The following is a 48,262-nucleotide window of genomic DNA, read 5'->3' on the forward strand; positions in this document are numbered from 1 at the left end:
CCTGAAACGACACAAAACGCTGCTTCAAATCGGCAGTGCGAAACGAACTGTCCTTATCGGCAAGCATTGAACCACAAAATGTCCCGACCTCAAAATCGGCTCCGGCCCCATGCGCCAAACCGCCTGCCCTACGGCCTTCCGGGGGCTTGATCGGCGGTTCCTGCGGTGGAATGAATGTCACTGCAATCGCGCAAACATGGCTCGAATCGCGGGGGGAATTGGCAGCATGACCGAGAAAACGCCGCTAAGCCTGCATGTGCCCGAACCGGAGGTTCGCCCCGGCGGCACCCCGGATTTCTCCAATGTCCCGATCCCCAAGGCGGGTTCAGTGCCGCGCCCGGAGATCGACGCCGATCCCAGATCCATCCGCGATCTCGCCTATTCCATCATCCGGGTGCTCAATCGCGACGGCAATGCGGTCGGCCCCTGGGCAGGCATGCTCACCGATGACGAGCTTCTGGTAGGGTTGCGTCACATGATGACGCTCAGGACCTTCGATGCCCGCATGCAGATGGCGCAGCGCCAGGGCAAGACCTCCTTCTATATGCAGCATATGGGCGAGGAGGCCGTAAGCTGCGCCTTCCGCAAGGCGCTCAACCCCGGAGACATGAACTTCCCGACCTATCGCCAGGCCGGCCTGCTGATTGCCGGCGACTATCCGATGGTCGAGATGATGAACCAGATCTATTCCAACGAGCGCGACCCGCTGAAGGGCCGGCAGTTGCCGATCATGTATTCCTCTAAGGAGCACGGCTTCTTCTCGATTTCCGGCAATCTGGCCACACAATATATCCAGGCGGTCGGCTGGGCGATGGCCTCTGCCATCAGCAACGACACAAAGATCGCAGTCGGCTGGGTCGGCGACGGCTCGACCGCCGAGAGCGATTTCCACGCAGCCCTGGTCTTTGCCTCGACCTATCGTGCCCCGGTCATCCTCAATATCGTCAACAACCAGTGGGCGATCTCGACCTTCCAGGGCATCGCCCGCGGCGGTTCGGGCACCTTCGCCGCACGCGGTCTCGGCTTTGGCATTCCCGCCCTTCGCGTCGACGGCAACGACTACCTAGCCGTCCATGCCGTCGCCAAATGGGCGGCCGAGCGCGCCCGCCGCAATCTCGGGCCCACGCTGATCGAGCATGTCACCTACCGCGTCGGCGCGCATTCGACCTCGGACGACCCTTCTGCCTATCGGCCCAAGACCGAATCGGACGCCTGGCCGCTCGGCGATCCGGTGATCCGGCTGAAAAACCACTTGATCCTGCGCGGTGTCTGGTCGGACGAGCGCCACAAGCAGGCTGAGGCCGAGATCCTCGATGGGGTAATTGCCGCGCAGAAGGAAGCCGAAGGCCATGGCACGCTGCATTCGGGCGGCAAGCCTTCGACGCGCGACATGTTCGAAGGCGTCTATGAGACAATGCCGCCGCATCTGCGGCGCCAGCGCCAGCAGGCGGGGGTGTGAAAATGGCCCGCATGACCCTGATCGAGGCGATCCGCGACGCCATGGACGTGTCCATGGGCCGGGACCAGAGCGTCGTCGTCTTCGGCGAGGATGTCGGCTATTTCGGGGGCGTGTTCCGCTGCACGCAAGGGCTGCAGCAGAAATATGGCAAGACCCGCTGTTTCGACACGCCGATCAGCGAATCCGGCATTGTGGGTGCCGCTATCGGCATGGCCGCCTATGGCTTGCGCCCCTGCGTTGAGGTGCAATTCGCCGACTATGTCTATCCGGCCTATGACCAGATCGTCTCGGAGGCTGCCCGCATCCGCTACCGCTCGGCCGGCGAATTCACCTGCCCGATCGTGATCCGCATGCCGACCGGCGGCGGCATTTTCGGCGGCCAGACGCACAGTCAGAGCCCGGAAGCGCTGTTCACCCATGTTTCCGGCCTCAAGGTAGTGGTTCCCTCCAATCCGCACGATGCCAAGGGGCTGCTGATCGCCTCCATCGAGGACCCCGATCCGGTGATCTTTTTGGAGCCGAAGCGGCTCTATAATGGGCCTTTCGACGGCCACCACGACCGGCCGGTGACGCCTTGGTCGAAGCATGTACTGGGCGAGGTGCCGGAAGGCCATTTCACCGTGCCGCTCGGCAAGGCCTCGATCCGCCGCGAGGGTTCTAACCTCACGGTTCTTGCCTATGGCACCATGGTCTATGTCGCCGAGGCGGCGGTGGCCGAAACCGGCATCAATGCCGAGATCATCGACCTGCGCACCCTGTTGCCGCTCGACCTCGACGCCATCGTCTCTTCGGTGACCAAGACCGGCCGCTGCGTGATCGTGCATGAGGCGACGCTGACCTCGGGCTTCGGCGCGGAACTGGCGGCGCTGGTGCAGCAGCACTGCTTCTACCATCTGGAAGCGCCGATCGTTCGCGTCACCGGCTGGGACACGCCCTACCCGCATGCGCAGGAATGGGACTATTTTCCAGGGCCAGCCCGCGTCGGCCAGGCCCTGATCGAAACCATGGAGGCATGAAGATGGGCGAGCACGTCATCAAGCTTCCCGATGTCGGCGAGGGTGTCGCCGAAGCCGAACTGGTCGAATGGCACGTCAAGATCGGCGACCTGGTGCGCGAGGATGCGCTGCTTGCCGCCGTCATGACCGACAAGGCCACTGTCGAGATCCCCTCCCCGGTTGATGGCGAGATCATCTGGCTGGGCGCTGAGATCGGCGACGTGGTCGCCGTCGGGTCTCCGATCATAAGGATCAGAACCGGCGGCGAGGCCGATGCACAACCGGAACCGCAGCTGGACACGGCACGTACCCCCACCCCTAGCCCCTCCTCACAAGGGGGAGGGAAACCGATTTCGATATCGGCTGAAACCGTTCCGGTTAAAACCGAGCCTCAAGTGACGAGCGCGCCACCGTCCCCCTCCCCCTTGTGGGGAGGGGTCAGGGGTGGGGGTAAAACCACGCTTTCCGGCGCCCCGCGTGCCGAGGGCGAAAAGCCGATCGCCTCACCCGCCGTGCGGCTGCGTGCCCGCGATGCCGGCGTCGATCTGCGCCAGGTCCCGGGCAGCGGCCCCGCTGGGCGCATCACCCATGACGATCTCGACACTTTCCTGGCACGCGGGCCGCAGCAGGCGCGCGCCGCAACCGAACTTGCCCGCAATATCACGGTCGAGGAAATCAAGATCGTCGGCCTGCGCCGCAGAATCGCCGAAAAGATGGCGCTCGCCAAGTCGCGCATCCCGCACATCACCTATGTCGAGGAGATCGACGTCACCGCGCTGGAAGAACTGCGCGCCGCCCTTAACAAGTCAAAGCGGCCGGAACAGGCCAAGCTGACGCTGCTTCCCTTCCTGATGCGGGCGATGGTGAAGGCCATTCACGACCAGCCTAATGTCAATGCGCTGTTCGACGACGAAGCCGGCATCATCCACCAATATGGCGGCGTCCATGTCGGCATTGCCGCGCAGACACCGGGCGGGCTGATGGTGCCGGTGGTGCGCCATGCCGAAGCCCGTGACCTGTGGGATTGCGCCGCCGAGGTCAATCGTCTTGCCGAAGCAGCAAAGGCAGGCACCGCCAGCCGCGAGGAGCTTTCCGGCTCGACCATCACCATCACTTCGCTCGGTGCCATGGGCGGGGTGGTGACCACGCCGGTCATCAACCATCCGGAGGTGGCGATCGTCGGCGTCAACAAGATCATGATGCGCCCGGTCTGGGACGGCAGCCAGTTCATCCCGCGCAAGATGATGAACCTGTCTTCAAGCTTCGATCATCGCGTGGTCGATGGCTGGGATGCCGCCGTCTTCATCCAGCGCATCAAGACACTGCTCGAAACGCCTGCGATGATTTTCGTCGAGGGGTAGACCATGATCCCAGAAAGTGGATTCCGGTTTTTGGCAAAGATCATGGTCCAACAAAAAGATAAGCGCGCATGAAAGACATCTCCTGCAAATTGCTGGTGCTCGGCGCCGGGCCCGGCGGCTATGTCTGCGCCATCCGCGCCGGCCAGCTCGGCATCGACACGGTGATCGTGGAGGCCGGCAAGCCGGGCGGCACCTGCCTCAATGTCGGCTGCATCCCTTCGAAGGCGCTGATCCACGCCGCCGAGGAATTCGACAAGGCCATGCATATGGCCGGCGGCAAGAGCCCGCTCGGCATTTCGGTGGAGGCGCCGAAGCTCGACCTTGCCAAGACCATTTCCTGGAAGGACGGTATCGTCGGCCGCCTCAATATCGGGGTTGCGGGCCTGCTGAAAAAGGCGGGCGTCAAGATCGTCCAGGGCCGCGGCCGCTTCCGCGACGGCCGCACGCTCGAGGTCGAGACCGAGACCGGCATGCAGGTCATCCGCTCCGACACGATGGTGATCGCCACCGGCTCGGCCCCGGTCGAACTGCCCGCCCTGCCCTTCGGCGGGCCGGTGATTTCCTCCACCGAAGCGTTGGCGCTGACGAAACTGCCCGAAAAGCTGGTGGTGGTCGGCGGCGGCTATATCGGGCTGGAACTGGGTACTGCCTTCGCCAAGCTCGGCTCCAAGGTTACCGTGGTCGAGGCCGAGCCGCGCGTCCTGCCGCAATATGATGCCGAACTCACCCGGCCGGTCGTCAAGCGCCTCGGCGAACTCGGCATCACCGTGCTGACCGGTGCCAAGGCCAAGCGCCTGTCCTCGAAGGGCGACGCCCTGCTTGTCGAGACCAAGGACGGCGCGGAAAAGAAGCTGCCGGCCGACAAGGTGCTGGTGACGGTCGGGCGCAAGCCGGTGATGGAGGGCTGGGGGCTGGAGGAACTCGACCTCGACCGCGCCGGCAAATTCCTGCGCATCGACGAGCAGTGCCGCACCTCCATGCGCGGTATCTATGCCATCGGCGACGTGACCGGCGAGCCGATGCTGGCGCACCGCGCCATAGCGCAGGGCGAGATGGTGGCCGAGATCGTTGGCGGCCATAAGCGCTCGTGGGACAAGCGCTGCATTCCCGCCATCTGCTTCACCGATCCCGAAATCGTCACTGCCGGCCTGTCGCCGGAGGAAGCCAGGAAGGCCGGACGCGAGGTCAAGATCGGTCAGTTCCCCTTCTCGGCCAATGGCCGCGCCATGACGAAAATGGGCGAAGACGGCTTCGTGCGCGTGGTGGCGCGGGCCGACAACCAGCTGGTGCTCGGCATCCAGGCCGTCGGCCAGGGCGTGTCGGAACTGTCGGCGGCTTTCGGGCTTGCGATCGAAATGGGCGCTACGCTGGAGGACATTGCCGGCACCATCCACTCGCATCCAACCCAGGGCGAGGGTTTCCAGGAAGCGGCCCTCAAGGCGCTCGGCCACGCGCTGCATATCTGATCGGAACGCTTGCGCCGATCAGGCATCCGCCGCCAGCCTGCGCGCCTCGATCCTTCGCTCGCCCGCATGTATCGTCACCTCATAATGGGCGGCCTGCACGACATCATTGACCTTGCTTGGCCGGTAGGCGGCGACATTCATGCCGCCGCGCAGCCGCACGCTGCCATAGAGCATGCCGTCACCGCCGCCGGCGCGAATGGATTCGCCGAACGCCTGCGAGGCGGCGTAGCTGTCGGGCGCGTAGAGTTCCGGGCGGCTTTCTTGCCAGTCGCTGATGTCGAGATAGGCACCATCCAGCCGTGCCGAATAGCTACGATAGGTACGGCTCACCGCCGCCACTCCCCGCGCCACCGCCTCGCGCCGCAAATGATGACCGACCTCGGCAATGGCGACGCGGATTTCGGCGGCAGCATACCATGCCCCCAGATCCGGGCCGTTGAAGCGGGCTCCAGCGGGCGCGACATGCAGGAAGGCGGCCATGACGATACTGGCATTGGCCCTGCCATAGACCCACTCCTCGCGCGGCAGGCGATCGATTCGGTCGGCCACCAGCCGGTCATTCGTCCAGCCGGCCAGTTCCATCACGGCTTCGAGGTCGGCCGCGGTCGCCACCGTGTCGAACAGGCCGATAGGCGGAAAGCGCGAGGGAATGAGCCGCCAGCTCGGCTGCGGCGCCGGCAGGAAGGTTTCGCTCACCCGATGACGATGTCCGTTTCATCATAGGGCATGAAGCCGGCATCGACCTCGTTCGGCTCCATATAGAGGCCGCCGCGAGCGGCATCGAGAAAACGGCGCACGGTGAGCAACGCGTCGAAGGAACCGCTGGTGACCAGGGCCAAAGGCGGCTTACCGCCGAAAACCGTGGCGCGATGCGGACCACGCAGCCACGCCACGCTCTCGCCTTCCGTGGCAAACAGCACGCCCAGCGCCTGGTGGATGCCGAGCACGGCAGAAAGGCGGGTCAGCGTATCGACGTCCAGCGTGACGCCGCGATGCTCGCGCGCCAGCTTAGCCCAATTGTGATAGGTCGAGCGCGACGGATAGCCGAGGACGAGCCGGCGCTCCTCCTCACTCAGCCCCCACAGATCGGCAATGGCCAGGAAAGTGCGCAAGGCCGGGGCGCTGAGCCGCCGCCTGTTGGCCGGCGCAAACCGGCTCCGGTCGAGGCGCACCGGCTCCGATGCGATGGGGCCTGTTTCCCTGGCAAGTGGTTGAGCCATATGAACCTCCTGTCCATATCTGGATATAGTCCAAATTTGGACATTTGGCAAGGATCACGCTCCGTAGCCGACAATGCCCTTGATCTCCAGGAAATCGTGGATCGCCCAATCGGCATATTCGCGGCCATTGCCGGACTGCTTGTAGCCGCCGAAAGGTGCGAATGTGTCCCAGTCCGGATAGTTGAGATAGACGGAACCTGCGCGCATCCTCGCCGCCACGCGGCGGGCATTGTCGATGTTCCGCGACTGCACATAGGCCGCAAGCCCATAGACAGTGTCATTGGCGATGCGCACGGCATCGTCCTCATCTTCATAGGACATCACCGAGAGCACCGGCCCGAAGATCTCCTCGCGCGCGATCGTCATGTCAGGCGTAACATGGCCGAACACGGTCGGGCGAATGTAATAGCCGCGATTCAGGCCTTCCGGCCGGCCGGGGCCACCCGTCACCAGCATTGCGCCTTCGGATATGCCGGCCTCGATCAGCCGCTGGATCTTGTCATATTGAAGCTGGCTCACCACCGGCCCGAGCTGGGTTTCGGGCGAGCGCGGATCGCCGGTGCGGTGCGCCTCTGCCGCATGCCTCGCCACCGCCAGCGCTTCATCATGACGCGTGGCCGGCACCAGCATGCGGGTCGGCGCATCGCAGGACTGGCCGCTATTGCCGAAACAGGCATTGACGCCCTCGCGCACGGCGTGGGCGAAATCGGCGTCCGGCAGGATGATATTGGCGCTCTTGCCGCCAAGCTCCTGCGCCACGCGCTTGACCGTATCGGCCGCAGCCTTCGCCACAAGGATGCCGGCCCGCGTCGAGCCGGTAAACGATACCATGTCGACGCCGGGATGCTCGGCCATCACCTGCCCGACATCGGGCCCGGTGCCGTTGATGAGGTTGAAGACGCCCTTGGGCACCCCCGCCTCATCCATGATCTCGGCAAAGACAATGCCGCTGATCGGCGCGATCTCGGAGGGCTTCAGCACCACCGTGCAGCCGGCGGCAAGGGCGGGCGCCACCTTGCAGACGATCTGGTTGAGCGGCCAGTTCCACGGCGTGATCAGCGCGCAAACGCCGATCGGCTCCCTAACCACCATGGTCGATCCGCGCAGTTCGCTGAACTGATAATCCTCCAGCGCCTTGATGGTGGATTCCAGATGCCCCTGCCCGGCGCCCGCCTGCGCCTCGCGCGCCCAGGTGATCGGCGCGCCCATCTCCTGCGAGATCGCCTGCGCCACGTCCTCATAGCGACGGACATAGACTTCGTGCACCTTGCGCAGCAGCGCCAGCCGTTCGTCTTTCGTCGTCTGTGAGAAACGGGAAAAGGCAGCGCGCGCGGCGGCAACCGCCCTGTCCACATCGGCCCTGGAGCCCACCGAAATCTTCGTATAGGCCTCCTCGGTCGAGGGATCGATGACATCGAGCGTCGCGGCTACCACGGGCGCAACCCACTTGCCGTCGATGTAGAAATTCAGATGATTGCTCATATCCTTACTCCTTAACCCTCATCTGCCTGAAAACCCGTCTTGATATTCGCTCTTTCGATCAATCTGCTAGTGAGCCTACAAGCAGGCGAAGCCCTTCCACAAGTCCACCGGCGTCGCCAGCCGGCCAGGGAAAAAAGCGGTGCGGCATTGGTAGTTTCGCCGCAATGCTGTAAGAGCCTGCGCCGCTGCCCCATATAATGGCACGGCAAGGCCGGGAACCGACGCGGACGATGAACCCGAACAAGACAGACAACCAGCACAGGTTCGGAGTGAAATCCGTCGCATTGCTGTGGTTTGCCCTGTTCCTGGCGGCCATTCACGGCCTGGCGGGCGGTTCTTCCATGCTGCGCCTGGCGCGCATCGCCGCCGATGGCCCGGCGGGCGTGACCAGCCAATATGCCGGTGGCGGCCACAAGACGCTCATACAGCAACGCAACCTCGCCATTGCCGACTGGCAGAACCTCAGGCTGCTGCCGGCGCAGGCCGGCGGCGACGCCGACCCGGCGGTCGTACCGCCCGAAATCCGCACCGTGCAGACTGAAGGACAGCATGTCCTTTCGGCTTCGCTGGAGACCTCTTCCTATTCCGCCGCGCCTTGCGGCTTCAGTGCCCGCGCCCCGCCCTTCATCCTCTGACCCCGCAGCCGCGCACAGCGCGGCTTCCACGAAATGACGGATTTTGCCACGGCGCAATAGCGCGCCGGCAATTCCGTCTCATGGGATCAGAGACATGAAAACCTCCCGATGGGTCATCATGACCTATGCCGCGATCATCCTCGCCGGCATCATCATTGCATTACCAAATCTTTTCACCGCCAGGCAGCTTGCCGCCATGCCCTCCTGGTTCCCGAAACATCAGGTCACCCTCGGGCTCGACCTGCAGGGCGGCTCGCATCTGGTGCTGGAAGTCGATTCGGCAGCACTTAAAGCCGATCGCCTCCGCTCAGTACTCGACGACGCGCGCGCCGCCTTGCGCAAGGAGCGCATCACCCCGCAATCGGCCCGCATTGCCGGCGACGCCGTGGTCATCAGCGTCACGGATGAAGCACAGCGCGCCAAGGCGCTGGAAATCCTCCAGGGCATGGCCGTACCGGTCGGCAATCTGGGCCTTGGCGGCGGCCAGGCGGACATCGCCGTCGCTTCCGACGCGGACCAGATCAAGGTGACGCTGACCGAAGCCGGCCTGCGCGACCGGCTCGATGCCGCCCTGCAGCAGAGCCTTGAGATCGTGCGCCAGCGCGTCGACCAGGTTGGCGTCGCCGAACCGACGATCCAGCGCGTCGGCTCCGACCGCATGCTGGTGCAGCTTCCGGGCCTGCAGGACCCGACCCGGCTGCGCGAACTGCTCGGCAGCACCGCCAAGATGGGCTTCCACATGGTCGCCAATGTCGATGGCGACCGCCTGCCGCCGGGCGTGACCATGCTGCCCGATGCCAAGACCGGCCAGAAATACCCGATCGAGGACCGCGTGGCGCTGAGCGGCGAGCGGCTTTCCGATGCCCGCGCCGGGTTCGACCAGCGCACCCGCGAGCCGATCGTCTCCTTCCGCTTCGACAGTATCGGCGCGCGGCAGTTCGCCGAGATCACCACCGCCAATGTCGGCCGGCCCTTCGCCATCGTTCTTGACGGCAAGGTGCTGTCCGCCCCCGTCATCCGCGAGCCGATCACCGGCGGCTCGGGCCAGATCAGCGGCAATTTCACCGTAGAGGATACGACGGTTCTGTCGGCTCTGCTGCGTGCCGGCGCCCTGCCCGCGCCGCTGACCGTGATCGAGGAACGCACGGTCGGGCCGGATCTCGGCGGCGACGTCATCCAGATGGGCATCTATACCGGTATCGCCGGCTTCGCCCTGGTGGTGCTGTTCATGGTCGCGCTCTACGGCATGTGGGGCATGATCGCCAATGTCGCGCTCTTCCTGCACCTCACGCTGACCTTCGCAGCCCTCACGCTGCTGGGCGCAACGCTGACGCTGCCCGGCATAGCCGGCATCATCCTCGGCATCGGGCTCGGCGTCGACGCCAATATCCTTATCAACGAGCGAATACGCGAGGAAACGAAACGCGGGGTCAGCGCCATGGCGGCGCTCGATCTCGGCTTCAAGCGCGCTTATTCGACCATCATCGATGCCAGCGTCACCTCGCTGATCGCCACCTGCCTCTTGTTCATGTTCGGCTCGGGCCCGGTGCGCGGCTTTGCCATCACCATGATCCTCGGCACCTGCCTGTCGCTGTTCACGGCGGTGGCCGTGGTGCGTGTGGTGATGACGGAGGTGGTGCGCCGCCGCAAGATGAAGACGATCCACATCCATCCGCTGATCAAGTTCTTCCCGGACAAGACGTCGATCTCCTTCATGAATGCCCGCTTCCTCGGCATCGCCACTTCCATCGTGCTGTCGCTCGCCTCGATCGGCCTCTTCATCAAGCCGGGGCTGAATTACGGCATCGACTTCAAGGGCGGCATCCAGGTCGAGATCACCACCTCACAGCCCGCCGATCTGGCGACGCTGCGCACCACATTGGGCGATCTCGATCTTGGCGAGGTGGCGCTGCAGCAGATCGGCGGCAACAAGGACGTGCTGATCCGCGTCCAGCGCCAGGAAGGTGGCGAAGCGGCCCAGACCAAGGCGGTGACCGAGGTCAAATCGGCCGTGCAGAAGGTCTACCCCGACGTGAAATTCGAGCGCACGGAGGTGGTGGGGCCCAAGGTCAGCGGCGAGCTGGCGCGTTCCGGCGTGCTTTCGGTGGTGCTGGCAGCCCTTGCCATGCTCGTCTACATCTGGTGGCGGTTCGAATGGAACTTCGCCATCGGCGCCATCGTGACGCTGATGCTCGACACCACCAAGGCGGTGGGCTTCTTTGCGCTGCTGGGGCTCGACTTCAACCTGACGGCAATCGCGGCCCTGCTCACCATCATAGGCTATTCGCTGAACGACAAGGTGGTGGTCTATGACCGCATGCGCGAGAACCTGCGGCTGTTCAAGAAGATGCCGCTTCGGGAACTGATCGACATGAGCATCAACCAAGTGATCGCGCGCTGCGTCTACACGTCGAGCGCGATCCTTTTGTCGATGCTGCCCATGGCGATCTGGGGCGGCAGCGCGGTGGAGAACTTCGCCATACCGATGGTGTTCGGCGTGTTCGTGGCCACGACCTCCTCGATCTACATCGCCGCCCCCATCTTGCTCCTGCTCGGCAACTGGTGGCAGCACCATCGCGAGCGCGAGGCAGCCGCCCACAAGCCGGCCCTGCCGGCCAAGGGCTGACGATGATGCGGCGTCCCGCCAGAGCATGATCCCGAAAAGTTGCAGACTTTTCGGGCAAGATCATGCTTCAGGAAGGGGCGCCGCATTCCTTCATTTCAACGGCCAGACCAGCATCAGCATCGGCACCGAGACGATGATGACGATTGCCGACAAGGGCAGGCCGAGCCGCGGATAATCGCTGAACCTGTAGCCGCCCGGCCCCATCACCAGCGTGTTGCACTGGTGGCCGATGGGAGTGAGGAAATCGCAACCGGCGCCGATGGCGACCGCCATCAGGAACGCTTCCGGATGGTAATGGAGGCTTGCGGCGAAGCCGGCGGCGATCGGCGCCATCACCAGCACCGTTGCCGCATTGTTGAGGAACGGGGTGACGGCCATCGCCGCCACCAATATCAGCGCCAGCGCACCATAAGGTGGCAGTGCCGCGCCCATTTCCGCCAGCCAGCCGGCCATGACATCGGTAGCGCCGGTTCGCCGCAGGGAATCACTGACCGGGATAAGGGTAGCCAGCATAACCAGGATCGGCCCGTCGACCGAAGCATAGACCTCGCGGATCGGAATGACGTTGAACAGAACCATGGCAACGGCCGCCGCGAAGAAGGCGACGGCCACCGGCAGCAGGCCTGTCGCTGTCGCACCCATGGCGGCAATCAGGATCAGCACCGGCACGATGCCACGGCGCACGCTGCCCAGCAGGATCTTGCGCTCGGCAAGCGGCAGCACGCCGAAATCGCGCAGGATTTCCGGCAACGCCTGCCGGTTGCCCTGCAGCAGGATGACATCGCCGGGCTTGAGCGTGATGGTGCCGAGGCGTTCAGTCAGGCGCTCACCCTTGCGGCTGACCGCCAGCAAATTGACGTTGAAGCGGTCATAAAGGTCGAGCCGCTGCGCCGACCAGCCGATCAGCATCGAGTTTTCGCCGATCACCGCCTCGACCACTTCAATCTCGGAGGCCTGGCCGCGCACGCCATCGCGCCCGCCGGTGACGCTGAGCTTGGCCTGCGCCACCAGACGATCGAGCGCCTGTGGGTCGCCTTCCATCAGCACGACATCGCCCTGGCGCAGCACGGCATCGGGGAGCGGCGTGATGCGCACCCCGCCGGAGCGCAGGATCGAGGTAACGACCGCTTCGCCCTCGGCAAGCTTCATCAGATCCGCCACGGGCTTGCCCAGCACCATGGAGCCCTCCACGATCTTGGCCTCAGTGACATAGTTCTTGATGTCGATCGCCTCATGCATCGAGGCGTTTTCGCGCGTGCGCTGCGGCAGCAGGCCGTAAAACAGCACCAGGAAGATTGAGCCCACCAGCGCCAGCGCCGCACCGACCGGCGTGAAGTCGAACATGGTGAAGGCTGTGCCGGTAATCTCCTCGCGCAGGCGCGAAACGACGATATTGGGCGAGGTGCCGATCTGCGTCATCAGCCCGCCAAGCAGCGAGCCGAATGCCATCGGCATCAGGAACACCGAGGGCGAGGCATCGGAACGGCGCGCGAACTGCAAGGCGATCGGGATCATGATTGCCAGCGCGCCGATATTCTTCACGAAGGCCGAAAGCACGGTGACGGTGATAACCAGTAGCGCCACCTGCGCCCGCACCGACGAGACGTTCGGCGCATAGCGCTTGATGGCAAGTTCCATGATGCCGGAACGCGCCACGCCGGCGCTGACCAGGAGCGCGCTGCCAACGATGATGACGATATCGTCGCTGAAACCATCGAATGCCGCATCATAAGGCACGACGCCGACGGCAATTGCCGCAAGCAGCGCCCCGGCGGCGACGAGATCATAGCGGAACCGACCCCAGATGAACGCCGCCATCATCAGTGAGATGACGCCGATTGACAGGATCTGGTCCAAGCTCATGCGAAGATCGCCCCCTTTTCGTCGCCAAAATGCGTGGCGCACGCCGTAACAGCGACGGGAAACGTGCCGCAAGCCAAATCGTTGCCGAACGGCGTGGGTGGCATCAGTGGTTGCGGGTGTCCTTCAGCGAGGGCAGGAAGATCGTGAGCAGTCCCAGCAGCGGCAGGAAGGAGCAGATCGTATAGACATAGTCGATGCCTTTGGCGTCAGCGATGACGCCGAGCACCGCCGCCGCAATGCCGCCCATGCCGAAGGCGAAGCCGAAGAAGATGCCAGCGATCATGCCCACGCGCCCCGGCACCAGTTCCTGGGCAAAGACGACGATGGCCGAGAAGGCCGAGGCAAGGATCAGGCCGATCAGCACGGTCAGGATGCGGGTCCAGAACAGGTCGGCATAGGGCAGCGCCAGTGTGAAGGGCAGCACGCCGAGGATGGAGAACCAGATCACGAATTTCGGGCCGAAGCGGTCGCCGATCGGCCCGCCGACAAAAGTGCCTACTGCCGCCGAGCCAAGGAAGATGAACAGTAGAATCTGCGATTCCTGCACCGAAACGCCGAATTTGTGGATGACGTAGAAGGTGTAGTAACTCGACAGGCTCGCCATATAGATGTTCTTGGTGAACACCAGCATGGCAAGCACGACCAGGGCGATGACGATCTTGCGGCGCGGCAGCGAGACGAGATAGTGGCTGACCGGACGCTTGCCGGCACGGCGATAGCCGCTATACCAACGGCCCACCCAACTCAATACCAGCATGCCCACGAAGGCAAACAGCGCGAACCAGGCCACGCTGGTCTGGCCGCGCGGCACGACGATGAAGGCCGCCAGCAGCGGCCCGAGCGCCGAGCCGCAATTGCCGCCGACCTGGAACATCGACTGGGCAAAGCCGAAGCGGCCTCCGGAAGCCAGCCGCGCCACGCGCGAGGATTCGGGGTGGAAGATTGCCGAGCCGATACCGATCAAGCCGGCACCCAAAAGCAGCATTGGATAGCTTTGGGCATAGGCCAGCGTGATGACGCCGCACATGGTCGAAGTCATGCCGACCGGCAGCGAATAGGGCATAGGCCGTTTGTCGGTGTAGAAGCCGACCAAGGGCTGCAGCAGCGACGCCGTCACCTGGAACATCATCGTAAGCAGGCCGATCTGCCAGAATTCGAGGCCGTAATCGACCTTCAGCATCGGATAGATGGCCGCCAGCAGCGACTGCATGACGTCGTTGACCAGATGACCGAAACTGACCGCCAGGATCACCGCATAGGCGGTGTTGTCTGCCGGTGCGCGGCCCATGGTCTGCGAAGCTTCCGTCACTTTTTCTGGCCCTGCTTTATGGCGGCCGATGTGTCGCCTTGTGAAATCGAGCGCCGATCCTGCGCTACATAGACTGAATTGCCGCGACGCGCCTTATGTCAGCCTGCCTGGCTGCTATGGCGCAGGTCGCGGCGTTCATTGTGCCAAATCAGCCCTCGCCGAGATCGCGCACGGCACCGCGCGCCGCACTGGTGGCGAAAGCGGCATAGGCCTTGAGCGCGGTCGTCACCTTGCGTTTGCGTGGCTTTCCTGGCTTCCAGCCTGCCTGCTGCTGCTCGGCGCGGCGCCTCTCCAGTTCGGCCGCGTCCACGCTGAGATGGATGGTGCGACCCGGAATATCGATCTCGATGATGTCGCCTTCGCGCACCAGGCCGATCGTGCCGCCCTCGGCCGCTTCGGGCGAGACATGGCCGATCGACAGGCCGGAGGTGCCGCCTGAAAAGCGTCCGTCGGTGATGAGCGCGCAGGCCGCTCCCAGACCTTTGGATTTCAGATAGCTGGTCGGGTAAAGCATTTCCTGCATGCCCGGCCCGCCGCGTGGCCCCTCATAGCGGATCACCACCACATCACCCGGATTGATCTTGTTGGTCAGGATGGCGTTGACGGTATCGTCCTGGCTCTCGAACACCCGCGCGGGGCCGGAGAATTTCAGGATGCTTTCATCGACGCCGGCCGTCTTCACGATGCAGCCGTCGGTCGCCAGATTGCCCTTGAGCACCGCCAGCCCGCCATCCTTGGAGAAGGGATGGGCGGCATTGCGGATCACCCCGTTTTCGCGGTCGAGGTCGAGATCGTCCCAGCGCCGGTTCTGGCTGAAGGCAACCTGCGTCGGCACCCCACCGGGAGCTGCCAAGAAAAGCGACTTTGCCGTTCCGGTCGCGGTGTCGCGCGCGATGTCCCAGCGGTCAAGCGCATCGCCGATGGTTTCGGAGTGAACGGTGGGCAGGTCGCGATTGATCAGCCCCGCGCGATCAAGCTCTCCGAGGATCGCCATGATGCCCCCTGCCCTATGCACGTCCTCCATGTGGACGTCGGCCTTGGCAGGCGCGACCTTGCACAGCACCGGCACGCGCCGCGACAGCGCGTCGATGTCGTCCATGGTGAAATCGATCTCGCCCTCATGGGCGGCGGCAAGGATATGCAGCACGGTATTGGTGGAGCCGCCCATGGCGATGTCGAGCGTCATGGCGTTCTCGAACGCCTTCTTGGAGGCGATGTTGCGCGGCAGCACGCTTTCGTCATCCTGCTCATAATGGCGCTGGGCCAGATCGACGATCAGATGGCCGGCTTCCACGAACAGGCGCTCGCGGTCGGCATGGGTGGCCAGCGTCGAACCGTTGCCGGGCAAGGATAGGCCGAGCGCTTCGGTCAGGCAGTTCATCGAATTGGCGGTGAACATGCCCGAGCAGGAGCCGCAGGTCGGGCAGGCCGAGCGCTCGATCACCTGCACATCCTCGTCCGACACATTGTCGTCGGCCGCCGCCACCATGGCATCGACCAGGTCGAGCGCCTTCTTCTGGCCGCCGAGCACCACCTTGCCGGCTTCCATCGGCCCGCCGGAGACGAAGACGGTCGGGATGTTGAGCCGAAGCGAGGCCATCAGCATACCCGGCGTGATCTTGTCGCAATTGGAAATGCAGACCATGGCGTCCGCGCAATGCGCATTGACCATATATTCCACGCTGTCGGCGATGATTTCGCGCGAGGGCAGCGAATAGAGCATGCCGTCATGGCCCATGGCGATGCCGTCATCGACCGCGATGGTGTTGAATTCCTTGGCGACGCCGCCGGCCTTCTCGATCTCGCGGGCCACAAGCTGGCCGAGGTCCTTCAGATGCACATGCCCCGGCACGAACTGGGTGAAGGAATTGACCACCGCGATGATCGGCTTGCCGAAATCGCTGTCCTTCATGCCGGTGGCGCGCCAAAGGCCGCGTGCGCCGGCCATGTTGCGGCCGTGGGTTGTGGTGCGGGAGCGATAAGCTGGCATCGGGACCGTCCTAAGCTATCCGTGACCCCAGCCTTGCAGGTCGTGGGATCACGCGAAAAATCCAACCTCTGCGAGGGCATGCATCACTCGGCCAATCCGAGTTCTCCCCCTCGCCGCGAGGGCCGTTCCGGGAGCGGGACGGGACAAATTCCGGTCCCGCCGACAGAAGCCGTACCCGCGGTTACTCCCTCATAGCGAAAAGCTTGCCCCGCGTCACCATCTGGCATGCAACTTTGCCATATTTGGTTCAGGCACGATCCGTTCACCCGATAGCGATTGACCATCGCCGCGCTGTTGGGGCATAGGATCGGTGTAAATTGTTCTCAGGGCGGGGTGAAAGTCCCCACCGGCGGTAAGAGCGCAAGCTTGAGCCCGCGAGCGCTTTCCGGGGATCCGGGAAGGTCAGCAGATCCGGTTGAATTCCGGAGCCGACGGTTACAGTCCGGATGAAAGAGAACGAACGGGACATCGCCGCTTGAGCGGAGGACGTCCCGTCTCGTGCGTCCTGATTCTGGTTGTCGGAAGGAAGGACCCATGAATCAGATCCCCCAGAATCAATTCGAAACCGCGCGCGTCGCCGTCGTCCGTGCCCGCTGGCACGCCGAAATCGTCGATCAATGCGTGGCTTCATTTGTCGAAACCATTGCAACCCTTTCGAACGGCGGCATGGCCGTGGATATTTTCGACGTACCCGGCGCGCTTGAAATCCCCCTCCACGCCAAGACGCTGGCGGCAACCGGACGCTATGCGGCGATCCTCGGCTGTGCCCTGGTCGTCGATGGCGGCATCTACCGTCACGACTTCGTCGCCGGCACCGTACTGGACGGGCTGATGCGCGTGCAACTCGATGCCGGCCTGCCGGTACTGTCGGCCGTGCTCACCCCGCACCATTTCCATGACGGGGAAGAACATCGCCGTTTCTTTTTCGATCATTTCAAGGTCAAGGGACAGGAAGCGGCCAATGCCTGCGTGCAGATCCTGGAGGCGCGAAAGGCTTTGGTGGCCGCATAAAGCGCCCATGATCTTCACGTCCGGATGCAATTTCTATTCGAATGTGAAGCAAACCTCCCAAACAGGGGGTTGCGAACCGGTGTTCCGAGGATTATTTCGCCGCCATGCTGAAAAATGAAGCTGAAGCGGAGTCGGCTGAATCTCCGCATGAACCCCCTCGCTCCGAATTCTACGATCCGATGAAGAGCCGCAAGGACCGGACAGAGGATTTCACCGCGAGGCTCTACAAGCGTCGGCCGCAGGAAGACACTTTCTAGGCTCGCAACGTTCCGGCTGTCGCCACCCGTTTGGCGGCAGCCGCCTCCCTAAATGAACAGGCGCGCGAAGAACACCACGCTCATCACCGCTCCGACGGCGATGACGATGCCGCGAACCACGCTTTTGGGCAGCGCCCTGGCCAGCGGCGCGCCGGCATAGCCGCCCACGATTGCCGCCACCATCATGATCAACGCCTGCGGCCATGCGACGATGCCCGCGGCTGCAAAAGTGGCGACCGAAATGGCCGACAGCACGAAGGACAGCCCGTTCTTCAGCCCGTTCATCACATTGATGTCGCGCATGCCCCAGAGCGAAAACAGCGCCAGCAGCACGATCCCAAGCCCGCCATTGAAATAGCCGCCATAGATCGAGACCAGCATGGTTCCCACCGGGCCCTGCGGACGGATGCCGAAGCGGCTTTGCCGGGCCCAGTGCTGCACCCGGTCCCCAAAGGCGAAGGCAAGCGTCGCCACCAGAAGCAGGAACGGTACGATGACGGAAAAGGCCTCGTTGGAAGAAACCAGCAGCAGCAGCGAACCGATCAGGCCGCCGATCAGCGTAAAGGCGACGATTTTGGCAAGCTCGGCCCGCTTGAAAGCCGCAAGTTCACCGCGAAACCCGACCGCGCCCCCCAGATAGCCCGGAAAGACCGCAACCGCGCTGGTGGCGTTGGCGGCCACCGGTGGGATGCCGGCAAAGACGAGTGCGGGAAAGGTCAGAAAAGTGCCGCCGCCGGCAATCGTATTGAGGATGCCAGCGAAGAAGGCCGAAGCGATGAGAACGAGATAGTCGAGCATGAAGGGCAACAACGCTGCGGGAGGAACCTGATGGCGAAGGCAGGAGGAAGTGATTCCTGCCCGCAGGCGGTTATGGCATTACCAGCCGCAAAAGGAAAACCGCAGGCTTACCTTCGCCTCCACTACAAAGTCCCGCAGTGCTGCGCGCAATGGCAGCATCTGCTGCAGGTGCAGGCGCCGCAGCTACTGCAGCGACTGCGGGCGGACCTGCTGCGAATTCGCCACCGGATTGACGACGATATCGTTCTCGGCCTGCGATGCTTCCAAGCCGGTCGCGACGACGGAAACCTTGAACTGCCCTTCGAGCGACTGGTCGAAAATGGCCCCGACGATGATGTCGGCATTGTCTCCCACCTCCTCGCGGATGCGGGTCGCGGCCTCGTCGACCTCGAACAGCGTCATGTCCATGCCGCCCGAAATCGAGATCAGCACACCTCTGGCGCCCTTCATGGAGCTTTCGTCCAGCAGCGGATTGGCGATCGAAGCTTCCGCCGCCTTGCGGGCCCGGCCTTCGCCGGTGCCGATCCCGGTGCCCATCATCGCCCGGCCCATGCCGCGCATGACCGTTCTGACATCGGCGAAGTCGAGATTGATCAGCCCTTCCTTGACGATGAGATTGGTGATGCAGCTGACGCCCGAATAGAGCACCTTGTCGGCAATGCCGAACGCATCCTCGAAGGTGGTCTTTTCGGTCGCCACCCTGAACAGATTCTGGTTCGGAATGACGATGACGGTGTCTGCCGCCTCACGCAGCAGCTCGATGCCGCGATCGGCCATCTGCATGCGCCGCCTGCCCTCGAATGTGAAGGGTTTGGTGACGACCGCGACCGTCAATATGCCTGCCGCCCTTGCCGCACGGGCGATCACCGGCGCAGCGCCGGTTCCGGTGCCGCCACCCATGCCCGCGGTGACAAAGCACATATGGGTGCCGTTGAGATGGTCCATGATCTCATCGATCGATTCCTCGGCCGCCGCCTGGCCGATCTCCGGCAGGGAGCCAGCGCCAAGACCCTCGGTCGCCAGGGCGCCGAGCTGGATCAGCCGCGGCGCCTTCGACATTGTGAGCGCCTGGGCGTCGGTATTGGCGACGATGAACTCCGTGCCCTCCAGCCCTTCCTCGATCATGTTGTTGACGGCATTGCCGCCGCCGCCGCCAACACCGATGACGGTCAGCTTCGGCCTCATCTCTGAAATCTCGGGTTTCTTGGAAGCACTCATCATATCCGTATCCTGCACTGCCCCCCTGCCCGAATCGCACCATTGCAAGGGAATCAGATACACGAAGACGGCGCAAGGAGCAGGCCCTGTCGGCAAGCGGCGTGACAATGTCCTTCGCAGGCCGGGCTGCGGTCAGGTCTTGGACGTATCGGCCCCGCCATTCGGGGCGGAATAGGCATATTGGGACAAAATGACGGCTTCCGTCCTGTTCGTCGCGTGCAGCTTGCGCATGATGTGCGAGATATGGGACTTGACCGTGTTCTGCGACAAATTCAGTTCGTGGGCGATCACTTTGTTGGACAGGCCCCGCAACAAGGTCGCGAGCACCTGCCGCTCACGTTCGGTGAATGCAATATCCATCCTGTCGCCGGCGGAAGAAACCTCGGGCGCCACCTCACTGATAGCCCAGGCCGGCGGCAACGCGGTGATATTGTGAGAGGCGGCCGCCTGTTCGGGACCATCCATCAGCATCGACCGTGGGAAATAGACGCCGCCGGCCATCAGCAGCCGCAGGGCGGCAAGCGCGATCTCGATGGAGGCGGAATCCGCAACGCAGCCCCTGACGCCATATCGGGTGATTTCCGTGATGACCGCATCCGATATGGCGGCCTCATCGATCTGGGTAAGAAGCATGAAGGGGCAGCCGGGCAATGAGCGATGCAGACAGGCAAGGCCCTCCCGCACAGGCTCATCAGTCAGGAACGAGTTGCCGGTATTGAGGACGACGACGCTGATATAGTTTCCCGCAATATCGTCGAGCTGCTGCGCGACTTCCATCTCCAGAACGGCAAAGTCCGGAAACTCACTGCGAAGAACACGAGCGAGGCAACTTCGCGACAAAGCGTGATGGTCGAGAACAATAATGGCGGGACGGTCGTCGGAATGTCCGTTCTGTTCGGCCGGAATCGCGTGAGTCAAACGCTTCCTCGTTGTTGCCGCCCGCCTCTATTAAAATAAATTAGGCGCCGCTAATCCACCCTTAGTTGAGCTTATGGTTAAGACGGCGGCATTTTAGACAAATTTGCAACAAACGAATTTTGTCGCGCCATCGCTATTTCTGCTGGTTTTTCAAGCGGCTGTGGGCAACGGCTATCCTGGCAGCCAGCGCCGCATTGTTTTTTACCAGCGCAATATTGGCCTTGAGGCTCCTGCCCTCGGAAAGCTGGTTGATGCGCTCAAGCAGGAACGGCGTCACCTCCTTGCGCGCTATGCCCTTCCCTTCAGCCTCGGTTACGGCCTCGGCAATGGTGCGATCGATGAAGGCGGGATCGAGCGCATCGGCTTCAGGGATCGGGTTGGCGACAAGGATGCCGGTGCCCGAACCGAGCCCTGCATGGATGATCATCGCCTCGGCGATCTCTTCGGGCCGGTCCAGTCGATGATCGGCCTTGAGCCCGCTGGAGCGGGTATAGAAGGCCGGAAAGTCGTCGCTGCCGAAGGCAATCACCGGGACGCGCTGGGTCTCAACATATTCGAGCGTCTTGGGAATATCGAGGATCGATTTGACGCCGGCGCAGACCACCGTGGTGCCGGTCTGGCCGAGTTCGACCAGATCGGCCGAAATGTCGAAACTTGCTTCGGCCCCGCGATGAACGCCGCCGACGCCGCCGGTCGCGAAAATATCGATGCCGGCAAGGCTCGCGATCCGCATGGTCGCCGATACCGTGGTGCCGCCCCAGCCCTTGCGCACCATGATGGCGGCAAGGTCGCGCCCCGACGCCTTCACCACGTCCTTGGACTGAGCCAATACAGCGAGTTGGTCATCATCCAGGCCGACGAAGATTTTGCCCGCCATGATGGCGATGGTGGCCGGCGTCGCGCCATTGTCACGTACCGTCTGTTCAAGCGCGCGCGCCGTTTCCAGATTGGCCGGATAGGGCATGCCGTGGGTGATGATGGTCGATTCGAGTGCCACGATCGGGCCGTTGGCCTGCCTTGCGGCGGCAACCTCGCTGCCATAGCGGATGGAGATCGATGTGGACATTTTAAGCCTCCTGTCAGGCGGGAAGTCTGTGCATATTGGCAGCAAGCAATTGTACGGAAAGATCCGGGCGGACGCTTGCCTCGCTCTCGATCGTCAGGCTCGCAGCCAGCGCGCCGGTACGAACCGCGGTGCTCGAATCCTCACCGGCCACTATACGACAGAGCGTGCCGGCAATCATGGCGTCACCCGCACCCGTCACGTCCACCGGGTGAGCCGGCACGGACTCGACCTTTACCACGCCTTTATCCGAGGCGAGCACAATTCCGTCCGCGCCCATGGTCACCACGACCTCGGCCGCCCCGCATTGCCGCAGGCGCGAAGCGGTCTCTTTCGGCACGAACTGGCCAGACGGCCCGTTGCGGCCCAAAAGGGCATTGCCCTCGTCATTGTTGAGGAACAAGAGGTCGATGCCGGTGAGGTCGGTGGGCAGGCGCAAGACCTTCGGCGAGGAAACCGCATCGATGGCGAGCCTGAACCGGCCTGCCTGCCTTCTGGCGACAAGGGCGGCAAGCGTCGCCTCGGGCAGGTTGCAATCGGCAAATACCCAGGATGCGGAAGCGATGTGGGGCCAGATGCGATCAAGCTGCTCGGGGCCGAACCGATCGAATATGCCCATATCGGCGATGCCGAGCACCAGGTCGTTGTCCGGTCCTAGGATAGCGGCATATTCCGCCGTCGGGTGCGCACCAGTGGTGATGACCGGGCTGACATCGACGCCAAGTTCTGCCAGATGCCGGATCAAAGCGCGCCCGTCCTCGTCATCGCCGACGATGGACGCGAAACTGGCCGGCACGCCGAGCCGGGCCAGATTTTCGGCGACATTGCGGGCAACGCCGCCGAAGCCGCGCCCCCCTTCTACCGGGTTGGAAGTGCCGAACACCAGCGCCTTGCGGGCATGATATTTCCTGTCGAGAACCGCACCGCCAATGCACGCGATCCGTCGCATAGGCGCGAGCTCAGGCCGAAACGTCGATGACCACGCGACCGCGGACCCGGCCGGCAAGGATCTCGGTGGCCAGGCGCGGCAGATCGGACAGCGGCGCCACCGTCGTCATCGCCTCAAGCTGCTTCTTGTCCAGATGCGCGACCAGCGTCGCCCACGCTGCCTCCCGCTTGGCGCGCGGCGCCATCACAGAGTCCACGCCAAGCAGCGCCACACCGCGCAGAATATGCGGCATCACCGTCCCAGGCAGGTCCGCGCCGCCTGCCAGCCCGCAGGCGGCAACCGCGCCGCCATAGACGGTCTGCGCCAGCACATTGACCAGCGTCGTGGAACCGACCGAATCGACAGCACCTGCCCAGCGCTCCTTTTGCAGCGCCCCGCCCTTTTCGGCGAGTTCGGCGCGGTCGATGAAGGCACTTGCGCCCAGCCCGGCCAGATAGTCATGCGTTTCGGGCCGCCCGGTCGAGGCCGTAACCGAATAGCCCTTGCTCGCCAGCAGGCTGACCGAGGTCGAGCCGACGCCGCCGGCAGCCCCGGTCACCAGCACTTCCCGGCCGCCAGGCTTGATCATGCCCCAGGCTTCAAGCGCGTTGACACAAAGTGCGGCCGTATAGCCGGCCGTGCCGATCGCCATCGCCTGTTCGAAGCTGAATTCGTCGGGGAGACGGACCAGCCATTCCGGCTTGACCCGCTGGAAGCGCGAATAGCCGCCCCATTCGGTTTCCGACAGGCCCCAGCCATTGACCACGACTTTGTCGCCCGCTTTCCATTCCGGCGAACGCGATTCAACCACCGTGCCGGCAATATCGACGCCTGCCACCATCGGCAGGCGTCGCGCGATGCGTCCCTTGCCGGACACCGCCAGCCCGTCCTTGTAGTTGAGCGTCGAGAAGGCAATTTCGACCAGCACGTCGTGGTCGGGCAGTTCCGCCAGCGTCAATTCGCGGAACTCGGCCTTGGGCTTGCCCTCATGATCGACGATCATCAAGGCCCTGAATGTCTCACTCATCTTTTTCTCCGGCTGGAACAGTGCTGCAGGCGTTCCACGCCGGTTCGCCGGGGGAAGACCTCAGATCGCCAGATATTCATTCCTCAGTTGCGGATTGTCGAGCAGTTCCTTAGCCGTACCCGTGAACACGACCTGCCCGGTATCGAGGATAACAGCCCGGTCCGACAGGCGCAGGGCCGCGACCGCGTTCTGCTCCACGATGATGGTGGTGATGCCGAGCTCCTTGATATCGTAGAGGATGCGCTCGATCTCCTGCACGATGACCGGCGCCAGTCCCTCATAAGGCTCATCGAGCAACAGAAGCTTGAGGTCGCGGGCCAACGCGCGCGCCACCGCAAGCATCTGTTGTTCGCCACCCGATAGCGTCACGCCCTCCTGGTTGCGCCGCTCGGCCAGCCGCGGGAAATGCGAGTAGATACGGTCAAGGTCCCAGCCGCGCCCAGGCGCCACTTGGGCCAGGACCAGGTTTTCCTCCACGCTGAGGCCCTGTATGATGCGCCGATCCTCCGGCACCAGCTGGATGCCGGCGCGCGCCGCCTCGAAATCGCGCATGGTGTGGACCGGCTTGTCCCTTAGCCATATCTCGCCCGACTTCAGCGCCGGATTGCCGGTTCGGGCAATGGCGCGAAGGGTCGAGGTCTTGCCCGCCCCGTTGCGGCCAAGCAGCGCCAATATCTCGCCCTGCCTGATGTCCATCGTCACGCCCTGGACGATGTAGCTTTCGCCGTAATAGGCATGGATGTCGCGCACGGCAAAGAAGGGTGTTTCAGCCTGCACCGTACCGGCCGCGACGATGTCTTCCTGCATTGCGATCACGCTCATGGCTGCGTTCCCCCCAGATAGGCTTCCTGAACGCGCGGATCATCGCGGATCTCATCGGGCTGGCCATGGGCGATGATCCTGCCCTGGGCCAGAACCGAAATCTCGTCGGCGAGCGAAAACACCACATGCATGTCGTGTTCGATGATGACCTTGGTCATCCCGCGCAGCTTGATCTTCTTCAGCAGGTCGATCGTGGTATTGGTGTCGTGGCGCGACATGCCGGCCGTCGGCTCGTCGAGCAGCAGCAGGCGCGGGTGCTGGATCAGGCACATCGCCAGTTCCAGCCGCCGCTTGTCGCCGCGCGACAGCGAGCCGGCATGGCCATGGCGCTGCGCATAGAGGCCGACATCCTCCAGGAGCGACTCGGCCTCCTCGCGGATTTCGCTTTCCCTGTCGGTGCGGCCGAACATGTTGACCCGAAAGCCGCCGTCGCGGCGGGCAAAGGCCGGCGCCATCACATTGTGAAGGATCGGCAGGTCGGCAAAGATTTCCGGTGTCTGGAAGACCCGCGAAATGCCGAGCTGGTTGATCTTGTAGGGCGCAAGCCCGGTCAGAACCGTATTGCCGAAGATGACCGCGCCGCTGCTTGGCGGCAGCCGGCCGATAACCACATTGAGCAGCGTCGACTTGCCGGCGCCGTTCGGCCCGATAATGGCATGCGTGCGCCCCTCCTCGACCTTGAGATTGACGTCCGACAGCGCCTTGAGGCCACCGAAGTTCTTGTGGACGTCGGCGACCTGCAGCACGACATTGGCATTGTTGCTCTTCATCTTTTCACCCTCGCCTGGCTATTCGGCCGGCTGCGCTTTGAGGCTTCCGTCGGGCTCCCTGTCGCCGCGACGCTGGAAGCTCCGGACGATCCTGTGAATGCCTTCCATGATTCCGCCGGGCAGGAACGCCACCACCAGCACGAACATCAGCCCGAGCGTCAGGTGCCATCCGTCGCCGACGAACTTGCTGGTGACGGTGACGACGAATGTGTCGAGCCCGTCCGGCAGGAAGGAGAAAAACCGCTGCAGGATCGATTCGTTGAAGGCCGAGAAGATGTTTTCGAGATATTTGATCAGCCAGGCGCCGACCACCGGGCCGACAAGGGTGCCGACCCCGCCCAATATGGTCATCAGCACGACCTCGCCGGAAGCGGTCCACTGCATCCGCTCAGCCCCGGCCAACGGGTCAGTCACGGCAAGCAGGCCGCCGGCAAGCCCGGCATACATGCCCGAAATCACGAAGGCCGCCAGCGTATAGGGCCGGGTATTGAAGCCGGTATAGTTCATCCGCGTCTGGTTCGACTTGATGCCGCGCAGGGCAAGGCCGAAGGGCGAAGCGAAGATCTTCTGCGACAGGTAGAAGGCAATGACGAGCATCGCGGCACAGAAATAGAAGCCGGCATAACCGCTCATGTCCAACCCCAGTAATGTCGGCACCGGCAGGCCCTGCCTGGGTTCGGCAAACAGCGCATCGAGCACGCGCGGGTCGCCCTGGACCAGGAGCAGGCCCGTCTCGCCATTGGTGATCGGCGTCAGCACGGAATAGGCCAGGCTGTAGGACATCTGCGCAAAGGCAAGCGTCAAAATCGAGAAATAGATGCCTGAGCGCCGCAGGCTGAGATAACCGATGGCAAGGGCGAACACGCCCGACATCACCACGGCAAAGACCACCGCCGGCACGACATTCATGGTCAGGAGCTTGAACGACCACACAGCTGTGTAGGAGCCAATACCCAGGAAAGCGGCATGGCCGAAGCTGAGATAGCCGGTCAGCCCGAACAGGATGTTGAAGCCGACGGCGAAGATCGCGAAGATCGCAAGCTTCTGCATCAGCGCCGGATAGGCCGCGCCCAGCGGCGAAAGCCAGAATGGCATTGCCAGCACGATCAGCGCAAACACGCCGAGAGACAGCAGATCTTTCTTGGCAAGCGAAAACATGGGCTTAACTTTCCATGACGCCGCGCCGGCCCATCAGGCCGCGTGGGCGGACCAGCAGGATGACGACCGCGACGAGGTAGATGATGATCTGGTCGATGCCGGGAATGATGGCTTTGACCCCTGTCATCGATGCGAAGGATTGCAGGATGCCTAGCAGGAAGCCGGCGGCCACCGCACCGGGCAGCGAGCCCATGCCGCCGACCACGACCACGACGAAGCTGAGCACCAGGAAATCCATGCCAAGGTGGTAGTTGGGCGGCAGCAGCGGCGTATACATGACGCCCGCCAGCCCCGCGACCACGGCGGCGATGCCGAACATGATGGTGAAGCGGCGGCCGATATCGATGCCGATCAGGCCGACTGTCTCGCGATCGACCATGCCGGCCCGCACCACCATGCCGAAGGTGGTGAAATGCAGGAAGGCAAAGACGGCGCCGATGATCCCGATCGAAAACAGGAAATAGACGAGCCGCCACAAAGGATAGGTCAGCACATTGGGTGCCATGCCCAGCCAGACGCCGAAATCGGCGGCGCCGCGCAGGTCCTGGGGTGCCGGCTGCGGGATCGGATTGGCGCCGAAAACGCTGCGCACGATCTCCTGCAGCACGATTGCCAGGCCGAAGGTGACGAGAATCTGTTCGGCGTGGGTGCGCCGGTAGAAATGCTTGATCAGGCCGCGCTCCATGACCACGCCGATGACCAGCATGACCGGGATCGCCAACAGGATGGAAATCGGAACGGAATAGTCGATCAGCACCGCGCCGAAATCGCCGAGCCAGTTCTGCGCCAGCGGCGTGCGGATTTCGAGCGGCGCGCCCCATGGCGACAGCTTCTCGGGATCGACGGTGACGGTTTCAAGCGTGATCAGGTAGCGGAAGGTCACCGCGCAGAAGGCGCCGAGCATGAACAGCGCACCATGGGCGAAATTGACGACGCCGAGCGTACCGAACACTAGCGTCAGCCCGAGCGCGATCAGGGCATAGGCGCCGCCCTTGTCCAACCCGTTCAGCAGTTGAGCGAATATTACGTTCATGAAGTCTTCCTCCCGCCGGACGGAGGTCCGGCAGCGCGACGATCAAAAGGGAGTGATCGGCCCGGCGCCCCCCGCGCCGGGCCGTGCGTGCTGGCCAGTAACCTACTGACTCTAGTGGGTTACGGATTCGAAGCTCCCGAACCCTGTTGCCAGGCAAGCAGCTAGGAGCTTCAGCTCCACCACGCTAGCAGTTGTTCGGGTCGTAAGGTCCAAGGTCTCCGCCGAACATGGCAGGGTCATAGGTCACCTCGTCGCGCGAGGTGTGGCCGATGATGTCCAGCACGTCGAACTTGCTGGTGGGGCTCATATTGCCGCGCACGACCAGCACTTCCTTGAAGCACTGATGGTCGGTGTCGCGGTAGAGCGTGGGTCCGTTGCCGAGGCCGTCGAATTCGAAGCCCTCGAGGGCCTTGATGACTTCCGGCGGATAGAAGGTGCCGGCCCGCTCGCAGGCATCGGCATAGAGCAGCGCCTGGACATAGCCCGTATGCGAGGACTGCGACGGCGGTGCGCCATATTCCTCGCCATAGGATTTGGTGAAGGCCTTGGAGCCGTCGTCCGGCAGGTTCCAGTGCCAGTTGGAGGTGCCGATGATGCCCTTGACCGCATCGCCGGCGCCGACCGCCATCAGTTCCGAGAACATCGGCACGACGATCTGGAAGTCCTTGCCGTTGACCTGACGGTCGCGCAGGCCGAACTGGACCGCCTGCGGCAGCGAGTTCACCATGTCATGGCCGTAGTGGTTGAGGATGAGGACGTCCGCACCCGAGTTCTGCACCGGGGTGATGTATTGCGAGAAGTCGCCGATGCCGAGCGGCGTGCGCACCGTGGCGACCGTCTCCCAGCCGAGCTGCTCGGTGGCGGCCTTGATCGATTCCTCCTGGGTCCAGCCCCAGGTGTAGTCGGCCGTCAGGTGGTAGGCCCGACGGTCCCTGCCATATTCCTGCGCGAGGAACGGTGCGATGGCGACGCCGGACTGATAGGCGTTGAAATAGTGGCGGAAGCCGTAGCGCCGCTTGTCCTTGCCGGTCGTGTCGTTGGAATGCGTCAGGCCGGACATGTAGATGACGCCCATTTCCTGGCAAAGGCTCTGCACGGCGATCGCCTCGCCGGAGGACACGGAGCCCGTGACCATGATGGCGTTGTCGCGTTCGATCATGCGGCGGGCGCTGTCGCGTGCCGCGTCCGTCTTAGTCTGCGTGTCGCCGGTGACGAAAGCCACCTTCTTGCCGAGGATGCCGTTGCCCTTGAGCGCGGACGGCTTCAGCGTGTTGATCATGCCGCCATCGCCCTCGCCATTGAGGTGCTTGACGGCGAGCTGGTAGCCCTTCAGCTGGTCGAGGCCTTCCTCGGCATAGGAGCCGGTCTGCGGCACGTTGAAGCCGAAAGTGACCGTATCACCGGTCGGGTTGTTGCAGAAATCCTGGGCCCAGGCACCCTTGCTGAACACCATCGGTGCAGCGAGCGAAGTCAACAGGCCCGCGCCTGCTCCCTTCAACACCTGTCGGCGGCTAACGCCGGTAATACGTGTCATTCTCTCCTCCTTTAACTGCGGAACATATCCGCACTGCCTCGGGCGCAGAGACTGTGGCAATTCTATTTATAGTCAATATGCATTTGAAAACGCATAATTTTTCTGGCACAAAATGCCATTTGCGCTTGGCAAAACTGTCACAAACTTGACATTCGACCGCCAGGAAGTCGCGTAGAAGCTGTGGTGCAGGGAGGGCAAATTTGCGCGCGCCGATCGGAATCCGAATTCGTAACCGCCGCACTTCGCTCGGCCTTTCGCAAACCGCGCTGGCCCGCGATGTCGGCATTTCGCCGAGTTATCTCAACCGCATCGAGGGCAACAAGCGTGAGGTCGGCGGCGCCCTGCTGATGCGCATCGCCGAGCGTCTCGGCCTGCCCATCGACCGGCTTTCGGGCGAAAACGAGCAGCGGCTGATCCAGTCGGTCGCTGAATCGCGGCTGGACCCGGTGCTTGACGGCATCGACCTGAAGACCAGTGATGCGCGCGACCTGGTGGCGCAGTTCCCCGAAGCCGCTGCCGCAATCAGCCGCCTGCATCGCGCCTATTCCGATGCGACGGCAAGCGTGGAAGCCTATGCCAACCGGCTGCGGACCGATCCGCTATTCTCGCAACTTCTGCACGAAATCCTGAGCCGCATCACCGCGATGCGATCCACCGCCGAAATCCTGGACGGCGTGCCCGACCTTGGCGAACCCGACAGGGCGCGCTTCCTGCGGACGATCAACAAGGATGCGCGCGATCTTACCGACACGGCGCGCACGCTGGTGAATTATTTCGACCAGTCGGTGGTCCGGCAACGATCCGTCTCGCCGGGCCGGGAGGTGGACGACCTCATTTTCGAGGAGAAGAATCACTTCCCAGCGCTTGAGGAAATCGCTGACGCATTGCGCAGCCAAGTCGAGACGGCAGGCCCGTTCGGCGAAGCAAGCCTTGGCGAGGCGCTGGAGCGGCATTTCGGCGTGAACTGCCGCAAGGGCGCGATGCCCGACCTGCAAGGCGGATTTTCAGGCAGGTTCCAGTTCGATGCGGACAGCCGCGTCCTCTGGTTCAGAAACTCCACGACGGCGGCTACGCGACAGTTCCAGATGGCCCGTCTCTATGCCGAGCTTGCGGCACCCGACGCGCTGGAGGCACAGGCAAATGATCGCCGCCTCACCTCGCCGGCAGCGCGCCAACTCGCCTATCGGGCAATGGCTTCATATCTGGCGGGGGCGATGACGATGCCCTACTCCCAGATCCTCGACGAGGCGGAGCGGCAATATTACGACATCGAACTGCTCAGCCAGTCCTATTCGGCAAGCTTCGAGCAGGTGGCCCACCGCTTCGTCACGCTGCGGCGCCCCGGCGCGGAAGGCGTGCCCTTCGGCTTCCTGCGTTCCGATCCGGCCGGGCGACTGACCAAGCACTTTCCTTTGCCGGGTCTGATCCTGCCGAATACGGGTCACGGCTGCCCGCTCTGGGCGATCTACGAGGCGTTGCGCCGAGAGCGGATCGTGCGCCAGACCGTCGAATTCACCAATGGCGCGCGCTATCTCTTTGTCGCCAAGGCCGTCTCGAAACGGGTCGCCGCCTATCAGGAGCAGCCGGTCTATTCCTCCGTCATGCTGGCCTGCGACATCCTCCATGCCGACCGCACGATCTATGGCCGCGGCCTCAACCTGGCGGATGCGACCAATCTCGTGCCGGTGGGCGCATCCTGCCGCCTATGCGCCCGTCACGATTGCGCCCACCGCCAGGAGGAGGCATTGGATGAGGCGGGCGAAAACCTCACCCTGCACACACCCTTTGTCACGCGTGACTTCAGCCGCGAGAAGGCGTGAATTCGCGCAGCTAGCCGGCGACCGTCTCGCCCTGTTCCGCTCGGTCTGGTCCATCACGCTCGCCGCCGTGAAGCGGCAGCGTCAGGCGAAAACAGGCGCCCGGCAGGCTGCCTTCCACCAGTTCCAGCCTTCCGCCCAGCTTCTGGACGATCTTGTAGCTGATATTCAGCCCCAGCCCGAGACCGGAGCCGGACTTGATTCCCCAGCCGTCGCTGCCGGCGCGGACGAATTTCTCGAAGATGTTCTTGCGATAGGCGTCGGGTATTCCCGGCCCGTTGTCGGAAATCTCGATCCTGTAATGGTCCTCATCGATCCATGACCGGATCTGCACAACCGGAACGGGTGAATTATTGTATTTTATCGCATTGGCGATGATGTTGATGAGCACCTGACTCAGCCGGTCCGCCTCGCCCAGCACATTGCCCGCCCGGGCACGGGAGACGACCTCGAAGCGTATGTTGTTCTGGCGCGCCAGCGCCTCGCAGACCTCGATTGCCCGGTCCAGCACCGGTTCGGCATCGATAGGCAGGTTCACCCAGCCGCGTTCGCCCTGCTCCAGCGCGCTGAGGTCCAGGATTTCGTCAAGCAGCTTCGTCAGCCGCATGCTCTCGTGATAGATCGTGGAGGCAAAGCGTTCGCGCTGCGCATCGGTGAGATTGGCGTCGGTGAGCAGGATTTCCGAGAACGAGCGGATCGACGTCATCGGCGTGCGCACCTCATGGCTCACCTGGGACAGGAAATCGTCCTTTTGCCGGTGAAGTGCGTGCAACAAGGCGTTGGTTTCCTGCAATTTCTGGGCGGTGGAGCGCAATTCGGCCGATTTTTGCTCAAGTTCATGCGAATATTCGATCATTTGCTGCGTTTCGTCGGCGATTTTCATCACCTCCTCCAGCGAAACCTTGTCGCCGGCGACCACCTTGGACAGCAGCACATGGGCAGAGGCCGCGCCGATCGAACCGGCCAATTCACGCTCGAGCCTTCCGATGAACTCCGACGACACGCCGCCCAACCCATCGGTGGCGGCACCGCGCGGCAGGTGAGCAGGTTCGAACAGCGCATGGGCGCGCTCCCAGCCCAGCACGCGCTCGGCAACGAAGAAGAGATCGTCGGTCGTTGCCGAACCGTGGATGAAATGCGGCTGGATGCGGGTGCCGCGCTTGAAAATGTCGACGAAAAGCGAGGCCTGGATGCGTTCCATCACGCTCTGCCTGGTCATGAGCGAGACCGAAACAAGAAGGCTGGTATTCAAGAACAGGCTCCAGAATACCGAATGCACCAGCGGATCAAGCCCGGTCAGGCCAAGCAGCGCCTCTGGCCGCAATGCTTCGATGCCCCAGGGGCCATTCACCATCAGTGCGGCGATCCAGGGGCTGGTGCTTTCAAAGCTAGGCAGGAACAGCGTCCAGGCCCAGGCGGCAAAGCCGACCAGAGTGCCGGCAAGCGCACCCTTGACGGTCGCCTCCTTCCAATAAAGCGCAGCCATCATGGCCGGCAGGAACTGGGCCACGCCGACGAAGGAAATCAGCCCGATCGGCGCCAGCGCATCGGAATCGCCGGTGAGCCAGAAATAGAGGAAGCCCAGGAACAGGATGACGGCAATCGAGATGCGCCGGCTGCGCAACAGGAGATGCGCGATGCCACGCTCGCCCGCGTCCTCCAGGCGGTTCGAATAGCGCAGCGCGATCGGCAGAACGATGTGGTTCGACACCATGATCGACAGGGCGATCGAGGCAACGATGATCATCGACGTCGCGCTTGAAAAGCCACCGATGAAGACGAACAGCGCCAATGCGTCATTGCCGGCAGCCATCGGCAAGGTCAGCACAAACATATCGGGATTGGATCCGGCCGGCAGTGTCGCCAGGCCGTAAAGCGCGATCGGCATGGTAAACAGGCTCACCAGCAACAGATAGACCGGAAACGCCCAACCTGCCGTGCGCAGATGCTCGGCATTGGAATTTTCGACCACGGTGATCTGGAATTGTCGCGGCAGGCACAGCACCGCAGTCGCCGAAAGAAACAGGATCGCCGTCCAGCGGCTGCCCGAGGAATTGCTGTTGTAGATGTCGATGCCGGCTGCCTGCGCGCGCGAGAATATGTCCTGCAGCCCGTCGCTCAGCCCGAACACGACGAACAGCCCGACCGCCAGCAGGGCAAGAAGCTTGACCACCGCTTCGAAGGCGATGGCCGCCACCACGCCGTGGTGCTGCTCCTTGGCGTCCACATTGCGGGTGCCAAACAGGACGGTGAACAGCGCCATGCCGGCGGCTACGGCAAAGGCAAGGCTGATGTCGTCGAGGCCCGAAAGCCCTGAACCGTCCGAGCCGTCCGCGGCCGAGACGATCTGGATCGAGGTGGTGATCGCCTTGAGTTGCAGCGCGATATAGGGGGTGACATTGACGGTCGCGATGAGCGTCACCACCACCGCCAGCCGGCTCGACTTACCGAACCGCGAAGACAACAGGTCGGCAACCGAGGTGATGCGCAGCGTCTGGCTGATGCTGACCAGCTTGCGCAGGATGAACCACCAGCCGACGAAGACCAATGTCGGGCCAAGATAGATGGCCATGAATTCCAGTCCGTCGCGCGCAGCCGTCCCGACAGCGCCATAGAAGGTCCAGCTCGTGCAATAGACCGAGATCGACAGCGTATAGACCAGGGGCGAGCGCAGAAACCCGACATTGCCGCGCTTTGCGCGCACATCCGAGACGTAGGCAAGGATGAACAGCAGGCCAACATAGCCGACGGCGGTGAGGATGACGAAATTTGCCGAAAGCATCAGCCGCCATCCCCGGGCGACAGGTCGAGCGGCTTCTTCTCAGGCCCGGGCATGCGCGAGGAGATCGTCACCGCGCCGACGATGAGCACGATCCACACCAGGAAGAGATAGACGATCTTGACCGGGATGCCGGCAAGGCGCGGCGCGGCGCTGAACAGGTCGATCAGTGGCGGCAGAAGCAGCAACGCGCCAAAAACCGGCAGCACGAAAGCGGCGTGCTCGTGCTTGCGCCTATCCTCTGTCTTGGTGCGGATCGGCTCTAGTTTACGGCTGCGCAAAGGAGTCTCCGCACCTCCTCGATGACCTCGCCATTGGAATAGGGCTTGGTGACGAAGCCGTCGGCGCGCAGTTCGGCCGCGATCTCGCGGTCATGCTGCTGGCCGCGCGCCGTCAGGATCAGCACCGGCACGTTGCAGGTGGCCTCCTCCGCGCGCATCTGCTTCAGCACTTCCAGCCCCGTACGCTTGGGCAGCATGATGTCGAGCACCACCATGCGCGGGCGCTGGCGCCGCACCGCCTGCAGCGCGGCATCGCCATCCATCACCGAGCTGATGGACCAGCCGGCGCGCTTCAGAATGAAACTGAGAGAATCAAGGATCGCCGCATCGTCTTCGGCGATGAGTACATCCACCATGATTTCCATCCTCCCCTAGTCGGAAATCCTGTCGTGCCGCCTGCGGAACTACGCTCCGCCAAGGCGTTTCTCAAAGTCAAAGATCGGAATTTGCCGGGAACAGCCATTCCGCTCGGATACGGGGAATGGCGCCGGCGGCTATCTCAGCCTGTCGATCTGCTATGAGTGGAAGCTGCAAAATCCCCGAGACTGGTCCATGCCGCCTCGGGGTCAGTGGCCTGCGATGATGAGGCCGGAACGCGGCAAACCGCGTTTTTGGTCGTTACAGGCTTTCATGAAACCAGTTAAGCGTCGTTTCAAAGGCACGTCAATACTACCTCAATGCATCGCAGATGCGCTTTTCACGGCAACCGGACTGTCCGGAACCGCTTCCAGGCCGAGCGCAGATGCTTGTCCGCCAGTTCGAGCTGACGCAACCGCCAGCCAAGCAGGGCGCCGGCGGCGCGTTGAGCCTCGACCGGAATTGCGCCCCCAATGATCTGCCGGACGAGGTCTTCCGAAACCGCCAGATCATTGAAATGCCCGAACTCGTCCTGCGCTTTGGCCAGGGTTTTGGCGAGAAGCCGCGCCTTGCGGCGTTTTCCGTACAAAGGCAGGAAGAAATCGGCCGTGTAGCGAAATTTCTTGAAGGCAAGACGAAGCCTGTGCCGCTCCTGCGGCGTGAGGCGCTTGAAATGGCGGCCGCGTTTCAAGGTCTTTCGATGCAGCCTGCCCAGGATTTCGGCAGCGAAGTCACGTGCGGGCCCTGCCAGCATACCGTGGCTTTCAGGCGTCGCCTCGTCGCGCCAGGCACCCTGTTCGACCCACAGGCCCAACGCGATGTGAAAATGCGCCGTGCGTGGACTGCTGATGGCCGCGCGTGCCTTGTCGCGAGCCGCTTTACGGTGGCTCTCAGCAGCCTCAAGCAAAGCGTCGAAGCCTTCGACCGACGGATGGTCACGCATAGCCGGCGGCATTGTTTCCGTCGCGAACACATCCCAGGCCCGTGCTTCATTGAGTGCCGACATCAGCCACTTGGCCTCACCGCGCAGTGATTCAAGCTGCCAGGACGGGACGATCGGCCGCATCATTCCAAGCACCGATCTGAGACGGCGAAGCCCAATGCGATATTGATGGATGCCTTCGGGATCGTTGCTGTCGCGAGCAGCCGGCTGGCTCTCCCTCAGGCGTCGAAGCGCGGAACGCAGGATGAAGTCCAGCACCGTGTCGAGCGTTGCATCGGTATCGAACCTTGCCTGGCCGGGCGCCTTGGCGACCGCTGGCCTATCGGCGGGTGCCGCATCGGCCTCGCGCAGGCTGGCGACTGGTGTCTGGGCAGGCTGTGACATCGAACGTCCCCTGACCGGCTGCATCGCTCCGTGAACTTGTTATGGTAGGATAATCGCCAGGATGAAGGAAGCTCGGAGCATGTGGATGCGTCGTCTGGTATTTTTGCGCCACGCAAAGTCGGATCGGCCGGCCGGCGTCGAGGATCACGAGCGGCCGCTTTCGCTACGCGGACGCAAGGCAAGCTCCCTGATGGGCAGCTACATGGCGAAGGAAAAGCTTCTGCCCGATCGGGTTCTCGTCTCGACCGCGCGCCGCACCCAGGAAACCTGGAATCTCGCATGCCCGGCCTTCACGCAGGATATCGCCCGCACCGACGAGCAGCGCCTTTACGACGCCTCGGCCGACACGATCCTGGAAGTGATCAGGCAAACTCCCTCCGACGTCCGCACCCTGCTTGTCATCGGGCACAATCCCGGTCTGCAAGAACTGGCGCTCAAACTCATCAGCACTCCAGGGCCTGATCTTTCACGCCTTCGGGGGAAATATCCGACCGCAGGCCTCGTCGTGATCGACTTCGATATCAAGCGCTGGAGCGAAGCAGCCGCAGGTACCGGCCGGCTCGACCTGTTCACGACGCCCAAGCGCGTCCTCGACAAGGCATGACCGCCCGCATCTCGCAGCGGTGAGGCGGCCGGCGCCTGTCACGGAATTGTATAGACCGGGATTTCGCGTTCGATGCCGCGCAACGACACGCCATGCGGCACCGGCCTCAGTTCCCGGCGCGCGAGCAGGCCGGCGGCAAGATTGTCATCCACCACCGCACCAGTGACGAAGATCGATTGCGCATTGGCCAGATTCTGGACCCGCGAGGCGATATTCACCGTCTGCCCGAAATAGTCCTGGCGCTCATTCATGGTCACGGCAATGCAAGGACCGGCATGCACCCCGATCTTCAAAAGCAGGTCTTCGCGCCCGTTTCTGTCGTTCAGGTCGCGCATGGCCTCGCGCATCCTGAGTGCTGCGGCAATCGCCCGGTCTGGTGTCGGAAATGTCGCCATCACCGCATCCCCGATCGTCTTGACGACGGCACCCGCCTCCGTTGCGACGATCTCGTGCAGGATCTGGAAATGCGCGCGCACTATGTCGAAGGCGGTCAGGTCCCCTACCCGCTCGTAAAGCTCGGTGGAACCGCGCAAATCGGTGAAGAGGAAAGTCAGGCTGGTGATCTTCAGGCGCTGGTCGACATCGAGCGTATCGGTCCGATAGAGGTCGCGGAATGTCTGGTTGGTGAGAAGCCGCTTGGCGGTGAGGAACGGCCGGCGATTGCCAAGGAGCCCGTGCAGCACATCGCCGGCGATGCACACGGTCGGCAGCACGCGCGTGTCGGTGCGGTTCTCCAGCGAGATGCGGATCGGCCCCGGATGCATCTCCAGGGTCTGGCTGTGGACATGGTCGCGATCGAAGATCAGCGACAGGCTCTGCCGCTCCTGCGTCGCTTCGCCCTGCACATCGAGAAACTGCGCCGAATGCGTGACCGGCTCGAAAACGATGATGAACTCGGGCGGAAGCTGGAGGGAAAGCACAGCCCTCTCCCCGGGCGCAAGTTCTACATCTTCCAGCACGAAGGCCCTGATCAGCTCGTCGTAATTCTCCTCGGGAAGATCGACGCCTGATCCCCAATAGATCTGCCTGAAATACTCTCCCAGCGGCAATTCATGCGGCGTATGGGCCGCAATCCTGCGTACCCTCGGGCTTACCGTGAAGGTCACCTCGACCATTTCATCGAGCGTCGGCGAGTAGCCCGAGGCACATAATGCGCAGGCATATTCGTCCTTCTGCACCGTTTTCAGCGTCGCATTGGTCTCGAGCACCCCGCCGCATCCGGGACAAAGCACATTCCAGGAGATATCGAAGATGCCGACACGTGCCGCATGCAGGAAAGCCGCTATCGTGCTTTCCTCGCCGAGGCCGTTTTTGGTGGCAAAAGCCAGTGCGTTGACGCGACAAAGGCTACGCTCCGACCCTTCGACGACAAGCCGTTGCAAGGCATCGACCGCCACCGGATCGACATCAGCCGATTGCCGCAGAACCGAGAACAAATCCTGAGCTTCGCTCATGGTGCAGGCTCCCGAAAGAGTGCCTCCCGCTAGTGTGGTGGATTTGAAGTTCCTGTCATTTCCATGACATCCACGTTCAGGAACTTCAAATCCGTAAACCACACTAGATTTAAGTAGTTGCTAGTGTGGCTTTGAACCCGAAATTCGTTCTCTGCCTTGCTCCAAGGGATACGAATTTCGGATTCGCCACACTAGCGTCGCCGCGCTCGTATTGCCTGCGCCATTGACGGGATGATCGCCGGGCGCGGTGCGTCTTTACGCATCCTACTTCGAATTTGCCGGCGCGACCATCAACATGTCTGGAGTGCGACGTGATGTGATTGCATCGACCTTCAAGATCAGGCCAGGGTGAAGTCGGCACGCACAATGGTTTCCTGATCGACCGCCACGGTTTGCGTGGCATCCACATCCATGTCGATCCAGCCATCGGCGTCGGTGATATCGACAACCGCGTCCTGATCGGCATCGACCTGCTGGGTGGTTTCCACCGCCACCTTGATGATGTAGCGCTCTTCCAGGTCGTCCTCGATATCGATGTCGATATCGACGTCCTGGTCGAGTTCGAGGTCCTGATTGACCTCCACCATGCCGCCTTGCGGCCCGTCGCCAATATGCATGTCGAGGGTGGTGTCCTGCTCGACCTCGACCGAGTCGCGCAGGAAGACGTCGATGAACAGCACGCCGTCGGTATCGCGGATATCGACATCGATGTCGAGCGCCTGCAAGATGCGCATGTCCTGGTCGAGCAGGACAGAGAAATGCCCATCGCCATCGATGGTGAAGGCGATGTCCACGTCCTGATCCATCATCAGGTCCTGATCGATGTGCAGCCGCGCGACCACTTCGCCGACATAGCCTTGGACGATGATGCTGGCGTCCTGATCGACCTCGGCGAACTGCGTCACCCTGATGGTGTGGCCATCGTCGGGTGCATCCGCAAGATCGCCTGCGCCGTGATCAGCTGGGTCGAGCCTATTTCCGCCGCCATGTTCCGGCTGCTTCTCCAGCCCGTCGTGATGATCGCTGCGGCCGGCTGCTGGCAGTGAAGGGTCGGGCAGTGACGACAAATGGCCTGAAAAGCCATGGATTTGCGGCAACTCGACACCGTGGCCGCCCATACCCGACCCTGACGGCACCTGCGGAACATGGATTCCGGCAATGGCGGGCGACTGGTAGCTGCCTACCAGCGATACCGCCAGGCTCGCCTCCACCTCCCCCTCCGTCGCCGGCAGGGCAGCTGGCTGATGTGTCTCCTGGGGGCTGGGTGGCGGCGAGCCCTCGCCCGTCTCCGAAGGGCCGTAAGGCTCCGCTTCCGGCTCGCCGATTTCCTCCGGCGCGATTGCGAGGAACGGCAGCAGGTCGCGAGTACCCCTGTCCCAAACCATCGGCCTCAGTCCTCTCTGAAGGCTCGATTGAAACTGTCGAAGACGGGGCGCAGCGCGTAATGGGCGACAGTGAACTCGCCGGTCTTGATCAGCACTTCGACCGGCATGCCGGGCATGATCTCGACTTCCGGCAGCGAGTGCAGCGACGCCTCGTCAATGCGGATGCGGGCCTCGTAATAGCTTCGCTCCGTTTCCTTATCGACAAGCCGATCCGCCGAAACATAGGTGAGCACGCCATCCACCGGCGGCACCCGGCGATGCTTGTAGGAAAGAAGGCGGATGCGCGCATCGAGACCGGGGCGGACAAGATCGATATCCTCCGGCTTCACCTGCGCCTGCACGATCAGCCGGTCGTCGCCGGGCACGAGATCGAGCAGCGGCTCGCCGGCGGCCACGACACCGCCCGGCGTGTGAATGCGCAGATCCGTCACCGTGCCGGCCTCGGGCGCGCGCACCACGGTTCGGGCAAGCACGTCGTTCGCCGCCTGGATGCGCTCGTGCAGCTCGAATATCTGGGCGCGTGCATCGCGCAGGCTCTGGGCGATCTCGGTCTGATGGTCGCTTTCCAACTGGAGGATCATCGCCTCCGCTTCACCCTGCGATTGCCTTGCCTTGGCCATCCGCGCCTGTGCATCGCCAAGCCGGCCCTCGATCTCGGCCTGTTCGCGTTCAAGCTGCGTCAGGCGCCCCCTTGCCTGCAGGCGCTTGGCGACCAGCGGCGCCACCACCCCAATCTCGTCCTTGATGATGGCCACCCGTTTTGCCGCCGCTTGTGCCTGGAAGCGGGCACTCTCGATTTCCTGCCCGTCCTGGGCCTTGCGGCGCTCAACGACCTCGATCCGTGAGGCCAGAAGCTTGCGGCGCGTGTCAAATATCTTGATCTGCCCGGCAATGATGTCGGCCAGTGCCGGCGCGTTGCGCGCGGCCGGCCGTATCGTGGAAGGAAACTGGATGGTGCCAAGGTCGCCACGCTCGGCCAGCAGGCGGGCCTCCAGCGCTTGCGCATCCCAAAGCTGCATCTGCAGCATCTGGACCGTCGCCTGGGGCTTGGTGTCGTCAAGGCGGATCAGCGGTTGGCCGGCGGCGACCCGATCGCCGTCCTTCACCAATATGCGGGCGACGATACCGCCCTCCAGGTGCTGGATGGTCTTGCGGCTCGACTCCGCCTCGATTGCGCCACCGGCGATGGCGGCACTTTCCAATGGCGCAAAGACGGCCCAGACACCGAAGCCGACCACGAACACGCCGACAACCGCAAACGCACCAGCCGCAAGAGCGCGCAGGCGCAGGAAAGGCGTTACAGGCGGCGGCGGCATGATGGCTGCCAGTTCCTGCGCCATCGTGCGGCTCGATCCTTTCCGGGGTGACTCCTCCAGGAGACGGGCTCTCTCGGCATGCCTTGCCGGAAACAATGCGCCACCCTCCACCCAGCGGTCGAACGACTGCTTGAGCTGGTCCCGAACCACGGACAGCCTGGCGGCAACCGCGCTTACACTGCGGCGAAGCCGGGACAGATATTCGCAAGCCGTGGCAATTGCGGTCCTCCACACGCGCACGGATTTGTCGCGCAGTCCGCTCATGGTTTGCGTGACACTGGCAAGAAGAGGCGCAGCGCGGTCGCGCAGGCGGGCAGGCAGCGTATGAAATGACGGTCGCGGGATCGAAGCAACACACCCCGCCATTGTCAGGAGCCAGGCCCTGAGCGCCCGAAGCCCGCGCTCGGCAAGCGCAAGTGCCCGGTCCCGCGATCGCACCCAGCCCGCCCGCAAGCGACCCGCTGAGGCACGGGCCCCCGCTATGACATGGGCAGCGGCTGGTCGCAGGCGCTCGGCCAGCAGATGTGGCAGCCGCGTGGCCGTGTGGGCAGGCAGCCCCCTCATGACACCGGCGCCGCTCCGTCCGATATTTCCTGCGCCTCCGCGACGCTCACGCCGTTATGGCTGATCTGGCTGGCGCCCTTGCGTGCGGTGATGATCTGCGGACGCCTGGCCGGCAGGATTGTGCGACCGCTCCTGATCTTGCTGGCGACGTCCCGGCGGTCGCCGAAAGCGTTCATCCTTCCATTGGCGAGCACCAGCACCTTGTCGGACATGTTTAATATGCCGAGGCGCTGAGCGATGACGACCAGCGTGGCGCCCCGCCGCCGCATCTCGTGGATGGCCTGGCGCAAGGCTTCCTCGCCGTCGAAGTCGAGGCTGGCGTTCGGCTCGTCCAGTATGATCAGACGCGGATTGCGGAAAAAAGCCCGCGCCAGGCCGACCCGCTGACGTTGGCCTCCCGACAGTTTCATCCCGCCCTCGCCTATATCGGTCTCGTAACCGTCGGGAAAACGCATGATCGTCTCATGCAGCCCGACCAGAGAGGCGGCCGCAATCACCTCCTCGGCCGTTGCATCCTGCAGGCGCGCGATATTGTCCCGCACCGAGCCGCCAAAAAGCTGGACGTCCTGCGGCAGATAGCCGAGATGGCGATAGCCGCCGGCGGCCAGCCAGATTCCGATGTCTGCACTGTCGAGCCGGACATTGCCGGCCGAAGGCGTGATCGTCCCGGCAATCAGCCGCCCCAGCGTCGACTTTCCGGCGCCTGACGGGCCGACCACGCCCAGGACCTCGCCGGGATTGATGGCAAAGGTCAGCCGGCGCAGGGCCGGCGCGGTGGCGCCGGGCGGAATGAATGTCACCTGTTCGACTGAAAGCTGGCCGTTGGGGCGCGGCAGTTCCATCGCGTTTCGCGACTGCGGTGCTGCTGCCATCATCTTCTTGAGCCGGGCATAGCCCAGCCGCACGCCCGAAACCGCCTTCCAGGTGCCGATGGCGCCTTCCACCGGCGCCAGCGACCGCCCAAGCAGGATCGAGGTTGCGAAGATCGCCGCCGGGCTCACCGCGTTCAGAATCACCAGCCAGGCAGCGCAGGCCATGACCGTGACCTGGGCAAAAAGCCGGATGAAGCGCGCCAGCGCCTGGATGGCAGCCGCGCGCCCGGCAGAAGAGAGCTGGGCTTCCTTGGCATTGGACTGATCATTATGTAGCAGGCGGGCGACGCCCGGCAGCATGCCCATGGCGCTGATGACTTCGACGTTGCGCAGCAGGGTTTCGAACCGGTGCTGGCTTTCGATCCATGCCGCGCTGGAGCGGGCGGCAGGCTTGCGCGTCACCATTTCATTGAACAGCGCCAGCCCGAACAGCACCAGCGAGGCAATGAGGCCGATGGCACCGAGCAGCGGATGGACGATAAGCATCGCCAGAATGAAGATCGGCGCCCACGGCAGGTCGAACAGGGCCGTACAGGCCGTTCCGCCGAAGAAGCTGCGCAACCCGCCAATATCGCGCCAGGCCTGCGCTGCGGTGGCAGCATCGCTGCGCATGGCTGATTGCGTCGCCGCAATCAGCACCGGGGCCTGCAGCCGGTCGTCGAGCCAGATGCCGACGCGGGCGAGCATTGCCCGGCGCAGCGCCTCCAGAACCGCATGCACGGCGAGCGCGACAACCACGATCAGCGTCAGCATCACCAGCGTGTCGATGCTGCGGCTGGACAGCACGTGGTCATAGACCTGCAACAGATAGAGCGGGACCGTCAGCGCCAGCAGGTTGACGAAGAAGCTGAGGATGAAGACCAGCAACAGCGAGCCCTTGCACAGGTTGAATGCACGCTCGACATCGGTGATTGCGCCGCTCTTCATCCGGGAGGGAGCCATGGGCGATCTGTCTCCGCACGACTTGAGGCGTTACGGCCACGAGCGGGCCACACCTCGGCTAGCCACCAGAAATTCCGCATGAGAAGGCGCCCGGATGCCTGCCGGGCGCCCCGGTTCAGCAGGACTGATCAGGCAAAGTCGAAATCGAAATCAATATCGATATCGGCGTTCTGTTCTGCATATTGATCCTGATCGACGTCTACATCCACGTCCTGGTCCTGATCGACGTCGACATCATTGCTATTGGCCTGTGCAACATCCGTATCGGTGTCGCTGTCATTGTCGGCATCGCCATCTGCATCTGCATCGGCGTCGGCATCCGCATCGCCGCCATCATCCGCATCCGCATCCGCGTCTGCATCGGCGTCGTTGTCGGTGTCGGCGTCCTGGTCGGTGTCGTTGTCGACGTCCGAATCATTGTCGTTGTCGATCCCGACATCCGAATCCTGGTCGGTATCGACGTCTACGTCCTGATCTTGGTCCTGATCGAGGTCCTGGTCGATATCGGCATCGATGTCGATGTCAAAATCGTTGTCATCAAAGTCAGGCATGGGATCACCCTCCCTGGGTTGAGGAAACCGCCCCGGCTGGCGTGAGCCGGCGAAGCGGATCGAAAGCTATCGGAGTGGTCGCGCGGGCAGGCAAACCCTCCGACAATCGATCGACAGGAAAGCATCCCTGTTTCGCAGTTGGGAAAATAGGTGCCAATTCGCGTCGACCTGATCGGTGGCATCCGACAGATTGGTTCATTTTTCCGGGTGATACCCACCCGATCGGGTGAGCCGATATGGATGATCTCCGGGCTCTGCATTCTCACGCAGAAAGAAGGCGGCAAGCCCCTCACCGATGGGTCTGCGCGTAGTCAGGCGTCAACGTCGGACAGGTCGACGACGACGTCGAGATCGGCATCGGCGATGGCATCCTCGTCCAGATCTACATCGATGTCGGTTCCCTCATCGTCTTCTTCGGCAGCGATGGCGGCATTCACCGCAGCGGCAACGAGCGTGGCTATATCGACATCCACATCGGCATCGAGATCGTCGCGGACTTCCACATCGACGTCGATATTTCCGTCCGTCTCGGTGTCCTGGCCAATATCGGCATCCAGGCTGTCTTCGTCGTCATCGTCGATATCGACATAGGCGTCGCTTTCGATTTCGACATCATCTTCGACTTCGGCATCGACCTCGACAATGATCGTACCGTCATCGCCTTCGCTGACCTCGACATCGACCTCGATCCGCTGGTCGACCTCCGGCCGTTGCTCGGTTTCGACGCCGATGGCCCGTCCGTCGTCCTCGCCTGTGTCGGCCGCCACATCGGCGTCCTGATCCATTTCGCCGTTCTGGTCGACTTCCGTGTCCATCCTGACCTCGACCGGGCGCGGGCTGATGACGGTGACGCCGATATCGACATCATCGTCAATCCCGGCCTCGTCATCTACATCCACATCGAGGTCATCCATGTCCGAAGCGCTGTCATCGCGCTCCTGCCCGTCATCGACCGCCGCTCCGCCCTCATCCTTGTCCGGTTCCATGGTGAGCCTCCGTGGCACGCCCCCGTTCAGGCGTTCACGACCAAGCATTCCACCGTCGTTAGCAGGCGGATAGAGGCCAAGTCGGGTGACCTATCCTGCCCCCAACCTGTTTCGGGCTGCCGATTCCGATGAGCCATTTCGGCAGTCGTGATGCGCCTTCGCGGCACTCGAAACCACGAAATCAGCGGCCACGGCGCACTTTTGCGTAATGTCGAGAACTGAATACTCTGCTCCTGTCAGGCGCCGCTGCTTCCAGCATTTCAGCTGGCAAAAGCGGCGCCCGCAGAAAATGAACTGCACGGCACTTCCGCCGAACTCTCCGACAGCAAGGGTTGCGCGCTCATCGACCTGGCGATGCCGGTGCACGACCCGCAAAGAGTACTGCACGAAATTCGCGAACGCCTGCCCGCGTTCATCCCCTCTGCCGCCGCTACGGCCAGGGCTGTTGCCCGCCGCTGCGCCTCACGCTTTTTCAGTGCGCCTAGCCATACGCGAAGAGGGGTTGCCCCGAGGTTTACGCCATGCGACGCAGGGATTCGCATCTGGAAGAAAAAGCCCGAGTCCTTTCGCCAGAGATACATTGCGCGCTCCAGGTGTACGTTTCTGGAGTGTTGGCGTAATTTTCTAAGTTAAATCAAATTGAGCCGCCAAAACGAAGGCGATTCAGCTAAGTCATTGATATTCCAACGGCGCGCAAACGGCCATGATTCGAATTCGGCAACTCTGCCTGATTCATCAGGAGCGCAATAAAAAGGCCGCCAAACAAGGCGGCATTCTTCACGATGAAATTTTCGATCGGGTTAATCTAGCCGATACCGCGTTCGATAAAATCCGCAACCTCGGCTCGTGGCCAAACAAACCCGAGGTTGCCATCCATGGCTACGATCGGTTCGATACCGGAATCCCGAAGGAGACTGGGAACATCACGCCATCTGAGCCGTCGTCCCTTGGATGCAAGCTGGTCAGTGATCTCGGCGGTCAGAACGAAAGTCCCCGCAAATTCCCTTAAGTCGCTGGCCGTAGGCTTTGCGGACAACAGGCCAAGCTTCACGAGTTGGTTGACCCTGACGGATGTGGTTTTCAGGAAACCGGCAGCTTCAGCTTGGGTAAAGACGACATCCTCATCTATCCTCCGCTCCTCAGATGAATCCTGGAGAGCAAGTTCGTGTACGTCTTTCACGGCAAAGGATGTCATGAGGGCCGTAAGCCTACCCTCCACCCGCCAGATCTTGAGCTCACCTGAAAGGATTCGCTCAATGATGCGAGGCCAAGGATTCGCATCGGCGAGGCCAAGCCTATTCACTGCCTTGGTGATACGTACCCCTCCTTCTGGCCTGGCTCCACCAATCGCCATCGCTTCACATTGGCGTCTCAACTGATCAACCGAATCCTTGAGATAGAACTCGGCACCTGGCTGCGCCAACGGTCCAGGTGTTAACCGGGCAAGGTAACCCACGTCGGCGAGCGAGCCGAGGCAAGCCCTCGGGATTCCGAGTTCCACAGCGACCGACTGGGAAGGCATACCTAGAACTTGAGAACCGACGATTTTCGCTAGCTCCCGTGAACCGACGAGAACTGGAGCCTTTTCAGCGTTAGATACCCTGATTGACAGTATTGAACCTCGCTTTGCTAACCGTGAAATTCTCCGGCGCGAAAGGCCGTACTCCTGTGCTGCTTGCTGGATCGGGATGAAATCAGGTGAATGACGGTGCTCGGCTCGCCGCACGATCGGCGCCACTGAGGAGGTCAGGGACATGTCCAGCTTGATCCGTTGTTTCACTAGGCGCTGAATTCCTGGCACGAGGTGGGCATCCATGCTCAATGCAACCAAGGGCCCCAGTTCCTTCCTGACGCCGAAGTGCCCTCCCCGTCTTGTCGCACTCTCCCTCATTTCGGCGGCTATCTTGTGGAAACCTTCTGGCCAGTCGAGAAGCACACGGCCAGCTCGCGAGAGGATTTCCGGAGTGAAACGAACGTACTCCTCCTGTCGAGAGGGTCGATCAAGCGTGGTCGCTTCCCAAGACGCACTGGTGGTCAACGCACATGAAGTAGCGACCATCAATTCGAATAGATCGGCGGCATCGAAACTAGCCAAATCCGGATGCAGGCGGTCGTAAAGCTGTTGAATGTCCCCGCGTTCGGGGTCGATCAGATCGCTCGCAAACCTTAGCGCCTCCATGTCGTCGATCTCGACGACGGGCTGGGGGAAATCGCGGAAGTCGACCTTCCCGCTGGGAAATCCATCCTCGTCAGGTTGGGAACAGAATTCACAGTACTGTATGCCATACGTTCGAAGATAGCTCGGTCGCCGAGCACACTCTGGGCATCTTTCGAGCAAGTATTCCTTCGTCACTGGATCGAAAGAGAAGACCCGGACAGACCACATCGCTTTCAGATGAAGCGATCGTGCCAAGCTCCGGGGCGACACCCTGCGATATTTCATGTCGCGGTGGACGTTCCTCAAGGCAACCCCGAAGAAATCCGACCAGCCCGCTCTCCCGGCGACAGGGTATGGGCTTATCGCACGAAGCAAATCCCCCCATTCGGAAAATGAAGGGTCGTCGCCAAGCTATCCTCTCTGCCCCTCGCCCTGGCAAAAAGCGACGGATCACCTCTGTACTCGATGCCCGCAGCAGAGATGACATGGCCGGCGCTGCGATAACCGTTGTCCGCGGCCGCTTCCAGAACGACCTCTGCGATCGATTGACCGGGAACATGAGTTGCCGGGAAGACCAGTGGTGCAGCGGGTGGAAAGGCGGCTTGATCTGACGAGTAGCGAATGAAGCTCATGCCGCCCTCCGCTCATAGTCGCGAAGGCCTTGCGCGATCGGATTGTAATCAATCATCTCCATCGGGATCGCCCACTCGTCAATAGCTGCTGACACGTGTTCGGCCAGCACGCGTGCCGCCTTACGCTCCCGCGCAATTGTGCATGCGGCTGCAACAAGCTTGCTGGCGACGCCTAGCCGACCGGAAGCGACGGCATGAATAACGGCTGGAAGCTTCCCTTCAAGGAGGTCCGAAATCTCCTTCATCAGACCGTGTTGCATAAGCTTTATCCCCAGCATTCCTAGGTAGTCGAGAAAAATTTCAAGATCCTCTGGAACGTCATTCCGCAATTGGCGAAAGTCAATCTTTGTAATACATCTTGCAGCAAGTTGTTGATCGCCCAATATCATGCTTTCTGCATCATCTATTCCGACAAAGACGATAGGAACCAACCCCCGAATGAGCATCGTCTTAAGGGTGTCGGTGACCGCCGTACTTTCACAGACCCCTGCTCGCCTCGGCTTATTATCCTTCTCGGTCTGCCTGTGATCCATATGCTGGATCTCGTCCAAGAAAAGTATCTGCGTCCCATGCTTTCGCATGTGATGGTAGACTCGACTCAGCAATGAAGTCGCAGTGCCATGCGATGCGTGTGGATCGTTAAATTCCGTCAGGATGTCGGAGGCGGCGGATTTCGGCGTCGCTTTGCTCTCGAGCGTCACGTGCAAGGCTCGTCGCTGTAATCTAGCTATCTCGCTGCGATCCATCTCAGCGGGGAATAGTCCCTCGGCGATGAGTTCATCGACAATCTGATTCTCGATGTACGTTTCCACCGTTTTCGATTTTCCGGAGTGGGTCGGAGCGAAAAGGCAGGCGCATCGCTGTGGCTTATTGGGCGCCAATACCTTCATCTGACGCAAGTTGTCGTAAATGCGATGTGCTTTCGACATCCGTGGATGCGGAATGCACATCTTGAGGAATTCGGCCTCCACTTGGCCATCAACCATCAGCATGGGTCGACTCCTAAAGCTCCTGCAAGGCGCTTCAGGCGAGCCGCGGAATCGCCCGCTTGCGCCCAAGCCACAAAATCATCCTTAGCGGCTGGCTTCGAAGCTGACGTTCCGGAAACCGATTGAAGCGCCTGTGCCTGTTCCTTCTGCTTCTTCTTTGCCTTTTGCTCCTTCTTGGCCTTCTGTGTGTCAATGACCATGGAATCGGGACCCCGTATTTTCGCGTAAAAGGGACCCCCTGCTTGGGTTGATGAAGGGCACGGCGGTGAGCGCCCGATCAGGCGAAGCTGGTCGGGGTTGCACAG

At 62.5% G+C, this 48,262-nt stretch carries 41 protein-coding genes and 1 riboswitch; of the genes, 10 read left to right on the forward strand and 31 right to left on the reverse strand.

The window, feature by feature from the left end; translation table 11 throughout:
- The first annotated feature begins 226 nt into the window (after positions 1-226).
- The 4 genes from EET67_RS10540 to lpdA all read left to right on the forward strand — a co-directional run bounded on the left by EET67_RS10540 (position 227) and on the right by lpdA (position 5,281).
- A complete protein-coding gene (locus EET67_RS10540) occupies positions 227-1,459 on the forward strand; it encodes a 3-methyl-2-oxobutanoate dehydrogenase (2-methylpropanoyl-transferring) subunit alpha (protein WP_128626081.1) in 1,233 nt (410 codons plus the stop codon).
- 2 nt (positions 1,460-1,461) lie between these two features.
- Positions 1,462-2,475, forward strand: coding sequence for an alpha-ketoacid dehydrogenase subunit beta (locus EET67_RS10545; RefSeq protein WP_128626082.1), 1,014 nt, complete (start codon positions 1,462-1,464; stop codon positions 2,473-2,475).
- Positions 2,476-2,477: 2 nt separating this feature from the next.
- On the forward strand, positions 2,478-3,815 hold the full coding sequence (locus tag EET67_RS10550) for a dihydrolipoamide acetyltransferase family protein (protein WP_128626083.1): 1,338 nt from the start codon (positions 2,478-2,480) through the stop codon (positions 3,813-3,815).
- A gap of 68 nt (positions 3,816-3,883) precedes the next feature.
- Entirely contained in the window at positions 3,884-5,281 is a 1,398-nt protein-coding gene (gene lpdA / locus EET67_RS10555) for a dihydrolipoyl dehydrogenase (RefSeq protein ID WP_128626084.1), read from the forward strand.
- Positions 5,282-5,299: 18 nt separating this feature from the next.
- Here lpdA and EET67_RS10560 read toward each other — a convergent pair whose 3' ends face one another.
- From EET67_RS10560 to EET67_RS10570, 3 genes are read right to left on the reverse strand one after another with little or no spacing between them, the layout of a single operon-like run.
- The gene (locus EET67_RS10560) at positions 5,300-5,977 is read right to left on the reverse strand and encodes an RES family NAD+ phosphorylase (RefSeq protein ID WP_128626085.1); all 678 of its coding nucleotides are present in this window, start codon (positions 5,975-5,977) and stop codon (positions 5,300-5,302) included.
- A complete protein-coding gene (locus EET67_RS10565) occupies positions 5,974-6,501 on the reverse strand; it encodes an antitoxin Xre/MbcA/ParS toxin-binding domain-containing protein (protein ID WP_128626086.1) in 528 nt (175 codons plus the stop codon). The genes EET67_RS10560 and EET67_RS10565 overlap by 4 nt, the downstream gene beginning before the upstream one ends.
- 54 nt (positions 6,502-6,555) lie before the next feature.
- Entirely contained in the window at positions 6,556-7,983 is a 1,428-nt protein-coding gene (locus EET67_RS10570; protein WP_128626087.1) for an aldehyde dehydrogenase family protein, read from the reverse strand.
- 230 nt (positions 7,984-8,213) lie between these two features.
- On the opposite strand from EET67_RS10570, the gene EET67_RS10575 reads away from it, so the two are divergent.
- Together EET67_RS10575 and secD are read left to right on the forward strand one after the other, a co-directional pair.
- Positions 8,214-8,618 (forward strand): hypothetical protein, encoded by a 405-nt coding sequence (locus tag EET67_RS10575; RefSeq protein ID WP_128626088.1) that lies wholly within the window; start codon positions 8,214-8,216, stop codon positions 8,616-8,618.
- 94 nt (positions 8,619-8,712) lie between these two features.
- Positions 8,713-11,244, forward strand: a complete 2,532-nt coding sequence (secD, locus tag EET67_RS10580; protein WP_128626089.1) for a protein translocase subunit SecD — start codon at positions 8,713-8,715, stop codon at positions 11,242-11,244.
- A 90-nt stretch (positions 11,245-11,334) separates the two neighbouring features.
- Here secD and EET67_RS10585 read toward each other — a convergent pair whose 3' ends face one another.
- The 3 genes from EET67_RS10585 to ilvD form a co-directional block, all read right to left on the reverse strand.
- Positions 11,335-13,107, reverse strand: coding sequence for an SLC13 family permease (locus EET67_RS10585; protein WP_128626090.1), 1,773 nt, complete (start codon positions 13,105-13,107; stop codon positions 11,335-11,337).
- A 103-nt stretch (positions 13,108-13,210) separates the two neighbouring features.
- Positions 13,211-14,395, reverse strand: a complete 1,185-nt coding sequence (locus EET67_RS10590; RefSeq protein ID WP_128626174.1) for an MFS transporter — start codon at positions 14,393-14,395, stop codon at positions 13,211-13,213.
- Between the two features lie 169 nt (positions 14,396-14,564).
- Entirely contained in the window at positions 14,565-16,406 is a 1,842-nt protein-coding gene (ilvD, locus tag EET67_RS10595) for a dihydroxy-acid dehydratase (protein ID WP_128626091.1), read from the reverse strand.
- A gap of 315 nt (positions 16,407-16,721) precedes the next feature.
- A riboswitch (FMN riboswitch) is annotated at positions 16,722-16,868 on the forward strand.
- Between the two features lie 72 nt (positions 16,869-16,940).
- On the opposite strand from ilvD, the gene EET67_RS10600 reads away from it, so the two are divergent.
- Together EET67_RS10600 and EET67_RS25630 are read left to right on the forward strand one after the other, a co-directional pair.
- Positions 16,941-17,417: a 6,7-dimethyl-8-ribityllumazine synthase gene (locus EET67_RS10600; RefSeq protein ID WP_128626092.1), complete on the forward strand. Its 477-nt coding sequence runs from the start codon at positions 16,941-16,943 to the stop codon at positions 17,415-17,417.
- 104 nt (positions 17,418-17,521) lie between these two features.
- Positions 17,522-17,674, forward strand: coding sequence for a hypothetical protein (locus EET67_RS25630; RefSeq protein WP_165899851.1), 153 nt, complete (start codon positions 17,522-17,524; stop codon positions 17,672-17,674).
- Positions 17,675-17,722: 48 nt separating this feature from the next.
- Here the strand turns inward: EET67_RS25630 and EET67_RS10605 are convergent, their stop codons facing one another.
- The 11 genes from EET67_RS10605 to EET67_RS10655 form a co-directional block, all read right to left on the reverse strand.
- On the reverse strand, positions 17,723-18,472 hold the full coding sequence (locus tag EET67_RS10605; protein ID WP_128626093.1) for a sulfite exporter TauE/SafE family protein: 750 nt from the start codon (positions 18,470-18,472) through the stop codon (positions 17,723-17,725).
- A gap of 183 nt (positions 18,473-18,655) precedes the next feature.
- The gene (ftsZ, locus tag EET67_RS10610) at positions 18,656-19,690 is read right to left on the reverse strand and encodes a cell division protein FtsZ (protein WP_128626175.1); all 1,035 of its coding nucleotides are present in this window, start codon (positions 19,688-19,690) and stop codon (positions 18,656-18,658) included.
- A gap of 132 nt (positions 19,691-19,822) precedes the next feature.
- A complete protein-coding gene (locus EET67_RS10615; protein WP_245450838.1) occupies positions 19,823-20,608 on the reverse strand; it encodes a helix-turn-helix transcriptional regulator in 786 nt (261 codons plus the stop codon).
- A gap of 133 nt (positions 20,609-20,741) precedes the next feature.
- Positions 20,742-21,674 (reverse strand): pseudouridine-5'-phosphate glycosidase, encoded by a 933-nt coding sequence (locus EET67_RS10620; protein ID WP_128626094.1) that lies wholly within the window; start codon positions 21,672-21,674, stop codon positions 20,742-20,744.
- Positions 21,675-21,687: 13 nt separating this feature from the next.
- Positions 21,688-22,620 (reverse strand): carbohydrate kinase family protein, encoded by a 933-nt coding sequence (locus EET67_RS10625; RefSeq protein ID WP_128626095.1) that lies wholly within the window; start codon positions 22,618-22,620, stop codon positions 21,688-21,690.
- A gap of 10 nt (positions 22,621-22,630) precedes the next feature.
- Entirely contained in the window at positions 22,631-23,626 is a 996-nt protein-coding gene (locus tag EET67_RS10630; RefSeq protein WP_128626096.1) for an MDR family oxidoreductase, read from the reverse strand.
- Positions 23,627-23,686: 60 nt separating this feature from the next.
- Positions 23,687-24,433 (reverse strand): ABC transporter ATP-binding protein, encoded by a 747-nt coding sequence (locus tag EET67_RS10635; RefSeq protein ID WP_245450852.1) that lies wholly within the window; start codon positions 24,431-24,433, stop codon positions 23,687-23,689.
- Between the two features lie 11 nt (positions 24,434-24,444).
- Positions 24,445-25,218 (reverse strand): ABC transporter ATP-binding protein, encoded by a 774-nt coding sequence (locus EET67_RS10640; protein WP_128626098.1) that lies wholly within the window; start codon positions 25,216-25,218, stop codon positions 24,445-24,447.
- Between the two features lie 18 nt (positions 25,219-25,236).
- Positions 25,237-26,376, reverse strand: coding sequence for a branched-chain amino acid ABC transporter permease (locus tag EET67_RS10645; RefSeq protein WP_128626099.1), 1,140 nt, complete (start codon positions 26,374-26,376; stop codon positions 25,237-25,239).
- A 4-nt stretch (positions 26,377-26,380) separates the two neighbouring features.
- Positions 26,381-27,409: a branched-chain amino acid ABC transporter permease gene (locus tag EET67_RS10650; protein WP_128626100.1), complete on the reverse strand. Its 1,029-nt coding sequence runs from the start codon at positions 27,407-27,409 to the stop codon at positions 26,381-26,383.
- A gap of 184 nt (positions 27,410-27,593) precedes the next feature.
- Positions 27,594-28,943: a substrate-binding protein gene (locus tag EET67_RS10655; protein WP_128626101.1), complete on the reverse strand. Its 1,350-nt coding sequence runs from the start codon at positions 28,941-28,943 to the stop codon at positions 27,594-27,596.
- 200 nt (positions 28,944-29,143) lie between these two features.
- On the opposite strand from EET67_RS10655, the gene EET67_RS10660 reads away from it, so the two are divergent.
- Positions 29,144-30,763, forward strand: coding sequence for a helix-turn-helix domain-containing protein (locus tag EET67_RS10660; protein WP_128626102.1), 1,620 nt, complete (start codon positions 29,144-29,146; stop codon positions 30,761-30,763).
- A 10-nt stretch (positions 30,764-30,773) separates the two neighbouring features.
- Here the strand turns inward: EET67_RS10660 and EET67_RS10665 are convergent, their stop codons facing one another.
- From EET67_RS10665 to EET67_RS10680, 4 genes are all read right to left on the reverse strand, one after another.
- Complete coding sequence (locus EET67_RS10665; protein ID WP_128626103.1) at positions 30,774-33,542, reverse strand: sensor histidine kinase; 2,769 nt, start codon at positions 33,540-33,542, stop codon at positions 30,774-30,776.
- Positions 33,542-33,820: a hypothetical protein gene (locus EET67_RS10670; RefSeq protein ID WP_128626104.1), complete on the reverse strand. Its 279-nt coding sequence runs from the start codon at positions 33,818-33,820 to the stop codon at positions 33,542-33,544. The genes EET67_RS10665 and EET67_RS10670 overlap by 1 nt, the downstream gene beginning before the upstream one ends.
- Entirely contained in the window at positions 33,802-34,176 is a 375-nt protein-coding gene (locus EET67_RS10675) for a response regulator transcription factor (RefSeq protein WP_128626105.1), read from the reverse strand. The genes EET67_RS10670 and EET67_RS10675 overlap by 19 nt, the downstream gene beginning before the upstream one ends.
- Before the next feature lie 341 nt (positions 34,177-34,517).
- Positions 34,518-35,504, reverse strand: coding sequence for a CHAD domain-containing protein (locus tag EET67_RS10680; RefSeq protein WP_165899852.1), 987 nt, complete (start codon positions 35,502-35,504; stop codon positions 34,518-34,520).
- Between the two features lie 85 nt (positions 35,505-35,589).
- On the opposite strand from EET67_RS10680, the gene EET67_RS10685 reads away from it, so the two are divergent.
- Positions 35,590-36,108: a SixA phosphatase family protein gene (locus EET67_RS10685; RefSeq protein ID WP_245450854.1), complete on the forward strand. Its 519-nt coding sequence runs from the start codon at positions 35,590-35,592 to the stop codon at positions 36,106-36,108.
- A 38-nt stretch (positions 36,109-36,146) separates the two neighbouring features.
- Here the strand turns inward: EET67_RS10685 and EET67_RS10690 are convergent, their stop codons facing one another.
- The 10 genes from EET67_RS10690 to EET67_RS25880 form a co-directional block, all read right to left on the reverse strand.
- The gene (locus tag EET67_RS10690; protein ID WP_128626108.1) at positions 36,147-37,562 is read right to left on the reverse strand and encodes an adenylate/guanylate cyclase domain-containing protein; all 1,416 of its coding nucleotides are present in this window, start codon (positions 37,560-37,562) and stop codon (positions 36,147-36,149) included.
- A gap of 338 nt (positions 37,563-37,900) precedes the next feature.
- Positions 37,901-38,947 carry a hypothetical protein gene (locus tag EET67_RS10695; protein WP_128626109.1) on the reverse strand — a complete coding sequence of 349 codons (1,047 nt, stop codon included), beginning with the start codon at positions 38,945-38,947 and terminating at the stop codon, positions 37,901-37,903.
- A gap of 5 nt (positions 38,948-38,952) precedes the next feature.
- Positions 38,953-40,827 carry an HlyD family type I secretion periplasmic adaptor subunit gene (locus EET67_RS10700; RefSeq protein WP_245450840.1) on the reverse strand — a complete coding sequence of 625 codons (1,875 nt, stop codon included), beginning with the start codon at positions 40,825-40,827 and terminating at the stop codon, positions 38,953-38,955.
- Positions 40,824-42,641: a type I secretion system permease/ATPase gene (locus tag EET67_RS10705; protein WP_128626110.1), complete on the reverse strand. Its 1,818-nt coding sequence runs from the start codon at positions 42,639-42,641 to the stop codon at positions 40,824-40,826. Before EET67_RS10705 ends, EET67_RS10700 begins: the two co-directional genes overlap by 4 nt.
- A gap of 128 nt (positions 42,642-42,769) precedes the next feature.
- Positions 42,770-43,192: a hypothetical protein gene (locus EET67_RS10710; protein WP_128626111.1), complete on the reverse strand. Its 423-nt coding sequence runs from the start codon at positions 43,190-43,192 to the stop codon at positions 42,770-42,772.
- A 311-nt stretch (positions 43,193-43,503) separates the two neighbouring features.
- Positions 43,504-44,178, reverse strand: a complete 675-nt coding sequence (locus tag EET67_RS10715; protein WP_128626112.1) for a hypothetical protein — start codon at positions 44,176-44,178, stop codon at positions 43,504-43,506.
- An 805-nt stretch (positions 44,179-44,983) separates the two neighbouring features.
- Entirely contained in the window at positions 44,984-46,621 is a 1,638-nt protein-coding gene (locus EET67_RS10720; RefSeq protein ID WP_128626113.1) for a hypothetical protein, read from the reverse strand.
- A 74-nt stretch (positions 46,622-46,695) separates the two neighbouring features.
- Positions 46,696-46,968: a hypothetical protein gene (locus tag EET67_RS10725; protein ID WP_128626114.1), complete on the reverse strand. Its 273-nt coding sequence runs from the start codon at positions 46,966-46,968 to the stop codon at positions 46,696-46,698.
- Complete coding sequence (locus tag EET67_RS10730) at positions 46,965-47,960, reverse strand: TniB family NTP-binding protein (RefSeq protein WP_128626115.1); 996 nt, start codon at positions 47,958-47,960, stop codon at positions 46,965-46,967. Before EET67_RS10730 ends, EET67_RS10725 begins: the two co-directional genes overlap by 4 nt.
- Positions 47,954-48,262: hypothetical protein (locus EET67_RS25880; protein WP_210211112.1), on the reverse strand; the 309-nt coding region annotated here is incomplete at its 5' end. The genes EET67_RS10730 and EET67_RS25880, both read right to left, overlap by 7 nt.

It is taken from the genome of Borborobacter arsenicus (assembly GCF_003934165.1).
Classification (GTDB): domain Bacteria; phylum Pseudomonadota; class Alphaproteobacteria; order Rhizobiales; family Rhizobiaceae; genus Pseudaminobacter; species Pseudaminobacter arsenicus.

Coding starts and splice junctions, on each gene's coding strand:
- EET67_RS10630 (WP_128626096.1), bottom strand. CDS start 23,626: ATGAGTGAGACATTCAGGGCCTTGATGATCGTCGATCATGAGGGCAAG.
- EET67_RS10545 (WP_128626082.1), top strand. CDS start 1,462: ATGGCCCGCATGACCCTGATCGAGGCGATCCGCGACGCCATGGACGTG.
- EET67_RS10645 (WP_128626099.1), bottom strand. CDS start 26,376: ATGTTTTCGCTTGCCAAGAAAGATCTGCTGTCTCTCGGCGTGTTTGCG.
- EET67_RS10625 (WP_128626095.1), bottom strand. CDS start 22,620: ATGCGACGGATCGCGTGCATTGGCGGTGCGGTTCTCGACAGGAAATAT.
- EET67_RS10635 (WP_245450852.1), bottom strand. CDS start 24,433: ATGCAGGAAGACATCGTCGCGGCCGGTACGGTGCAGGCTGAAACACCC.
- EET67_RS10650 (WP_128626100.1), bottom strand. CDS start 27,409: ATGAACGTAATATTCGCTCAACTGCTGAACGGGTTGGACAAGGGCGGC.
- EET67_RS10605 (WP_128626093.1), bottom strand. CDS start 18,472: ATGCTCGACTATCTCGTTCTCATCGCTTCGGCCTTCTTCGCTGGCATC.
- lpdA (WP_128626084.1), top strand. CDS start 3,884: ATGAAAGACATCTCCTGCAAATTGCTGGTGCTCGGCGCCGGGCCCGGC.
- EET67_RS10675 (WP_128626105.1), bottom strand. CDS start 34,176: ATGGTGGATGTACTCATCGCCGAAGACGATGCGGCGATCCTTGATTCT.
- EET67_RS10705 (WP_128626110.1), bottom strand. CDS start 42,641: ATGGCTCCCTCCCGGATGAAGAGCGGCGCAATCACCGATGTCGAGCGT.
- ilvD (WP_128626091.1), bottom strand. CDS start 16,406: ATGCCAGCTTATCGCTCCCGCACCACAACCCACGGCCGCAACATGGCC.
- EET67_RS10715 (WP_128626112.1), bottom strand. CDS start 44,178: ATGGAACCGGACAAGGATGAGGGCGGAGCGGCGGTCGATGACGGGCAG.
- EET67_RS10585 (WP_128626090.1), bottom strand. CDS start 13,107: ATGAGCTTGGACCAGATCCTGTCAATCGGCGTCATCTCACTGATGATG.
- EET67_RS10540 (WP_128626081.1), top strand. CDS start 227: ATGACCGAGAAAACGCCGCTAAGCCTGCATGTGCCCGAACCGGAGGTT.
- EET67_RS10685 (WP_245450854.1), top strand. CDS start 35,590: ATGCGTCGTCTGGTATTTTTGCGCCACGCAAAGTCGGATCGGCCGGCC.
- EET67_RS10700 (WP_245450840.1), bottom strand. CDS start 40,827: ATGAGGGGGCTGCCTGCCCACACGGCCACGCGGCTGCCACATCTGCTG.
- EET67_RS10620 (WP_128626094.1), bottom strand. CDS start 21,674: ATGTCCACATCGATCTCCATCCGCTATGGCAGCGAGGTTGCCGCCGCA.
- EET67_RS10565 (WP_128626086.1), bottom strand. CDS start 6,501: ATGGCTCAACCACTTGCCAGGGAAACAGGCCCCATCGCATCGGAGCCG.
- EET67_RS10680 (WP_165899852.1), bottom strand. CDS start 35,504: ATGTCACAGCCTGCCCAGACACCAGTCGCCAGCCTGCGCGAGGCCGAT.
- EET67_RS10575 (WP_128626088.1), top strand. CDS start 8,214: ATGAACCCGAACAAGACAGACAACCAGCACAGGTTCGGAGTGAAATCC.
- ftsZ (WP_128626175.1), bottom strand. CDS start 19,690: ATGAGTGCTTCCAAGAAACCCGAGATTTCAGAGATGAGGCCGAAGCTG.
- secD (WP_128626089.1), top strand. CDS start 8,713: ATGAAAACCTCCCGATGGGTCATCATGACCTATGCCGCGATCATCCTC.
- EET67_RS10590 (WP_128626174.1), bottom strand. CDS start 14,395: ATGGGCCGCGCACCGGCAGACAACACCGCCTATGCGGTGATCCTGGCG.
- EET67_RS10655 (WP_128626101.1), bottom strand. CDS start 28,943: ATGACACGTATTACCGGCGTTAGCCGCCGACAGGTGTTGAAGGGAGCA.
- EET67_RS10640 (WP_128626098.1), bottom strand. CDS start 25,218: ATGAAGAGCAACAATGCCAATGTCGTGCTGCAGGTCGCCGACGTCCAC.
- EET67_RS10550 (WP_128626083.1), top strand. CDS start 2,478: ATGGGCGAGCACGTCATCAAGCTTCCCGATGTCGGCGAGGGTGTCGCC.
- EET67_RS10720 (WP_128626113.1), bottom strand. CDS start 46,621: ATGAAATATCGCAGGGTGTCGCCCCGGAGCTTGGCACGATCGCTTCAT.
- EET67_RS10695 (WP_128626109.1), bottom strand. CDS start 38,947: ATGGTTTGGGACAGGGGTACTCGCGACCTGCTGCCGTTCCTCGCAATC.
- EET67_RS25630 (WP_165899851.1), top strand. CDS start 17,522: ATGCTGAAAAATGAAGCTGAAGCGGAGTCGGCTGAATCTCCGCATGAA.
- EET67_RS10665 (WP_128626103.1), bottom strand. CDS start 33,542: ATGCTTTCGGCAAATTTCGTCATCCTCACCGCCGTCGGCTATGTTGGC.
- EET67_RS10690 (WP_128626108.1), bottom strand. CDS start 37,562: ATGAGCGAAGCTCAGGATTTGTTCTCGGTTCTGCGGCAATCGGCTGAT.
- EET67_RS10730 (WP_128626115.1), bottom strand. CDS start 47,960: ATGCTGATGGTTGATGGCCAAGTGGAGGCCGAATTCCTCAAGATGTGC.
- EET67_RS10570 (WP_128626087.1), bottom strand. CDS start 7,983: ATGAGCAATCATCTGAATTTCTACATCGACGGCAAGTGGGTTGCGCCC.
- EET67_RS10600 (WP_128626092.1), top strand. CDS start 16,941: ATGAATCAGATCCCCCAGAATCAATTCGAAACCGCGCGCGTCGCCGTC.
- EET67_RS10725 (WP_128626114.1), bottom strand. CDS start 46,968: ATGAGCTTCATTCGCTACTCGTCAGATCAAGCCGCCTTTCCACCCGCT.
- EET67_RS10710 (WP_128626111.1), bottom strand. CDS start 43,192: ATGCCTGACTTTGATGACAACGATTTTGACATCGACATCGATGCCGAT.